Origin of the sequence: Candidatus Fukatsuia endosymbiont of Tuberolachnus salignus (assembly GCF_964030845.1) — a bacterium.
Classification (GTDB): domain Bacteria; phylum Pseudomonadota; class Gammaproteobacteria; order Enterobacterales; family Enterobacteriaceae; genus Fukatsuia; species Fukatsuia symbiotica.
In genome coordinates this window covers 2129896-2187566 of the sequence record NZ_OZ034983.1, presented here as the reverse complement: position 1 = coordinate 2187566, position 57671 = coordinate 2129896, and the positions used below count along the sequence as shown (strand labels likewise).

Sequence of the window (57671 nt, the reverse complement as noted above, 5' to 3'; positions counted from 1 at the left end):
CAAGTTTGACTAACGCGGCTTTCATTTGTTTGCTGGCGCGGTGACGTCTACGTCCCATAAACCAGCTTCGGGTACGGGAGCCGGTATTAAAAATACGCCTTAGTATCCATTCGATAGTCAGTAAGGCTGCCAATAACAGTACTAACATGATGACCATGCCAGTAACACTGGTTTCGATATTGTAGTTGTCTGTCTGAATCAATACATAACCCTGATGCCCAGCGAGCATAGGGCCGAGTATTATCCCGGCAAGCAAGATCAGGAATAATAGCAAAATGCGTAACATGTTTAGTGCTCCTGAGAATGCATTGGCGTTTGCGCCAGCAGATTACGGACACGGGTCTGCATCAAATTTTCTAAAATTGATGGGCTTCTTAAATGATCGGGTAGATTCGTTGAAATCGATTGTTGGCTTAGATTATCAAGCTCGGCAAGAAACGTTTTGCTATTGATATCGTTAGCATCAAAGTAAGCCCGTATCCAGGTGGAACTCGTCTCGAGCGACTGTCTATAAACTTCATCCTGATGACGAGAAACAGCCTGGGCTGCTATCAACAGACGGGCACGGATATTCTCACGCAAATAAACATCCTGATTTGGCGCTAATAGTGGTTCGGCATTGCTATCACGGCGCCGGATGCTAATAAAATCGGTAATAAAATTCTGCCAGCTTTTATTTAAATTCTGCCGCCATTGAGATAAAGAACCAGAGAGTGCGTTGTTATCTTCATCCATCGGTGGATTATCAGTACTATTATCGGCTAAACGGAGGCTATCAACCTGATTTGCCAGTTGATTCAGCTTAAGAATAATGCCATCAAAATCAATCTGATTGATAATGGATACTGTGTTGATATCTTCGGTGATAGCGCGACGTACTTCGATTAAACTGGGGTCATTCATATCTACGAGGCTAGCATCAGCACTTTTCAGTAAGATAGCGGCGCTGGTAATATCTTGATCCCCCCACAGTTTACGCCCAGCCATTTTCACAAGGAAATCCGCCTGAGCAAGTAACCAGATCTTGGCGTCACTGCTCGAAATAGAGGCGATTTTTTCCTGTAACTCGTTTAGTTGACGTGTCAAGGAGTCTTGTTGACGATTCGATGTCTCTAACGCTTTACTGTGCTGCTGTAGTAACAATTCCAACTGTTTTCTGTCTTCTGCTTGGCTCTGTTTTAATTGAGTTAACTCTTGGCGTAATGATTGATTGGTGACGTGCTGTTGCTGGAATTGTTGTTGTTGATAAAAATAAAGACCCGTGCTTAACGTGCTAACGAGTACGATGATGACAGTGCCCAGTAAGAGTAGGTTTAAAGACCCCGAACGTTTTTCTCGTGTTATTGACTGTTGCTCTTTCTTTGGCACCTTTTCCTTTACAGTTGTGGTGCCTTCTATAGGGATAGATTGGGTATTTTGTTCCGTCATAATGGGTGCTCCATAGTCAGGTTGATTAGACTAGGCTTCTTAGAACCTGTTCGAAATCTCTTGTGCTCACCGTGTTTTAGTCAAGTAATTCGTCAAAAACGCACTCAAAATGCTCATTGACCCTCTGTAAACTGCGTTTTTTCGCGCGTTTTTCCTCGTCTGAGCGTCGCTCAAGAAGATTTGGAACAGGTTCTTAGAAATCTATTGTAACTCACGGATCAAGGCATCATTGTCAGCACCCTCGGCCACGCGAACATCGTGCCAACCCAACCGGTTGGCATAAGCGGCTAAGCGTTCGCTGACGACTATCATGCGGCAGTGGAGCAGCCAAAAAGAACGATAATATGCCGGAATTAAAGTATAGAGTTGTTGTAACATTTCGCCGCTAGTCACTACCAGCGTGTTAATCCTCGCGTGTTGCCAGTAAGCACTTTGTTTATGGGCATCATAATAAACCGGATTGCGTTGATAGCACTCACAATAACTCACTTTCGCCCCTCGAATGATAAGAGTTTCACCCAGTAATGCACGTCCACCATTGCCACGTAGAAGTAGTGCCTGTTTACCATTAACTCGTTGTAATTCAGGTAAGGCAAGTAGCCCTTCGCTAGTGGAAACATTGAGCGGGTAATTTACCGGTAAATGGCTGACAGCCTGTAGCGCCAAGGCTGTGCTGCGACCAATAGCATAATAAGTCAGCTTAGCCGGCCATGACAGTTTATTTCTGTTTAATAGCGGGTGGATATAACGAATGGCGTTTTGCGACAGTACAAAAACCAGATCTCCTGGCTGCATAGCCTGTAGCAACACGGGTAGCCGGGTTAAATCGTTGCCTGGTGACAAGTTAACCAACGGTGCATGATAGGCCATTAGGCCAAGAGTACGTAGCCGGTTAACTAACTGTTCACCCGCAGGAGAAGGCCGGGTTACCAAAATGGTGGGTATTGACATAGTTTTAACGGGAACGCCCCAGGTTAGCAAGGTCATATTAGGAGATCATAGTGACAGTGGTTTTGGATAAATTGCGGCGAGGATTTCGCGCGCGCCCCGTGACAGCAATTCATCAGCCAGGTCAATGCCGATTTGTTCTGCGCAACTCGCTGGTCCACGGCGTTCACCATAAATAATTTGACTGCCGTCTGGCGCTCCGATCAGCGCTCTAAGCCATAAATTCTCGCCTTTCAATTCGGCATAACTACCAACGGGTAATTGGCAGCCTCCTTCCAGGCGAATATTGAGTGCTCGTTCAGCACAGACTCGCAGTTCAGTTGGACGATGGTTTAATGGTGCCAATAACTGGCGTGTCTCATCGTCATCCAGGCGGCATTCAATACCAATCACGCCCTGACCTACTGCAGGTAGTGACTCTTCTGGAGTCAGTGAATAGCTGACACGATGCGCCAATCCAAGGCGTTGCAAACCGGCTACAGCTAAAATAATGGCGTCATAGTTCCCTTTATCTAACTTACGGAGACGGGTACCAAGATTACCACGTAAATCGCGGACAATAAGATGTGGGTGATGTTTACGGATTTGACATTGACGACGGAGGCTCGACGTGCCGACGACACTGCCAGCAGGTAATTGCTCAAGCCGCTCGTAATGGTTAGCAACGAACGCATCACGTGGATCATCCCGTTCACAGAAGGTCACGAGTCCTAATCCCTCTGGTAAGCTGATCGGCACGTCTTTCATGGAATGAACGGCGATATCAGCTTTATTTTGCAATAGTGCTAGTTCGAGTTCCTTAACGAATAATCCTTTACCCCCTATTTTTGCCAAGGGTGTATCCAAAACAATATCCCCACGCGTGATCATGGATATCAGTTCTATTTGCAAATGCGGATGAGCAGATTGTAAGCCCTGCTGTACATAACAAGCTTGCCACATTGCAAGCGGGCTTTGCCGTGTGGCGATACGGATCACTGTTTTCGACATATTTATTACCGTTTTTACCGTCTGCCACCATGAGAACCTGTTCGAAATCTCTTGTGCTCGCCGTGTTTGAGTCAAATAATTCGTCAAAAACGCGCTCAGAATGCTCATTGATTCCCTTTTGTTGTATAAAAAGAGGACGAACTACGATTTTGCAAAGAGTCCATTCTATCATTGACTGGCTGACATTGCGTCGCCACCAAAATACTTTATTCGAATCTATTCAACATCTCTTGTGCTTGCTGGTACTTCGTTAAAAACGCGTTCAAAATGCTCATTGAGTCCCTTTTGTTGTATACAAAGAGTAGACTGCGTTCTTTCGCCCGTTTTTCCTCGTCTGGGCATCGCTCAAGAAGATTTGGAATAAGTTCTTAGAAGTTGTTTGCATTGCTTTCTTTACGATTAAAAGAAAAAATGTTAGATTGATCACGTTTCACGTAAATAAATCTCAATTAGACATAAGTTAGTTAAACGTAAATTAGTTAAATGTTTCTTTAAACTCAATGCGGATCCCTCAAACATGAGTTTTTTTCTTAGCGTTGGAAAATCAGGCGAAACGTCTTGTACCCCTATATCGAGACACTAAAACGACGGCTGGATACGATAAACCAATTACGGGTTGATCGTGCCTTGGCGGCGATGATGCCTGCCTCCCAAAGAGTTTACCATTTGTTACCTGTTTTGCTGCATTATCATCATCCTTTGATGCCTGGTTATCTCGATGATGCTCTCCACGGTATCTGCCTTTTTACCCTCAATGAAATACAACAACGTTATTTAGCGGAGATAGTTACCGGATACGCTGAACCGGTGCAACAGGGGGCTCATGGTGAATTACCGATTGCTGGCATGTATTCCATGGGCAGTACCTCTTCTATCGGGCAAAACAGCACCTCTGATTTAGATATTTGGGTCTGTCATCAAACAGGGTTAGACAGGACAGCACGCCACCGACTTCAGCAAAAATGCCATTTACTGGAAAAATGGGCAGCGACACAAGGAGTAGAGGTTAGCTTTTTTTTGATCGATGAAAATCGTTTTCATCATCAAGCCTGTGGGAGTTTGAGCAGTGAAGATTGCGGCTCTACACAACACATTTTGTTACTGGATGAATTTTATCGTAGTGCCGTTTGTTTGGCAGGTAAGCGTATTTTATGGAATTTGGTGCCAGTCGAAGAAGAAAAGCATTATGACGATTATGTTTTATCCTTGTATGCGCAAGGTGAGATCATTGCCAATGAATGGCTGGATTTGGGCGGTTTAAGTACATTGTCTGCGGAAGAATATTTTGGTGCCACTTTGTGGCAATTGTATAAAAGCATCGATTCCCCCTATAAGGCAGTGCTGAAAACGTTATTGTTGGAAGCCTATTCATGGGAATATCCTAATGCTCAGCTTCTGGCGATGGAAAGTAAGCAGTGCCTGCATGACGGCCTGTGCAATGAAGAAATTATTGCTTTCGGTCTTGATGCCTATTACATGATGCTCGATCGTGTGACCCGTTATCTTGTTCAGATTGATGATAAAGTCCGACTGGATCTGGTTCGCCGTTGTTTTTATTTAAAAATCTGCGAGAGATGTGCTGATAATGGGATGAATAACGGCTGGCGGCAGGGTGTTATCAATCAACTAGTGAGTAAATGGGGCTGGAGTGATCAACGTTTAGTGATGTTGGATGATCGTGCCAACTGGAAAATCGAACAGGTGCGTGAAGTACATAACGAGCTGTTGGCTGCAATGATGCAAAGCTATCATTATCTTATTTGTTTTGCACGCCGTAATAACTTGAGTGTTAGCGCTAGCCCGCAGGACATCGGGGTTCTCACCCGTAAGCTGTACGCTGCTTTTGAAGTACTACCGGAAAAAGTCACGTTGGTTAATCCGCAAATTTCGCCGGATTTATCTGAATCACACCTGACTTTTATTCAGGTTTTGCCTGGTCGAGTCAATCGTGCCGGTTGGTATCTGTATAATCAAGCCCCTTCGATAACAAGTATCGTTGGTCATCAACCACTGGAATATGACGGCCATCTGAGTAAGCTGGTAGCCTGGGCGTACTTCAATGGGTTACTGACCGCGAATACACAGTTACATATAAAAAGTACGAATTTATGCGATAAGGTAAAATTGCAAGAGCTGGTGGCGGATGTTTCCCAACAGTTTCCGTTACGTTTACCTGCCCCTATACCAAAAGCCCTGTGCAGCCCGTGCGAAATTCGCCATCTGGCGATTATTGTTAACTTGGAGAATGATCCCAGCGAGATTTTTGGCCATCAGGCTGAGCATTTTGATTTACGCAAACTTGATGTATTCAATTTCTCTCAGCAGAAACAATGTTTGGTCGGTAGTATCGATTTACTGTACCGTAACTCATGGAATGAAGTGCGCACGTTACATTTCAGTGGTGAGCAGGCTCTATTAGAGGCACTAAAAAGCATTCTAGGAAAAATGCATCAGGATGCCGCGCCCCCCGAAACAGTTAACGTTTTCTGTTATAGCCAACATTTACGCGGTTTGATTCGTGCCCGTATTCAGCAATTAATATCAGAATGTATTGAATTACGCTTATTTAGTACGCGTCAGAACCTAGGACGTTTTAAAGCGGTACGGGTGGCGGGTCAAATTTGGGGCCTATTTTTTGAGCGTTTAAATGTTTCAGTGCAGAAATTAGAAAATGCTATTGATTTTTATCGGGCTATTTCTAGCAATAAATTACACGGCCTGGCGACAAAAGTGGCAGCGGATCAAGTGCATTTGCCACCCGTGATTGATGGTTTTGCCAGCGAAGGGATTATTCAATTTTTCTTTGAAAGCACCGGTGATCAAGCAGGTTTTACTATTTATATTCTTGATGAGTTTAACCAGGTTGAGGTTTATCATCGTTGTAAAGGAAGCAAAGAAGAGCTGGTATGTGATGTGAGCCGTTGCTATTCATCTTCCCATGATCGTTTTACCTATGGCTCTGACTTTATTAATTTCAATTTGCCGCTATTCTACCAGATTGTACAATTGGACGGAGGTTATCAGGTCGTTCCTTTCTATTGTGAAGCCTTATCTCATTTGTGCGTCAATGTGGCTCATACAGAACCAGCAGTAGCATCTGAGCCCTGTCTATTGCACTGAGATAATAGACTTCTTGCAAAACCTACTATGTACTGCAAACGACGTACTGCAAATTCTGCGTTACCTGGTGCTCGCAATCCTCCATACATTCGCTTGTACACTGCATGTCTCGGCTTTGCATAACGAACGACAGTTTTGCAAGAAGTCTAATAAGTTTGTAACTCACTCAAATAAATTTCGAGCTGGCTCGAACTATTCAATTTTGCTACTAGCAAAAAAACAACCACTATCAGAAACTCAATCCACTCCTTCATATAGCAGAACGATTCTATTCTAATTACAGCATAAAGATAAGTCGTGTCGTATATTTATACTGAATAGTATTCATTATGTAATCAAAATTACACCGTACCGCTATACAGGTGCTGAGAGCCTGTTCCAAATCTTTTTGAGTGACGCTCAGATGAGGAAAAAATGGGCGAAAAAGCACAGTTTACATAGGGTCAATGAGCATTTTGAGCGCATTTTTGACGAATTATTTGACCAAAACACGGCGAGCACAAGAGATTTCGAACAGGTTCTTACAAACCGTATGGCTTGATCGTATATAAACACCATGTAATACCAAACAGAGGAGGTATTATTTATTGTTCTATCATTAGATCGAATGGCAATCGCCGTTGTTTGCGGAATGTTACCGCTGATTCTTTTACCGCAGTTACCAGAACAAAGATTATTTTGGGTTTTGGCAGTATTGGTCATAGTCCTGTGGCTTAGCCGTAATCTGATATGCTGGTACTTTGCTTTGGCGATCATCAGTTTCCTTTGGGGATGCTGGCATGGAACCGCCTTGCTAACGCAAACTAATACCTTATCTCAGGGCGATAAACAGGTCATTGCAACGGTTAAAAGTATCAATCTATCTCATCATGATGAACAGAAGGTTTTATTAGCAATTAATCAACTTGAGGGAAAATACCTGTTCCCACCAGTAGGCGTATTTGTAATTTGGCAGAACGGCTTGAAACCATTTTGTGCGGGGCAGCAATGGCGATTTAAATTACGCATGCGCCCCACACATAGTTTACTTAATCAGGGAGGATTTGATAGCCAACGTTGGGCAATAGCGAATCGACAACCACTGTCAGGGAAGATCATCAGTGCTGAGCCGATTGATAATAGCTGTAATTTACGTCAAAAAATTGTCACTATGATTCAGCAGCAAATTAGCACCTATGACCATCGAGCCATTTTATTAGCGTTGGCATTTGGTGAACGAGCTTTGCTTAATCAACAAAATTGGCAACAATTGCGGCAAACAGGCACAGCTCATCTGATGGCTATTTCAGGACTGCACATTGCTATTGCAGCACTCTTCGGTGCATTACTTGCCAGGGCATTGCAATTTTCTTTTCCAGTTCATTGGATAGGCTTGGGTTTTCCTCTGCTGTTTTCATGGTTGCTAGCGATATCTTATGTTTGGCTGGCGGGCGCGAGTCCTCCTACATTAAGAGCAGCACTAGCGTTAACACTATGGCTAGCATTACGCCGTTTCGGTATCCTATCCAGTGCATGGCAGGTTTGGATATGGACACTCAGTCTGATACTCATCACCGATCCGTTGGCAGTATTATCAGACAGTTTTTGGTTATCCTGTTTAGCCGTAGCCGCACTCATTTTTTGGTGGTACTGGATGCCACTAACATTGAACCAACAAAAAAGTTGGCGCGGATTGGCACGACGTTGGCTGCATTTGCAATTAGGCATGATGTTATTGCTGATGCCGTTACAAGTTGGCTTATTTCATGGTCTGAACATTTCCTCTTTGGTCGCCAATTTGTGGGCAGTGCCGATCATATCTTTCATCACCGTGCCAATAGTTTTAATGGCGTTAGTAACGAGTTTTATCCCGGTGATAACATCGTGGTTATGGTATCTCGCGGATTTGTCTATTAGTGTGGTATTTTTTCCTTTGAATGTACTACAAAAAAGCTGGCTCACCGTTGGCAAAAATGCGGTATTAATCAGCTGTAGTGGATGGTTGGCAGTGATTATTTGGCGTTTTCAATGGTGGCGTAGTCACACAATTGCAGTGCTAACACTATGCCTTGTTCTGTGGCTATTTTCCTACCGTCCTCAGGAGTATCGCTGGCGAGTTGATATGTTAGATGTTGGGCATGGTTTGGCTGTGATAATTGAACGCCACGGCAAAGCGATAATATTCGATACAGGAATGCGTTGGAAAACCGGTAGCATGGCATCAAGAGCAATATTGCCCTATCTTAGTTGGCACGCCCTTAATGTAGAACAAATTATCATCAGCCATGATCATAAGGATCATAGTGGTGGCTTGTCTGAACTCATGGCTGCCTTCCCGCAGGCGATGATACGTGCTCCCTTTTTTCCGGCTATAAACGGATCACAACGGCAACAATTTATCCCTTGCCGACAAGGAGATAACTGGCAATGGCAGGGTTTGCATTTTGAAGTACTTTGGCCGCATGATCTGATGCAGAGAGGTAAAAATGATGACTCTTGTGTTGTCCGTATTAACGATGGTAAACACAGCATCTTATTGACCGGTGATTTGGAAAAAAGTGGAGAATATCAGCTAGTACAAGAACTCGGTAATAAACTGACTTCAACCATTTTACAGGTTCCTCATCATGGTAGCCAAACTTCATCTACACCACCATTTTTACGCGCAGTGAAACCCGAATTAGCCTTTGCATCTGTAGCACGTTACAGCCCATGGCGATTGCCAGCAAGAAAAATTGTCCTTCGCTACAGGAAAAATAACATTATCTGGCGTGATACCTCCGTTTCTGGGCAACTCAGTCTGTTTTTCTTCGATGATAAGTGGCGTATAAGTGGTTATCGCGAGCAATTAATGCCCCGTTGGTACCACCAGTGGTTTGGTGTTAGAGAACATTATGAGTAGAATGGGCCTCTTAGAACCTGTTCGAAATCTCTTGTGCTTGCTGATACTTCGTCAAATTTTTTTTGGGCTAAGCTTTAATGATAAATGATAAAGATCTCTCCACATGGCAGACTTTCCGGCGCCTCTGGCCGATGATCGCTCCTTTTAAAACCGGTCTCATCACCGCGGCGATAGCATTAATCCTTAACGCGGCCAGTGATACTTTTATGTTGTCATTGCTTAAACCACTGCTAGATGACGGTTTTGGCAAAGCAGATAGTTCAATTTTGATGTGGATGCCGTTGGCTATTATTGGTCTGATGCTAGTACGAGGTATAACGGGATTTATTTCAACTTATTGTATTGCATGGGTTTCTGGTAAAGTGGTGATGCATATGCGCCGTCGTCTATTTAGCCATATGATGGGTATGCCGGTTTCATTTTTCGATCAGCAGTCTACGGGAATGCTACTTTCTCGTATCACCTACGATTCGGAACAGGTCGCGTCCTCTTCTTCCAGTGCATTGATTACAGTCGTTAGGGAAGGTGCCTCTATCATCGGGCTGTTTATTATGATGTTTTATTACAGCTGGCAATTGTCATTAATTCTGATCGTTATTGCCCCTATTGTTTCACTGGCAATCCGCATGATATCTAAACGCTTCCGTGATATCAGTAAAAATATGCAAAACACCATGGGGCAAGTGACCACCAGCGCAGAGCAAATGCTAAAAGGACACAAAGAAGTCTTGGTTTTCGGTGGACAAAAAACGGAAACCGAGCGTTTTGATACGGTTAGTAACCAAATGCGGCAACAAGGAATGCGCTTGGTTTCTGCCTCGTCGATCTCTGATCCTATTATTCAGTTAATTGCTTCTTTTGCGCTCGCTTTTGTATTGTACGCAGCGAGTTTCCCCAGCGTGATGGAAACCCTGACCGCTGGCACTATTACCGTAGTATTTGCTTCCATGATAGCGTTGATGCGTCCGCTAAAATCATTGACCAATATCAATTCTCAATTTCAGCGTGGCATGGCAGCTTGCCAAACCCTGTTCTCCATTCTCGATACTCGGCAAGAAAAAGATCAAGGTAAATTAGAAGTGACTCGGGTGAATGGAGATATTGAGTTTCGTAATGTCAGCTTTTCTTACCCAGGAAAAGAAGCCCCAGTATTAAACGATATTAATATACATATTCAGGCAGGGAAAATAGTGGCACTGGTTGGACGCTCCGGCTCAGGCAAATCGACTATTGCTAATCTTCTTACTCGTTTCTACGATGTCGATCAAGGTAACATTTCGATCGATCAGCATGATTTACGTGATTATAAACTGCGATCACTGCGTAATCAGATTGCATTAGTCTCACAGAATGTACATTTATTTAATGATACGGTCGCTAATAATATTGCCTATGCTAGAAATCAGCAATACAGTCGTGAGGAGATAGAGGAAGCAGCACGAATGGCTTATGCTACTGATTTTATTGATAAAATGGAGAACGGATTCGATACTTTGATTGGCGAAAATGGTGTAATGTTATCTGGAGGACAGCGTCAACGTATCGCGATTGCACGTGCTCTGCTACGTGACTGTCCTATTTTGATCCTCGATGAAGCGACCTCAGCATTAGATGCTGAATCTGAACGTGCCATTCAGGCCGCTCTCGAAACATTACAAAAAAATCGCACTTCATTAGTGATCGCACATCGCTTATCTACGATTGAAAAAGCGGATGAAATCTTAGTAATAGAAGATGGCTATATTATCGAACGAGGTGAACATAGTGAACTGTTAGCGAAACAAGGCGCTTATGCTCAACTTAACCGTATGCAATTTAGCCAATGATGCAGCGTATCTGGTCTGGTCGATCACATCTCTATTTGTTACTGCTACCCTTATCCTGGTTATATGGATTAGTAACCTGGTTGATTCGCGTGAGTTACCTGCGAGGTTGGCGTACCAGCTGGCGCTCACCGGTACCCATCGTGGTGGTAGGCAACCTTACCGTAGGAGGTAACGGCAAAACGCCAGTAGTTATCTGGTTAGTAGAACAACTACGGAAACGTGGGCTACGGATCGGAGTGGTTGCACGTGGTTACGGCGGTAAAGCGGCAAGTTATCCGTTAATACTCACAATGCAGACCACCACTGAACAAGCCGGCGATGAACCTGTACTGATTTTTCAACGTACTGGCGTACCCGTCGCTGTGTCGCCTAACCGTTCTGCAGCGGTTCAGGCCTTGCTCAGGGCATACCCGTTAGATTTGGTGATAACGGACGATGGTCTACAACATTATGCACTCCAGAGAGATTTTGAACTGGTTGTGATTGATGCGCTGCACCGTTTTGGTAACGGTTGGTGGTTACCTGCTGGTCCGATGCGTGAACGTGCAGGGCGGCTCGCTTCAGTGAATGCCATCATTATTAATGGTGGTTATGCGGGACCAGAGGAAATCCCTATGCAATTGCAAGCCTCTCAGGTAGTCAATCTGGTGACGGGAGAGCAAAGACCTGCTCAAAAATTGATACAGGTTATCGCCATGGCAGGTATTGGTCATCCGCCACGGTTTTTCTTGACACTGAAACAACTGGGTGTGACTGTGCAAAAAGAATATCACTTTGCTGATCATCAAAATTATTCGTTGGAACAATTGTTACCACTTGCCAACCAGCAACAATCCTTGCTGATGACTGAAAAAGATGCGGTAAAATGCCGTGCATTTGCAAAGCCATATTGGTGGTATCTGCCAGTTGATGCACAATTAGCCTCACCTCAGGCAGAAAAGCTATTGACGACCATTGGATCATTATGCAACCGAGAAACAAGATCTCAACATTAGACTTCTTGCAAAACCTACTATGTGTTTGCAAATACGTACTACGAATTCTGCGTTACCTGGTGCTTACAATCCTCATGTAGTTACATGTACCACGCAGTTACTGCGCGTAAAGCGCCTTGACTTCGCATAACAAACGACGGTTTTGCAAGAAGTCTATTATCCCGAAGAACCTATTCGAAGCAGGTAAAACATGACAGATCAAGAAAAAGAAACCACTGATTTTGGTTTTCGCACCGTCGCCAAAGAAAAAAAAACAGGTATGGTGGCAGAAATTTTTCATTCTGTTGCTGCCAAATACGATCTGATGAATGATTTAATGTCATTTGGAGTCCATCGGCTCTGGAAGCGTTTTACCGTAGATAGTAGCGGTGTACGGCCGGGTCAAAAGGTATTGGATTTGGCTGGAGGTACCGGTGATTTGACCGCCAGGTTCTCGCGATTGGTGGGCATTCAGGGCCAAGTTGTACTAGCGGATATCAATGAATCCATGCTGCGGGTCGGTCGTGAGAAACTACGTAACAAAGGCATCATTGCTAATGTCAGCTATGTTCAAGCTAATGCCGAAACCTTGCCTTTTCCAGATAATTATTTTGACTGTATCACTCTCTCTTTTGGCCTGCGCAATGTAACCGAAAAAGAGAAAGCATTACGTTCTATGTTTCGCGTACTCAAACCTGGAGGTCGTCTGTTGATTTTAGAATTCTCAAAACCTCTTTTTGAGCCAGTCAGCAAGATTTATGATGCATACTCATTCCATATCTTGCCTAAAATTGGCAAAATTGTGGCTCAGGATGCTGAAAGTTATCGTTATTTAGCCGAGTCTATCCGTATGCATCCCGATCAGGAAACACTTAAGGATATGATCAGTGATGCTGGCTTTGAAAACGTTACCTATTCCAATTTAACCGGTGGTATTGTTGCATTGCATCGGGGTTTCAAGTTTTGAGGACCTGTTCGAAATCTCTTGTGTTCGCCGTATTTTGGTCAAGTCATTCGTCAAAAACACGTTCAAAATGCTCATTGACTCCCTCTTGTTGTATACAAAGGGTAAACTGCGCTTTTTCGCGCATTTTTTCTTCGTCTGAGCGTCGCTCAAGAAGATTTGGAACAGGCTTCATAAGGTGGATGCTTTTATGTTTTTGACACCCTTAGTGGTTGCTGCGTTGGAAACATTGCTCAATAAACTGCTATTCCGTGATCACGGTATAAAAACGATACCTGCTCTTTTGGCAGCTAAAGTGCTACGTATCGAACTGGATGAATTGCAGACGCCGCTATTACTGTTATTTAGTGATCATCACGTTGATATATTGACCCAGTGGGAGGACAGCGTTGATTGTACCATTAAGACCCGTATCACCGTCCTGGCCAAGCTCAGAGACAGACAGCAGCTACCCACGCTTATGCTCAGTGGTGAACTGATCATAGAAGGTGATATTCAGGTTGCACAGCAGCTAATGACGTTGCTAGATCTGGAACAGTGGGATCCTACTGAATGGTTAACCCCTTATTTTGGTGATATTGCTACCGAAACCTTAAGCCAACTGCTGCACAAGGGACACACTTTCCTCACCACCCGTTGGCGACAACAACAGCGTTATTGCGCCGAAACCATAACTGAAGAATGGAAAATAGCGCCGACTCGGCTGGAAGTAGCATGGTTTAACGAAGAAGTGGATGCCAGCTTGCGTACTCTGGATAGCCTCAATACAAGATTGGCCAGGATAGAGATAACAAAATGATGACTCCAGGAGAGTTTCAACGTCTTTATTCGATTATTCGCATAATGATTATTTATGGTCTGGATGAATTAATTCCGATTATTCGCCTGACCTTACCCCTGCGTATCGGCTGCCGATTACTTTTTTGGCTAACAAACCGTCATAAAGATAAATCACTCGGTGAACGGTTACGTCTTGCTTTACAAGAACTAGGGCCAGTCTGGATCAAATTTGGCCAAATGATGTCAACTCGTCGTGATCTTTTATCGAAGGCCACTGCCGATCAACTGGCGTTATTACAGGATCGAGTAGATCCCTTCGATGGTGCACTCGCTCGTAAACACATTGAATTGGCAATGGGCACACCTTTAGAAACCTGGTTTGATGATTTTGATCAGCAAGCTTTAGCTTCAGCGTCGATCGCTCAGGTGCATACTGCTCGTTTGAAAAAAAATGGGCAAGAAGTAGTATTAAAAGTCATACGTCCCAATATCCGCCCGATTATCAAAGCCGATATACGTCTAATGTATCGTTTGGCAAAATGGATGCCTAAATTACTGCTTGATGGACACAGATTACGCCCGCATGAAGTCGTGAAGGAGTATGAAAAAACACTCTATGATGAGCTGAATTTGCTACATGAAGCCGCCAATGCCATCCAGTTACGTCGTAATTTTAACAATAGCCCAATGCTATATATCCCCGAGGTGTATACCGATCTCTGTCGAGAAAATGTATTGGTCATGGAACGTATTTACGGTATACCGGTATCAGATATTACTGCATTGGAGAAGCAAGGCACCAATATGAAGCTACTTGCTGAACGAGGCGTTCAAATTTTCTTCACTCAGGTATTCCGTGACAGTTTCTTCCACGCAGATATGCACCCAGGTAATATTTTTGTCAGTTATCAACAACCACAGGATCCAATGTATATTGGCATTGATTGTGGCATTGTCGGCGTATTGAATAAAGCGGACAAACGCTATCTAGCAGAAAATTTTGTCGCTTTCTTTAATCGTGATTACCGACGTGTTGCCGAGTTACATGTTGATTCGGGTTGGGTACCGAGTGATACCAATATAGAAGACTTTGAGTTCTCTATTCGCATGGTTTGTGAACCCATTTTTGAAAAACCATTAGCTGAAATATCATTTGGTAACGTACTGCTGAACTTATTTAGTACCGCCCGACGTTTTAACATGGAAGTACAACCTCAGCTGGTATTGTTACAAAAAACATTATTGTATGTAGAAGGACTGGGACGCCAACTTTATCCTAAACTGGATCTATGGACGACGGCAAAACCATTTTTGGAAAACTGGTTGCGTGATCAAATTGGGTTGCCTGCAATGATCCGCACATTAAAAGAGAGGGCACCTTTTTGGGTAGAAAAATTTCCCGAGCTACCTGACATGATCTACGACAGCTTACAACAACATAAAATATTACAACAACGTCTGGATCAATTATCCTCGCAGATTAAAGAGCAGAAACGTCAAGAACAATCTCGTTATTTGTTTAGTGTCGGCGCTATACTGTTCATCAGTGGCACAATTTTACAATTGATTAGCATCTCTGTACTATCAATAGGGTTAATTGTTGTCGGTGTTCTAGTATGGCTGATGGGATGGAAGCGAGCTTGTTGATGGCGATGAAAGTCAGCATAAAACTGTGATCACCGCACGCGACAAATCATAAGGTTAGACGACGCATAGAGGTAGATAAAATGGGCGGCATAAGTGTTTGGCAGTTGATAATTATTGCTATAATCGTGGCTCTATTGTTTGGTACTAACAAGCTGCGCTCCCTCGGATCCGATCTAGGCGCCTCAATTAAAGGTTTTAAAAAATCGATGAGTGATGATACTTCTACACCTTCAACGGATAAATCGTCAACTGATGCTGATAATACGACCAATGATGCTGATTTTACGGCAAAAACTATTGCCGATAGCCCGCCTGATGTAAAAACAGAAAAATCTAAAAATGACAAAGAACAGGTATAAACCATGTTTGACATCGGGTTTGGTGAATTGCTGCTAATCATGGTAATCGGCCTCGTTGTGCTTGGGCCACAACGGTTGCCTGTGGCGGTAAGAACGGTTACAAGCTGGATCAAAACATTGCGTTCTTTGGCTACCACAGTGCAACAAGAACTGTCTCAAGAGCTAAAACTCCAGGAACTACAAGACAGTCTGAAAAAAGCCAAACAAGCGGGGTTACAGGGTATCACTCCAGAGCTGCAAGCTTCTATCGATGAACTAAAGCATGCCACAAAAACACTCCAGCAGACCTGCCATACAGAAAAATCCCATGCTGGCAATAATCCACAGCTTATTGATCCAGAGGCGATTCATGATGAGGTCGTGTCGACCACACCCATATCAACAACGGCAACTGATAACATTAAGAGCATTAAACCTCGTCCTCATCACTCTAGCAGGGATCAGTAAGTATGACTGTTGATAACACTCAACCTCTTATCAATCATTTAATAGTACTACGCAAACGGTTATTGAATTGTATCGTCACCGTATTAATCGTTTTTTTGGTATTAGTGTATTTCGCCAATGATATTTATCAATTAGTCTCTGCACCGTTAATCAAACAACTACCACAAGGTGCCAATATGATTGCGACTGACGTTGCGTCACCTTTTCTCACCCCCATCAAGCTAACTATAATGGTATCATTGTTTATTTCTGCTCCATTCATTCTTTATCAGGTTTGGGGATTTGTCGCACCGGCCTTGTATAAACATGAACGCCGCCTAATCTTACCATTACTGGCTTCGAGTAGTGTCTTATTCTACCTGGGCATGGCATTCGCGTATTTTATTGTCTTTCCACTGGCATTCAGTTTTTTCGCAAAAACTGCACCAGCGGGTGTCTTAATAGCAACAGACATCAATAACTATCTTGATTTTGTTATGGCGTTATTTGTAGCCTTTGGTGTTTCTTTTGAAGTGCCTATCGCCATTATTTTACTGTGTTGGAGTGGTGTGACTACGCCGGACGATTTAAAGAAAAAACGCCCATACATATTAGTCGGTGCCTTTGTCATTGGGATGCTACTGACTCCACCTGATGTTTTTTCACAAACATTACTCGCTATCCCAATGTATTTGCTATTCGAAGTCGGTGTTTTCAGCGCCCGTTTTTATCCGCTAAGACAGCACCACACCTCCATGGAAGAATAATGACTTCTTGCAAAACCTACTATGTACTGCAAATTCTGCGTTACCGGGTACTCGTAGTCCTCATATCAAGTACATTTAATAAATTTCGTAAAAAAAAAGATATATACAAATTGCGGTATTCAATCAAAAAAATGATTTTTTATTTTTCCTAAATAGAGATTTATTTTTTATCTTTGCTTATTGATCAAACGGTTATTAAAAACTCATCAACGCTCAGTAATCAAAAGAGCGTGTTCTATGCTTGACATTGAGCACTGTTAATCACTTATAATCTGTATGGTTTTAACACATTGGCCTACGGCGGGGTGTTTATGAAAAACTTTAATCTGAAAGATCACATCAATGTCAGTAGAACTCAAAGTTCGACTGTTGAAGTCCCCTCACAACTTATGTCACTCGTATCAATGTTTAAAAAAAATGATAAACCTTGGGCAATTAAAAATTCAGCATCACAATATATGTATGCGAACGATGCCTACCTTAGCATGTTAAATTTAACCCATAAATTTAATATCGAAGGTCGATCAGATGGTGAAATACCCCATTCTACTGCTGAATTCGCGCTTTACTTTCAGCAACATGATCGTAAAGTTCAAGAACTGAAAAGAAGTTTATCTTCACTTGATATTCATCCTTACGGACCTCAGCAAATAATTCAACCCTATCTTTGTGAAAAATTCCCTTATGATGACGGAGAAGATGTCAAGATCATCGTTCATGCTAACAAATACCACTTCTTTTCCGATATGTTTTTTATAAATAGGAAATTGCCACACTCGCTGGTTTTTAGTCCACCGGAAAATTTATTTACCCGTAGCGAGCTTGACGTACTATTCTTGGCCGTGCGCCGCATGAAAGCGAAAGAAATAGGAAGAGTACTGAGTCGTTCTCACAGGACAGTAGAGAATAAATTGCGAGCCATTTATCGAAAAACCGGTATTCATTTTTTGGGTCAACTCATAGAATTCTGCCAAACAAAAGGTTTTGACAGATACGTCCCGCCTAGATTTCTGCGACCTTGTAGCCTGCTACTTGATTGTGATGATACGACGTAACTGTCATTCAAACACGACTGGAACCCACACAATTCATTAATTAGAATACTATTAGCACTTGAGTTATGAACATCATCGGAGCATCACTATTCGCGTCAATATTCGACCGTTAAGCCTGTTGCTCATCACCAATAGTGTGTACATGCTTACAGCATCTCGTATCATAAAGAAACAAGTAAAAATGGATTATTTAAATAAAGAAAACATTGAGCATATCGCAGTCGGTGCATCAGTTCTTGCCAGTGGTGGAGGCGGAGATCCTCACATTGGCAAACTCATGGCATTGAATGCACTAAAACAATATGGGTCCATTACACTCCTCTCGGTTGATGAACTAGAGCCAGATGCGCTTATCGTTTCTACAGGAACCATTGGCGCGACTATGGTCTCATTCGAAAAGTTAGCTAATGGTGAAGAATCGGTTACCGCTTGCCGGTTGATTGAAAAATACTTAAATAGAAAAATTTCGGCAATTTATCCTATTGAAATAGGGGGTATTAACTCACTGTGGCCTCTGGCAACAGCTGCTCGTCTTGGTGTGCCACTCGTTGATGTTGATGCGATGGGAAGAGCTTTCCCCGAGTATCACATGACTACACTCTCTCTTGGTACGGTTAGCGCTTCCCCTTTGGCTATCGTAGATGCAAAACTTAACATAAGTTTAATTCAAACGCAGGACAATCATATTACAGAAAAGCTTGCGCGCTCCCTATGTGCTGAAATGGGCGGCACTGCCTTCCTTGCCGCCTATCCCATTAGCCCTAATGACGCCAAAAAATCTGGTATTTTGGGTACACTTAGCTTTGCGCAACAGATTGGTGAAACGATAGAACGAGCACGAAATACTAAAGCGAATATTGTGCAAACATTGGCAGCGTTATTGCGGGGTTTTGTATTATTTCACGGAAAAATTACCAAGGTAGATCAACGTACTGTAGGAGGGTTTACCCGTGGTGTCGTCTATTTCGCAGGCACCGATAAGGATAATGGAAAAACGTTTGAAATATTTTTTCAAAATGAATATCTGCTGGCGCGAAGCGCAGAACGTACCTTATGCACTACCCCTGACCTGATTACTTTACTGGATGAAGAGACAGTAACACCGATCCTCACTGAACGATTACGCTACGGTATACGTGTTGTGGTGTTGGGGATACCTGCTAATGAAAAATGGAGAACAGCGCGTGGCATTGAGGTCGCGGGACCTGGTTACTTTAACTACGGCATAGACTATATACCGCTTGAAGAACGGGTCACCTCGAGCACTCGCGCCTAGGCATCGCATACGATCGTGTTGATAAGCATCTGAATGCTTTCCACATACAAAAAACGGCACCACCAGGTGCCGTTTTATATTTCTAAAGCAAAATCTTAAAGGTTTCATGAACCCGTTATCTGGCGCAGTTTATTTCACAGCCTCACGTAACCCTTTACCCGGTTTAAAGTGTGGAACGCATTTACAGTCCATCTCAACCGGTTCGCCGGTTTTAGGATTACGGGCACAACGTCGAGCACGATGGCGGAGCTTTAAACTACCAAATCCTCGCACTTCCATATGCTCACCTCTGGCTAAGGTCCCCACAACATGATTCAACATTTCGGTTACAACTTCTGCAACGACTTTATTTGGTAGTCTAGTTTCCTTGTCAGCTATTCTCTTAATCAAGACAGACTTGGGTACCTCTGGCTTCTTCTTGGGTGTTTCTATCATATTACCTCCAAGTTCTTAGCTAAACCGCCTAACAGGGATGGAAAAACCGTAGCGGTTATTCCTGTTATCACTATTCGCCTTTTGCCACTTTGAACGCTTCGGCCATAGCATTAGAAAAATTGCCTTCTTCTTGCTTACTGTTATTGCTAACAGCTGCTACTACGGTTTCTTTCTCGTTGGTTTCGTCCTTAGCACGAAGAGACAACATGATGACACGGTTCTTACGGTCAACGCTGGCGTATTTGACTTCGATGGCATCACCCATCTTTAGAGTCGACATGATATCTTCAGTGCGATCACGAGCGGTGTCGGAAGCACGTAGACACCCTTCTACACCATCCGCCAGTTTAACTGTAGCACCTTTAGCATCAACTGCTGTAATTTTACCCGGCACTATAGCCCCTTTCTTATGCACTGATAGGTAACTATTGAATGGGTCTTCTGCCAGTTGCTTTATACCTAAGGAGATACGCTCGCGTTCTGCATCAACTTGTAAAACTATGGCGGCGATTTCATCACCTTTTTTGTATTTACGCACTGCTTCTTCACCGGGTTCTTCCCAAGAGAGATCAGACAAATGAACCAGGCCGTCGATACCGCCATCTAAACCGATAAAAACACCAAAGTCAGTGATGGATTTGATTTTTCCTTCAACACGGTCATTTTTACTGTGAGTTTCTGCAAACTGTTCCCACGGATTCATTTTGCACTGTTTCAGACCGAGGGAAATGCGGCGACGGTCTTCATCAATATCAAGTACCATCACTTCAACTTCATCACCAACGTCAACCACTTTAGATGGATGAATGTTTTTATTTGTCCAGTCCATTTCGGAAACGTGTACCAAACCTTCAACGCCTTCTTCGATCTCTACGAAGCAACCGTAATCAGTCAGATTAGTGACTCGACCCGTCAACCTAGTCTTTTCAGGGTAACGCTTAGCAATGGCAACCCAAGGATCTTCACCCAATTGTTTCAGGCCTAGTGATACACGAGTACGTTCACGGTCATATTTCAAAATTTTGACTTTTATTTCGTCGCCTACGTTGACAATCTCACCGGGGTGCTTAACGCGTTTCCAAGCCATGTCAGTAATGTGTAACAAGCCATCGACGCCACCCAAATCAACAAATGCACCGTAATCAGTCAGGTTTTTAACGATACCCTGAACTACCGCGCCTTCTTGCAGGTTTTCCAGCAATTGATCACGTTCGGCGCTGTTTTCCGATTCGATAACGGCACGACGCGAAACCACAACGTTGTTGCGTTTTTGATCCAGCTTGATAACTTTGAATTCAAGATTTTTGCCTTCTAGATGCAACGTATCACGAACAGGACGGACATCAACCAATGAACCAGGTAAAAACGCGCGGATGCTGTCGATCTCAACAGTAAAACCACCTTTCACTTTGCCGTTAATGATACCGCTAACGGTTTCTGCATTTTGATAAGCTTTGCCCAGACTCACCCATGCTTCGTGGCGTTTAGCTTTCTCACGGGATAACAATGTTTCACCAAAGCCGTCTTCGATTGCATCTAGTGCAACGTCAATTTCGTCACCAACCTGGATTTCCAGTTCACCTCGTCCATCCCTGAACTGTTCCATGGGAATCGCTGATTCAGATTTTAGACCGGCATCAACCAGTACGACACCTTTACCGATAGAGACAACAACACCACGGACGATAGAACCAGGACGTGTTTGAATTTCTTTTAGGGATTCTGCAAAGAGTTGAGCAAAAGATTCTGTCATTTTAATGATCTTCAAGGGTTATCGTATAACTTCCATCTAGCCTCCCGCCGAATGGGGTTGTTTCATATGTCTCACCACCGATCCTTGGTAGCAAGGTTAATTAACGCTTTTTGCCTGCTAGTACAGGCTTATCGACGCCTCCCGTCTTAATACCCCCACAGGGATGGCTAAATTTTTTTTCGAATATAGGCCAATGACTCTGTGAACACCTGCTCAATAGACATCTTGGTTGCATCCAGTACCAAGGCGTCCGCTGCGGGGACCAAGGGCGCAACAGACCGATTGCGATCACGATTATCACGCTCTTGTATATCGACTAAAAGACGCTCAAAGTTAACATTAAACCCCTTTTCCTGCAACTGTAGAGTACGCCGCCGTGCACATTCTTCTACGCTAGCAGAGAGAAATATTTTAACAGGAGCATCCGGAAACACTACCGTACCCATATCACGACCGTCAGCAATCAAGCCGGGTTTTTTGCGGAATTCCCGTTGGCGACGCAATAGTGCCTCACGGATCCGTGGAAATGTTGCTATTTGAGACGCTCTGTTACCTATGGCTTCAGTGCGGATTTCATTGCTGACATCCTCACCTTCTAGAATAACTTGCAATTGCTTGTTGTTTGAGACAAAGCAAACATCGAGATTTGCGGCAATGGGAACCAACGCTTCTTCGGTATTGATATCAAGTTGATGATGTGAAGCTGCCAGTGCTAAAACACGATAAATAGTACCAGAATCCAGTAAATGCCACTTTAGCAATTCAGCTAATGCGTTGCATAATGTGCCCTTACCCACTCCACTAGGTCCATCAACGGTTATCACCGGGACTATCACCGTCATTTTTTCTCTCCTATCACTGAACCTCATGTTAGCCCGATAGGGCTAACACCGGCGCGGCATTATACGCTTTATCGTTACTAAACGTTAACTCTATAGCTGTTTAAAAAAAATGTAGGAACCTATTAAAAATCTATTACGTTTCTTAATTAGACCTTTTGCATAACCTGCTAAGTGGTGTGAATTCGGTATTACACGGTACTAAAGCTTCATGTATTCGCATGTACACAGCGGCTACTGTAAGCTCTGACTTCACATAACGAACAACGGTTTTGCAAGAGATCTATTGATGCAAACGGCTGAAATACTGAAAATAATCAGGGAAAGTTTTGTTAACACAATGAGGATTTAGCAGAGTTATCGGGATATCCGATAGTGCCACCAGTGAAAAGCACATTGCTATACGATGGTCGTTATAGGTGTTTATTTCAGTAGAAATGAACTTTTCTGGCGGAGTAATACGGATGTAGTCTGTGTTTTCTTCTACTTTGGCACCTATTTTCCGTAGTTCTGTCGCCATCGCGGATAAACGATCCGTTTCTTTCATTCGCCAGTTATAAATATTACGTAGGGTAGTGGATCCCGTAGCAAACAATGCGGTAGTCGCGATAGTCATAGCGGCATCAGGTATTGGGTTCATATCCATATCGATACCGTGTAATTGGCCGCGGCAGCATTCAATATAATTTTCGCCCCACTTTATCGTTGCCCCCATTTTTTCCAGCACCTCGGCAAATTTGATGTCACCCTGTATGCTTTTTTTGCCAACACCCGTCACCCGGACCATGCCACCCTTAATCGCTGCGGCTGCTAAAAAATATGAAGCTGAAGAAGCATCCCCTTCCACATGATATTCCCCGGGCGAATGATAGTGCTGCCTACCCTTGATATAAAATTGTTGATAATTTTGTTGGTAAACGTCAACGCCGAAAATTTTCATTAAATGCAGCGTGATATCGATATAGGGCTTAGATACCATATCACCCTGAATCTGAATATGGGTATCTTGAGCTGCCATGGGAGCTGCTATCAATAATGCACTGAGGAACTGGCTGGAAATACTGCCATCAAGCGTCAAATTACCGCCACAAAAACCGCCCGTTAAGCGCAGTGGTGGATAATTGTTCTGTTCTAGATAGCCGATTTGTGCCCCCCCCTGACGCAATGCGTCAACCAAATGTCCAATGGGTCTCTGTTTCATGCGTGTTTCACCGGTCAAAATAATCTCATTATTACCTAGGCACAGAACAGCGGTGAGAGGGCGCATCGCAGTACCTGCATTACCCAAAAAGAGTTGCGGAGTGTCGTTGGCAAAAGGTGCATGGTTGGCAAACAGCGCTCTGCCTAATCCATTAATTTCGCAGTGAGTCTTGTTAATAGCAAGCTGATAAGTGACACCCAGCGTTTTTAATGCTTTAAGCATGTGGTGAATATCATCGCTGTTTAACAAATTGTGGATCCGGGTCGTCCCCGTCGCCAATGCCGCCAATAGCAACACCCGGTTAGAGATGCTTTTCGAACCGGGTAAATTAAGAGTACCGTTAACCAAAGGGATAGGTCGTAGCGTTAAGGACTCATTCATGAGGACATTGCTCAAACTCAGACATAAAATTGACCAATGCTTTTACACCATCAAGTGGCATAGCGTTATAAATAGAAGCTCTCATCCCGCCAACTGCAGAATGGCCTTTTAATGCCTGTAAGCCTCGCTTTTTGGCTTTTTTTAGGAAAATTTCATCCAACATAGGATCAGTCAATTGGAAAGGCACATTCATCACTGAACGGTTATTCCCGGCAACCTTGTTACGATAAAGCTTGCTGTTATCAATGAATGAATACAACAAGTTAGCCTTAACCTTATTGCGTTTTTCCATCTCGGCAAGGCCGCCTTGTTCTTTTAGCCATTTAAATACCAAACTGGCGAGGTACCAGGCAAAAGTAGGGGGGGTATTAAACATAGAGTTGTAATCGGTCAACGTTTTATAATTAAGAATAGAAGGGGTTAGCGGGTGTGCTGTGCCCAGTAAATCCTTACGTACAATCACGAGCGTTAATCCTGCGGGTCCAATATTTTTTTGCGCCCCGGCATAGATCACGCCATAGCGACTCACGTCTATCGGGCGAGAAAGCAACGATGAAGAAAAATCGGCAACCACAATTTTACCCGGAAAATTCGGTTGTTCATCGATGGTGATACCGTCGATGGTTTCATTCGGGCAATAGTGCACATAAGCGGCATCATCATGTAATGACCATTGACTCATAGGTTTAACACCACTTCGTCCATCGGTACATGTGGTAGTAATGTTAACTACCTTGGGTTTGCAATAACGAACTGCTTCTTTGATCGCGCTGTTCGCCCAAAAACCGCCATTAACATAATCGGCAGTTGTGTTGGTACCCAACAGATTAAGTGGAACTGCCGCAAATTGTCCCCTGGCTCCACCTTGACAAAACAGCACCTGATAATTACTGGGAATATTTAATAGCTCGCACAGATCTTTTTCAGACTCCTGAGCTAAAGCAAGAAATTCTTTACTACGATGGCTGATTTCCATCACAGAAGTGCCTAGATCCTGCCAGTTAGATAATTCTTTTGCCGCACGGTGCAACACCTCGGCAGGTAGCATCGCGGGTCCCGCGCTGAAATTATAAATTGTGGCCATTTTATCACCTGTTGGTTAACATTAATCACTACGTAGCAGCTTTAATACTGGCGTGACATCGGGCATCACACCATGCCAAAGTTTAAATGCATGTGCCGCTTGGCTAACTAGCATACCTAAACCATCGGTATAGTGTATTGCGCCATGCTTCGCGACCCAAGTGAGAAAGGGGGTCAAACCTGATTGATAGCACAAATCATAGCAACCTGTATCATTGGATATAATAGAGGCAGGCAATCTGGGCATGTCATTATTCATCGCCGAACCAGTGGCATTGATAATTAAATTAAATTTTTCTCCGGCTAATGCCATCATGTCCCATGCATCAACATGCTGTTTAAAATGTTCTCTGAGCTGTTGTGCACGACTAAAAGTGCGATTGGTGATAACGATATGGCAACCATACGAGAGTAAAGGCGGGATGATCCCACGAGCTGCGCCGCCAGCTCCGATCAATAGGATACGATCTTGTGTCTGGATTAAATTCAGCCTCACAAGATCACTCAATAAGCCCATGCCGTCGGTATTATCGCCAAGCCATCGTTCGTCGTCTAAACGCTTTAAAGTATTCACTGCACCCGCCAGTGCTGCTCTTTCAGTAAGCTGGTGGCATAGCTCATAGTGACAGCCCTGTTTATGGTGACGAAATAGCGCGTAGGCGCGTTCCTTAAACGGCATGGTAATATTAGCCCCTTGTGCACCAGCAGCAAAAAAAGCGGTCAACGTTGCTTCAAAATCAGCATGGGTCGCCAGTATCGCACTGTACTGCTGCGAAATACCGGTTTGTGCGGCAAAAAGCGCATGAATTTTAGGTGATTTACTGTGTTCGATAGGATTACCAAAAACTGCAAATTGCGGCATATTTTTTCTCTATGAAACCTTTTTGTGAGTCCATGAGGATCGCGAGCACCCGGTAACACAGAATTTGCAGCAGGTAGTAGGTTTTGCAAGAAGTCTACTGTTAGCTTAGCCCTGACGCACTTGTTTGCCGGTTAAGCTATCTCTGATTTCAGAAGGCTTTTCACGACCGCCAATCTGTCCGGATAACACAGGTAAAACTGTGCCAAATTGCATTTTAACTTCGCTCTCACTGCGGCAAGGTTGGCAACCACTTAAATTCGCACTGGTTGAAACCACCGGCTTACCATAATAAGTACAAAGCTGTTGCACTAGCGGATGATCAATCACCCTGACGGCGAGCGAGTTGAAGCGTCCGGTCAACCAACAAGGCGTCTCTGAACGAGCAGGGATCACCCAGGTGACGGCGCCTGGCCAGCTGGCAAAGACATTTTGCCGCTGTACCCTATTCAGTTGTGTATCATCCACATAAGGCCTTAACTGATCATAATTCGCTGCCACCAAAATCAATCCTTTTTCCCGAGGACGTCGTTTTAAGGCTAATAAGGCATCAACGGCCTTTTCGCTATCAGGATCACAGCCCAGGCCGAATACGGCTTCTGTCGGATAGGCAATCACTTCTTCACGTTGCAATGCTAACACTATGTTAGCCATATTTTTATTTATCACAGAGGCTTTTCTTATTTTCTACCCAGAGATAAAGATCGTTCACGGTATTAATATCAATGATATCTTCTTCATTCATATCAAGCTTCAGTTGCTCACTGATCATGATCACCATATCGATCAGTGCGATGGAATCTGCGTATAATTCATCAACCAGGTGCTTTTCACCACTGATATCCTGCTCGTCACATCCTAGACAAGCAACCAGGATTTGGCGGATGACGGCCTCGTACTCAGTTTTACCACTCTTCTTCATCCTTCGATCCCCAATCTTCTTCATTACTAGGCGCAGTACTCGACGTCATAATCTCCGACATCCAAGGTTTATACAAGGTCTTAAAGCCGAAGCTTTCCATGATTTTATCATCATCTTTAGCGGCATCTTGTGCCTTGAGTCTATCGTCAAGTTTTGCCTCAGAGATAACCTTTTCTTTAAAAGATTGCCTCAATATTCTTATCCTTTGGGGTTCTCGGTAAGACTCTTTAGCAGAATCTATAGCGGATTTTTTATAATCAGACTCAAACCGATAGAAAGCTTCTTTTAATCCCTGGGATCTAGCATCAAAATCATCAGGACGGGTGGCATTTTTATCAAGATCATCCATTAACGTTTTAATTCTATCCCTCAGTCGCAGAGGAGGCTTGCTTTCATTCGATGAAACCGAGCCTGAATCATAAAATACCCCACCAATAGACTCTATCATAGCTTTTCCTTCTCAGTCTTTACATCTGTGTCATTGTTTAATTGAGCAGCGTCAAATTTTGTTTGAAAAACCTCTCTCAGTTGTTGTAAAGCATTTTGTGAGAGTTGGCGGCATTCTGTCATCGCCTCATTGGCCAGTGATAAACCGGTAACGGCTTGTTCAAGAAATTCATCGGGAACAAATTCAGCAATGTGATCAGCGTATTTAATGACAAACCTGGTTTCTTCATGGTATTCAATGTTTATCGGTTTACTCCAAGTTTCATGAAGAAATTGCAACAATTGAGCATGTCTTTTTTTGGCATAGGTTGGCAGGATTAAATGTAATACAGGCGCATTATCAACCTGTTCTTTATCTAATTTATGCAACCATTCATCTACCAGAATAATCAGTAAATCAGGGTGGTCCAGTGCGTTGGACAACATTTCTTTGGCCCGTACTTGTAAAGTCGCGTTTAATTTATCACTTAAATTATGACTCGCATCAATATATTGCGTAATATGCTGTGCCGCAGTAATCACACCTTGTTGATAACCTTCAGCGTAGGCATTCTTTTGTATTTTTTCCGCGTCTACTGTCGCCTGCTTAAGGATTTTTTTTGCACGCCAAAAGGCTTCAGACAAGATATTTTTTGCCCGTTTTTGCCCAGTTACTTGTGCCCGTGTCAGTAATACGCCTTCATGTACCGCTGAAGGAGAAAGTAAGGGAATATTTTTTAACATAGTGAATAGCCACAGTAATAAATTTGGTTAATATTTTTATTCATATTTTGTCTTAGAGACTATTCGAAATCATGCACGTAAACAGGTTTCTACTGCACCGGTCACTTTTTTGGTCAGGGCGGATATCAGTGAAACGTCAAAATTATATTCACCAAGTTCTTTTTGCAATTGAGCAAGCTCATCGGTGCTTATCCTAGGATTGGCTATTTTTGCTAAAATTTCATTTCTTCTATCAGAAAAATCTACCGCATTGGTAGCATAAGACTGAACCATACGATCTTCCAGCGAGACTATTGGGTTGTTATCTGGCGTAATATCATTAGCAACAGCCGCCATACCTTTAATATTTTCTAGTGAATGCATGATTACCTCTATGGATTGAAAGATAAAAAAAGAAAGCAGGGCAGTCCCCTGCCTTTCTGTTAACGGAAGTTACCCACAATACTCATATCAATATCTTTCAGTGCTTTTATCGTATTAGATTGCGCATTTCTGATGATGGTATAGGTACTGAGTTTTTGTTGATAGTCAGCCAGATGTGATGGTGAATCTATGTTTCCCGGTTTTTTTAATTCATTTAAAGCTTCTTTATATTTAGCTTGAGCAGAAATTACACTAGCATTAAAATCTGTAGATACGTCTGCTAAATAACTTTTGCCTCCGTTATTGAAATGTTCTACAATTTCATTGACATCCTTAATATATTCATTTTTAACTGGTGTGGGTGCAGTAGTTGACATTTTATTTTTCCTCAAATTTATAAAGGTTTAGGAAAGTACCAGTAACCAGGAGCAACCTTTATATAACCCTGATCACCGTATTTAAATGATTTGCCTTTGAGCCAATCATCTTTTAATTCAACGGAAAATTGCACATAGTGTTCGCCCCAGGTTTGCATATAATCGGTGACAAAACTACGCAGTTGTTGTAATTGACCATCATCCAGTGACCCTTGAATAATAAAGGTGACACTGCCGCTGTTATCATTGCGGGTATAAGGAATGGCCATTTTTTTAATCCCCGCTTCGGCCTGATAAGCGACTTCTGTATCACTTATCACTAGCAATTGACTTTGCTCGGCATAGGGAATTTGTTGATTCAAATTCTTTATAAGCTGTGCCCGCTGTTGATCATTAAGCTGACTGCGCTCTTCACTGATTAATATTACGGGTGATTGAGGTGTTTCTATTCTGATGCGATGGTATTTTACCGTCGGCCAATTTTCAGTTAACCATAATCCAATGCGTTGTTCTTCACTTTGTAAACTTAGCACTCTGACTGGCTTAGAAAAATGAAGACGTATCAAAGATTGCCGTGCCCATGCCACTTCTTTTTCATTATTTGCCAGAATATAAATCCAACCATCATGACCGTGAAAGATATGATATTTTCCTTCGTTATCACCGAGCAAGGATGAAAGTTCACCGCTTTGTTTTTGCTTACTGTCTCGATAGTCAAAATTAGCCACAATGATTGCCGAAATTAATGTTACTGCGCTTAAAGAGCACCAAAGAGCGGCTCGGGATTTTTTTGCTAATGGCAAGGGCGTTGTTTTTTCTTTTTCTTTTCCCGGATAAAGCAGAATTTCTTCTGCCCATTCACTGTTTATTTCTTTGACCGCAAAAACGACTTCGCCAACGGTGATTATTTGGTTAAAGAGTATCGACGCTGCCTTATTTTTTTCGCTATCGTCTTCATTATTTAGTTCACGTAATAATACGTTGGCTGGCGTTTGGTCATCAATGTTAATTTCAAAATTACTGCCTGCTGAAGTAACCGGAATAAAAATAGTATTTTCAGGAAAAATGGGTAAATGCTGTTGTGTTAACACTTAATTTTCTTTAGCCACAATAAATAATGTTTTACCGCTCGCTAGATCGAATTCACAGCCCTTTAACATACCATTGAGCAAACGAATAACGATCTGTGCTGCTGTGGTTTCTTTTTTTATTTCTCTATGCATAATCGCTTATTACTTTTTTTAGCAATCCAATGTGAAGTCTAGCCGTGTCAATATAATAATGAGAGATTAACAAATGGCGCTTGTCACATCCTGATAAGAATCTCATCAATTATCCTGATGACCATCATGTTTTATTTTATTTGTTATAATGTGTCCATACACGACGAGCATAACGCATTCTCAGATCACGACGAGATTTATGTAATCCCGCGTTATAAGCACCGACCGCTTCCCAAGAATATCCGTAGATTTTCATCATATCAGAGAGTATTGAGGCACCGACAAGCACCGACAAACAGGGGTCTGCTTTCATCTTTTTTGCATCAATGCCAAGTTTACGTAACCGTGGAAAGTGGCTACTGTTAATTTGCATCAATCCAACGTCATAACTGCCATTATTATTGCGACCAACTGCATTGGGTTTCATTCCTGACTCTACTTGTGCAATGGCCTTAAGCAATTTTGCTTCAATACCAAAACTTTTTTCTGCTTGCTGCCAACAACTTGCTTGTGCCAATGGACTGAATATAAGCAGGATGAGTGTATTTAAATAGACAAATATTTTCATATTGATATTTCCTTTAGCTAGCTATATTTAATTGAGTAACAGTGTTGTTGTGTCGTAATGGACTATAAAAACATTTTTCTTTAACTGGAGTTGATAATTTTTTATATTTCAAAGAAAGTGACGCATTTTTTGCTGCTGTTGAAATATCACTCATGAAATAATTCTGCATAAAATAATCGTGCACGGTTTTTTGCGTACCATGATTATGTTCTCTCGGCGAATTCACATAGTGATAATTATCTAATAAAATACCTTGGTTTTCAGCGGATGCTTTCGTTTTTTCGGCTAATTCAATGGCTTCGATATAATGCTCTTCTTTTGCCAGAATAACCGCCAAAAAACTTTGTAATGTGGCATGTTGTGGTGCCTGTTCAATCAATTTTCTTTTGCCTATGCGAATAGCAGCAGTAGCATCACCATTGATAAAGTTTAATAGCATTTTAAGAATGCCAGAAGCTACCCTTGTCGGTAATAATTTCAAACTGATATGTACCGCATCAAGCGCTTCTTTTATACGCCCCACAAGCAGTAAATGCCAGGCATGATAATAATGAATTGCCGCATTCGATGGTGCGAGTGATGTCGCCTGTTGAAATAAAATATCAGCAACACAATGTTCTTTATTTATACTATTTAGTATCGCTAATAGGGATAAGGCTAGAGCATTATCTGGCTCTTTCGACAAGGCTTTTATTACCGTCCTTTTTGCTTCCATTTGCGCATGTTTTTTAGCGAATAAACCTAAATTTGCCATTGCCAAATAACATTCAGCGATACTGGTTAATAAAAGTGGATGGTTTGGATCTTTATCCAAACATTGCAAAAATTGTGATAAAGCTTTTTTCACACTCGAAGGCGTATAACAATCAAGTTGATGGCGTCCATTAAGGTAAGCAATGGCAGTATCTGATTCTTTCATGAGTGGAACCGCATTTTTTCCGTTAATTAAACAAGGGATATAACGCGGTAGAAAATCGTCGATCAGGCATTGCAAACTAAGACAACTAAAATTAATGTTCTCATCAAGCGTGAAACTTTCTCGGTGAACGATATAATGATCTCGAGTACGTACTAATTCAATACGTAGCGAAGGTTTAATACTATGGGTTATCATCATACCCGCGAGATAATAATCAGGCTGGGTTTTATCCAATAAAGTGACAATATCATCATAATCTTTACAACTGCTGGTCAATGTTGAAGGCAAAATATTTAGCCCTCGTGCCGCATATTTTGATAACGCCTGTATTAAAAAGTCGTGCATCACTGATGAATGAGTAGGGTTATCCATTTTGAAAAGCAATACGGCGAGCACACTTTTTGATTCACGTTCATTCACTGGCGAGACGTGGGTGACTGGGCATGTAAAACGGTAGCCTTTACCATAAATAGTATCAATATAGCGATTGTTTTTATTTTCCTTCAGTAAGCGTCGTAATACATAGACACAACGTGTCAATGATTCTTCAGCAACAGCATCACCTCCCCACACTTTTTCTAATATTTCATCTTTAGAAATAAGTACACCGGCGGAGTTAAGCAAGAGTATTAACACCCCAAGTTCTTTAGGTGGCAGACTGGTTTCTTTATCCTGGTAATAAAGAATTCCATCCATTCTTAAAGTAAATTCACCAAAAATATATTGTTCAACGTCAGATAATATTTTATTCATTAGATACTAATCTCTTAGTTTAATTAGCCTAAATTTTCTGTGTTACTTCCATTAATAAGGTGGTTAATGCAAGTAGATACGTTTGTTTAATAGATCACTGTGTTTATAAAAAGAAACGCAGTTTCTACGATTAAATAACGGCTAGGACAAAATAATCGTTTTATATAAACAAAACTATCTCAATATGACTATAATTTATCTTTAATAAGATAGGTACAAACAATGGCGGTCATATTAATCTATTCTTGGTAAAAAAATGTATAGCACTTGTAAAAGTGCCGAAATTAGCAATTTTTTCGTAATAGAGGAGGAAAGGTATTTTTTACTGATGTAGAGATAAGAGCTTGTATTAGCTCGGCCAAAGGTGTTGCACCAATAATTGAACCTTACGTTTGCCACGAAATTCATTAACGTCGAGTTTGTAAGCCAAATGAACGTCAAGCACAGTATTATTGGGCCATATCTTAGGATCAATATTAAAAGCGATGCCATCCAGTAAGGGGCCACCGGTTAGCGGTTGCAAATTTAACTTTAAATGGCATTCACCTACTAGCCGCTGTTGTAGAATGCGAAATTTACCATCAAAAGTGGGTTCCGGAAAAGCTTGTCCCCAAGGCCCCCCTGCTTGCAATAATTCCGCTATTTCCAGTGATAATTCGCCTGCGCTCAGCTCCCCATCGGACCAAATAATCCCTTCAAGCTGTGAGGCATCCAATGTTTCGCCGACGAGATCGGCAAAGCATTGTCGAAATTGCTCAAATTTATCTTGCTGTAACGACAACCCTGCCGCCATCGCGTGGCCGCCAAATTTTAATATGAGCCCTGGATTTTTTGCATCCAGGCGCTCCAATACATCGCGTAGATGTAAACCGGCAATAGATCGCCCCGAGCCTTTCAATATCCCCTCTCCTGCGGGGGCAAAAGCGATGACTGGCCGATGAAAACGTTCTTTAATGCGTGATGCGAGAATACCTACCACCCCCTGATGCCATTCTTGGTGATACATAGCAATGCCATAGGGCAACACGTTGCTGTTGTATTCCAGTTGATCACAGAGTTGCAACGCTTCTGCCTGCATACCTCGTTCAATCTCACGTCTGGTTTGATTAAGCGCATCAAGATCCTGAGCCAGTGTTCGTGCTTCTTCTTGGTCGTCACTCAGTAACAATGCCACACCAATCGACATATCATCCAGGCGTCCCGCTGCATTGAGCCGAGGAGCAATGAAGAATCCCAGGTCACTGGCAACCAATTGTTGTGCATCACGTTTAGCAACGTCCAATAAGGCACAGATACCGGGGCGACATTTCCCTGCCTTGATACGGTTCAAACCCTGATGTACCAAAATACGGTTATTGCTATCCAGCGGCACCACATCAGCGACGGTGCCTAAAGCGACAAGATCCAGCAGCTCGGCCAGATTCGGTTTCAGCAATGCCTGTTGCGCAAACCAACCGCTATCTTGCAAACGAGCGCGCAATGCTAGCATGAGGTAAAACGTTACCCCGACTCCAGCGAGGGATTTAGAAGGGAAAGCACAATCGGCAAGATTAGGATTAATGATGGCGTCGGCAGCGGGCAAAACATCCCCAGGTAGATGGTGATCGGTCACCAGAACCTGTATTCCTTTTTGATGAGCGAGATCGACACCGGCGTGAGAGGAAATACCATTGTCTACCGTGATAATCAATTCTGCACCTCGGACAGCAACTTGCTCGACCACCTCAGGGCTAAGACCATAACCATCGTCGAAACGGTTAGGCACCAAATATTGCACGTTATTCGCACCCATGCTGCGCAGCGCCAGTACCGCCAGCGCAGTGCTGGTAGCGCCATCGGCATCAAAATCTCCAACGACCATTATCTGCCGCTGTTCAGTCATTGCCTGCTGCAGCAGATTAACCGCTGTGTCAATACCTGCTAGTTGTTGCCATACCAGTAGGCTTTTTACACCCCGTTCTAACTCTTGTGCATCTTTAACCCCCCGCGCCGCATACAGGCGGCGCAGTAGCGGGTGCAATTGCAACGGCAGTTTATATTGAGGTGTCATTTCACGACGACGTAGCTGGGTTTTGATTATCACTGACCACCGTACCTACAAATATCTATTGAGAACCTATTCGAAATTTCTTGTGCTCGCCGTGTTTTAGTCACGTAATTCGTCGAAAACACGCTCAAAATGCTCCTTGACGCCCTTTTATTGTACAAAAAGTAAACTTGGCCTTTCGCTCAGTTTTCCCTCTTCTGAGCAACGCGAAAAAAATTTGGAACAGGCTCTAAGATTGCATTTGTTCCATGATAAATGGAATAGCATAAAATAGGTAACAAACAGGGATAAGATTTTTGCGAGCTGTATCGAAAAAAATCATTTATGTCATCTATTTTATGCATATTAGATAACAAATTGACTTTATTCCCGGTATACAGGCAGGAATGTGCTGACTTGTGGCCAGAGCAAGGAGAAAGCCGTTGGAACATAAGAAAGATCTTACTATGAAAAAAGTTGCCGAAATAGCAGGCGTTTCAACTGCAACCGTGTCGCGGACATTGACATACCCAGAAAAAGTTTCCATTTTTACCCGGCGCAAAGTGGAGGAGGCAGTTGTCACCGTGGGTTATTATCCTCATACCTTATGCCGTAATGTTAACCATCATGAATCCCATAATATTTTGGTTATCGTACCAGATATCAGCGATCCATTTTTTGCTGATATTATTCAGGGCATAAAGAAAACGGCCGTCGATCATGCTTATTTAGTGATCATCGTAGATTGCGCACAACAAATTCAGCAGGAACAAACGTTTATCGATCTGATTGTTACCAAGCAGATTGATGGCATGTTACTTTTGGGCTCCAATTTGCCTTTTAACATTGGTAAAGAGCAGCAACGGAATTTTCCGCCAATGATCATGGTGAATGAGTTTGTTCCGGAACTGGAATTGTCCACGGTACATATCGATAATCTCAGTGCTGCCTTTCAAACCGTTGACTACTTACATAGCCAGTTGGACCATCATCGTATTGCCTGTATTGCCGCGCAAGAGTGTATTCCACTTAGTTGTTACCGTCTGCAAGGTTATATTCAAGCACTTCACCGTAACAGTATTACAATAAGAAATGAGTACATCGTTCGTGCTGATCGCAGCTACGAGGCAGGAGCCAAAGCATTCGCCACGCTGATGGCATTACCTCATTCACCTACAGCAATATTTTGTTACAACGATATTATGGCCATTGGCGCAATTTGGCAGGCAAAAAAACTGGGATTACAGATCCCACAAGACGTTTCACTAGTTAGGATTCGATAACCTGGAATTATCACAATATTGCGATCCCCCATTAACCACAGTGGCACAGCCTTGCTATCAAATTGGTCAGAAAGCCATGTTGTTACTGCTTGAACAGCTTAGCGGCCAGCGGATGAAAACGGGTTCTTATCTGCTAGATTACGAATTAATCATTCGTAAAAGCACATCTAGGCCCAGATGCTAACCTTGGTAACAGCAAATAGGTGGTATAGCTGCGCAATTTAATTTTGATTGCCTAACGGATACATTGAGGAGTAAATATACGGAATGGCTCATATTTGTGTGCTAATCAAAATTAAATTGCGTAGCTGTATAGCCTACACAAGGCTTAATCCGAAACTGTGCGAATTTGGCGTATCTAAACGGCGAAGCCGTCTCTCAAAAGTCGGTTATACCGAACTAAGAATCTGTTCCAAATCTTCTTGAGTGACGCTCAGACGAAGAAAAAACGGGCGAAAACGCGCAGTTTATTTTTTGTATAATAAGAGGGAATCAATGAGCATTTTAAGCGCATTTTTGACGAATTACTTGACCAAAATACGGCGAGCACAAAAGATTTCGAACAGGCTCTTAGAGCCTTATTACCTAACAAAGAAACTTTTGCTCGGTAAGCAACAGCAATATTGACGTATAATGACACAAATGATGGGTTAAAATGAAAAGGCAACTTACTCATAATAAATGAAAAATCGTGTTTTATTGCTTATTATATAAATAAAATATTATTTAATAGATTATTTTTTAAAGTGTTGTCTTTATTATTACATCCGATAAAATTATATGATCCCAATGCGTTATATATCGATGGTGATTTTTCAAAAATTAATGATCTTTAATTGACATTGGAATTTTAACAGTTCCACTTTTCATCATTAATAAGTAAGCTTACCAACACACCAGTAGCGTTGTTGTGAGACGGTGCTACCATTTAATCAAAGCAAAAGGAACGCTCGGATGTCGATTCCCCTTACTTGGCACGATGTTATTGGCCAGGAAAAACAACAGTCTTACTTTCAGAAAACGCTCAGCTACGTAGCAGAGCAACGCGATGCGGGTAAAGTCGTCTATCCTGAGCAGCAAGATGTATTCAATGCCTTTCGTTTTACTGCCCTGATGGAAGTCAAAGCGGTTATCCTCGGGCAAGATCCTTACCATGGAGCAAATCAAGCACATGGCCTATCATTTTCCGTGCTACCTGGCGTGCCTATTCCCCCCTCACTGATGAATATGTATAAAGAATTGAAGGCAGATATTCCGGGTTTTATATACCCTAATCACGGCTATTTACAAAGCTGGGCGCAACAAGGTGTGCTACTGTTGAATACGGTATTGACAGTTGAAGCAGGTAAAGCACATTCTCATGCAAATCTTGGCTGGGAAACTTTTACTGACCGGGTCATCGCTGCATTGAATACATATCGAGAAGGCATAATTTTTTTGTTGTGGGGATCTCATGCACAAAAAAAAGGACGGATGATTGATACAAAACGTCATTTTATTCTGCAAGCGGCTCATCCATCCCCCTTATCTGCCCATCGGGGGTTTTTCGGCTGTCAGCATTTTTCGAAAACGAACCAACTGTTGCAAGAGCATAATTTGGTGCCGATAGACTGGCAGCCAGGACTGCTAGCGTAGATTGACACCACAAAAAAGGCACTGTTGAAAAAAGTGCCTTAATGATCACGGAAAAAATGTTAACTTTCTGCTTTGCCCTTGGATACCTCGACCATCGCTGGACGTAATAAGCGGCCATTGAGTTTATAACCCTTTTGCATCATCTTGATGACATAGTTCGGCTGAACTTCATCAGATTCAGACAATTTCATCGCTTGATGACACTCCGGGTTAAACGGCACCTGAATATCTGCAACAATTTCAATACCAAATTTACCTACAGTGTCCAGTAAAGATTTCAGCGTCAATTCGAGCCCTTCGATCATGGGTAAGAGTTCAGTATTCGATCTCTCTACCAGTGACAATGCTTTTTCCAAACTGTCAATCACCGGCAATAATTCGCCTGAAAATTTTTCTAGCCCAAATTTTCTAGCTTTTTCGACATCATTTTCGGCACGACGACGGATATTTTCGATTTCAGCTTCTTTGCGGGGCAAACTTTCACGTTCTCTCTTCTCGGCAGCCGCCAATGCCGTTTCTAGCTTGGCAATTTGGGCTTCTAGTTCAGTAACACGTTGGTCCACAGTATCATCGGTCTGTAATGTTTCGCTTGCTTGCTGCTCAACTGTCTGTTTATTTTCTTCTGCCAACGTTTTATCGATAGACGTTTTCTGTTCTTTATTGTCATTCTTCATAGATATCTCCGCGTTTTAGCATTAATCTCGCAAGTTGGTCTATTATGGGGATCAAAACGGTGGATTCAAGGGAATTGGTCACAATGTTGAAAGAAGGAAACATTCCTGTGAGGAAAGCGGCGGTAATGACGAAAAAATTTAACTGTATTGGTATTGTTGGGCACCCACGCCACCAGACTGCGCTAGACACACACAAGATGCTATGCCATTGGCTCAAGTCCGAGGGCTACGAGGTTATCGTTGAAGAACAAATTGCCAAGGATCTCGCTTTAAGCAATGCCACTGTGGGTAGCTTAACAGATATTGGTAAAAATGCGGATTTGGCGGTTGTGGTTGGTGGTGACGGTAATATGCTCTGTTCTGCTCGAGTACTGGCCAAACATGATATCAAAGTGATCGGCGTTAACCGAGGTAACTTTGGTTTTTTAACCGATTTGGATCCAGATACTGCTCAGCAGCAGCTTGCTGAGGTACTAGCAGGTGAATACTTAAGTGAACAGCGTTTTCTATTAGAGGTCAAAGTTCTCCATGCCAACCATCACAAAAAGCCCAGCACAGCGATCAACGAAGTCGTGTTACATTCTCGCAAAAGGGTACAGATGATTGAATTCGAAGTTTATATTGACAATTATTTCGCCTTCTCGCAACGTTCTGATGGACTGATTATCGCCACGCCAACGGGATCTACGGCTTACTCACTTTCTGCCGGCGGCCCCATTCTAACATCAACCCTCGATGCTATCGTATTGGTGCCAATGTTTCCACATACCTTATCGGCAAGGCCACTGGTCATCAAAAGTAGCAGCACTATCCGTTTAAAAGTTTCCCGTAATGACTTAGAAATCACTTGTGACAGCCAGATTGCTCTGCCCATTCGGAAAGGTGAAGAGATAGAGATCAGCCGCAGTAAATGTCACCTTGATCTCATTCATCCCAAAAATTACAGTTATTTTAATACGTTAAGTACCAAATTAAGTTGGTCAAAAAAATTATTCTAAAAAAGTGCAAGCAATACTTTACTGTCGATAAAAACGGGTTATACTGTTAATAAATACAGCATTGTATTTATTAACAGGAGATTTGCCGTGCTAGCTCAACTAACTATCCATAACTTTGCTATCGTGCGTGAGTTGGAAATTGATTTTCAACCTGGAATGACCGCCATTACTGGAGAAACCGGCGCAGGTAAATCCATAGCCATTGATGCCTTGTGTTTGTGCTTAGGGTCTCGTTCAGAAGGAAATATGGCACGTTTAGGGACATCACGTGCCAATATTTGCGCACGTTTTTCACTGATAGACACTCTTTCCGCCCGCCAGTGGCTGAAAGATCACCATTTGGATGACAGTGATGAATGTCTGCTACGCCGTGTTATCGGTGCCGATGGTCGCTCACGAGGTTTTATCAATGGGACAGCTGTGCCACTTTCTCAGTTACGTGAGTTAGGCCAATTATTAATTCAGATCCACGGTCAAAACGCACATCAGTTGTTACTAAAATCTGCACACCAAAAACGGTTACTTGATGCATACGCTAATCAACACGTATTGTTAGCAAAAATGCAAAACGCTTATCAGACTTGGCATCAGAGTCGTCAGGCACTGGCACTATATCAGCAACAGATACTTGAACTTAATTCACGTCAGCAACTGTTGCAATACTACCTCCAAGAGCTCGATGCCCTTGCCCCTAAAGTAGGGAAATATGAGCAAATAGATGCGGAATACAAACGTTTAGCTAATAGAGGTCAATTGTTGTCGATTAGCCAACAGGTTCTTCAATCACTCTCCGATGGTGAACAACAGGATATTCTTAGCCAACTCCATAGCGTCAAACAACAAATCGTAGAGTTAGCGAACATAGATGATAAACTCAATAACTTTCCTACTATGCTCGAAGACGCTTTAATTCAGATCGATGAAGTCAGCATTGAACTGAGAAATTATGTTGCCCAATTGGACAACGAACCAGGCCGTTTGCATGAACTGGAACAGCAGTTAGCGCTTCATCTTGATTTAGCGCGGAAACATCATATTGCTCCTGAAGCATTGCCCCAATTTTATCAACAACTCTTGGCAGAACAACAACTACTTGCACAACAGGAAAATGATCATCAACAACTTAGCCAAAGCGTGCAAACTCATTATCAACACGCTTTGGAGATAGCTGATCAACTACATCGTAAACGCCAATATTATGCACAAGAACTGGCGACTTTACTTACTGAAAGTATGAATCAGCTTGCTATGCCTCATGGTCAATTTACTATAGCTACATTCTTTGAACCAGAGTCCCTCAGCGCTGATGGAGCGAGTCGCATTGAATTTTGCGTTACCACGAATCCAGGTCAGCCATCACAGCCTCTAGTTAAAATTACCTCGGGTGGCGAACTTTCACGTATCGCGTTAGCCATTCAAGTGATCACTGCTCGCAAAATGGATACTCCCGCATTAATTTTTGATGAAGTTGATGTTGGTATTAGTGGCCGAACTGCTGCCATTGTTGGTCGCTTACTGCGCCAATTAGGGGAATCAACTCAGGTAATGTGTGTGACTCATCTTCCACAAGTTGCAGGTTGTGGTCATCAACATTTTTTTGTTAGCAAGCAAACTGATGGCAATGAAGTAGAAACTCACATGTATCGGCTTGATAAAAAAAGCCGATTGCAAGAATTGGCACGTCTTCTTGGTGGGGGCGAGATCACAAAAAACACACTGGCCAATGCAAAAGAGCTGCTGACTGCATAGCACTAAAAGTGCAGTCGTTACCTTAATTGACGAAGGGAACGCAGGTCTGCCACTTTTACCAGTCACATAGCCAACAGTTGATTAATGTGGGCAAAATTTGTTCTGGTCAATTAATTTTTGACACAAATTCAAGGGCTTTATACCGCTTGATATAGCTGTGCACTTTAACTTTAATTATAATATAAAAAATAATCCAAATGAGCTAAAGATGAGTTATTCCGTTGATTTTCGGCGTAACGTCCTCAGTGTTCGAGAGCAGGAAGGACTGAAAGCCCTTCTTCTGGAATATCAAGTGAGGCTAATTTTACGTTACGATTAACTATCCGGTTCTTTCTCAACGTGGTGACCCCAATCCAGCCAGGAGAACGAATGGCGTTGAGATTATCTAAACTTGACCACGCATCCATCACCACCGCTTCAGGGCTTATGCCCTTCGCTTTTGCCAGTTTGAGCATGTCGCAAAAATGCGAGCTTTTTGTTTTTCCGGCGGTCTCTTTGTCGTCAATTCGGTAGTCAATAGGCACTGACTCTCCCGTTTCAAGACCCTGCCACAGCAGATTAACCAAACCAATACCGGCTATAACACCCTGTTCATTACCAGAATATTGATAATGAAACAGCTCTATCTTCTTACTCCGTTTTTTTGCTAGCACAGTATCAGCCGCAATCACTAAACAAGGCGCTCCACGCTCAATCGAGGGCGCGACAAGTTGACACAACTCTTTGGGACGAAAACAGCGGCTCTTTAACCTGCGAATTACGCTATCATGGGATACCCTTGACGGGCTCACTTCTGACAACACCAGACTAGAATATCTCACACGACTCGCTTGTAAAAATGCTTTATATACCCGTGATCAATGAAGATGCTTGATTTTGAAGTCGATAAGGATCATGCTCATAGCCATGAAAATAGAGCTGACTGCTGACCAGAAAATTACCCTCGAAGCCCAACATCGTCAAAGCCATGACCGCCGTGTCTGTGACAGGATCCGGTGTGTTTTGTTGTCCGCAGACGGCTGGACTCCCCCTATGATTGCTCACTCACAGCTCATTAATGAAACCACGGTGCGGCGCCACCTTACAGACTATCATAAACTCAACAAGCTCAAGCCTGAAAATGGCGGCTCCGATGGCTATCTCAATGCGGAACAGACCACGTCGCTGGTTGAACATCTCACCCAGCCGCTCTACCACCACAATCACCAAATTGTGGCGTATATCGCTGGACGCTGGAACATCACCTTTACCGTATCAGGGCTGGCATATACCCAAGTGAAATCAAGATGCAGGATTTAGCGCCTGGAAATTATCGTTTAAGCGAGATACCAGAGAACTTGCCATTTGTGGTAGCTTCACCTCAAAGAAGTTTAAGATATCGTTCTTAAAACTCTGTTTAGATGGGTAATATCTATTGTTTCGTGTTTGCTCATTCATCACCTTCCACAATCGCTCTATCGGGTTTAGATTCGGGCTATACGGCGGAAGGTAATGAAGCTGGATATTCAACGTAAGCGCGGCGTCTTGCACAAGCTGTGAACGGTGATAGCCTGCACCCTCGAGGATCACATGTGCCGTTGTCGTGATGGGATAATGCGCGCGAATGGCAGACAGGAAGTGAACCACATTTTCGCTGTTAATCGTCTCATCATCACGGATTATGGGGTTAGCCACATTCTGGATGTTCAAGGCTCCCATGATATTCAACCGCGTTCTGCTCCCGGTGGTCTCTATCGTTTTATCCTGGCCTTTTCGTATCCAGCCGTAGCTTATTTTGGTGGCTTGTGTCGGATGAACGGCATCAATAAACAGTATGGGGTCATTACCCGCGGCGTCTTTCAATTCGCTGTAGGTCTTTATAAATTGCTGTTGTTTCTCAACGTCAAATTTATGCGGAACACCTTTCGGCTTTTTATAGCTAAAGCCATGCTGCTTCAACCCTTTATACAGACCTGATACGGTAAAGGTGATGTTCCAGCGTCCAGCGATATACGCCACAATTTGGTGATTGTGGTGGTAGAGCGGCTGGGTGAGATGTTCAACCAGCGACGTGGTCTGTTCCGCATTGAGATAGCCATCGGAGCCGCCATTTTCAGGCTTGAGCTTGTTGAGTTTATGATAGTCTGTAAGGTGGCGCCGCACCGTGGTTTCATTAATGAGCTGTGAGTGAGCAATCATAGGGGGAGTCCAGCCGTCTGCGGACAACAAAACACACCGGATCCTGTCACAGACACGGCGGTCATGGCTTTGACGATGTTGGGCTTCGAGGGTAATTTTCTGGTCAGCAGTCAGCTCTATTTTCATGGCTATGAGCATGATCCTTATCGACTTCAAAATCAAGCATCTTCATTGATCACGGGTATATAAAGGGCTTTATCATATTCACGTTGAATTTTACGATTCTTTTAAGCACGAGTTACGCACGGATCTAACCTGGGGAAGCCAAGAGTGATCTGATGTGTTCAGTAATGGCGTTTTTAATGACAGCCCAATTTTGTTGGTAAAGAGTTATTTTTTCGGACAGACGGCGTTTATGTTGTTCAAACCAGGCAGCCATGGCCAGAAAAATATGATTTCTTTACGCCCGGCCTGTGCGGGCCTGACAGCGTTCTATGCCACAAGTTTGTGTGATTTCCCGATGATAAACTTCAACAGACCGACGGGCTTCGGTGACAGCACTAATTTGTCTCCGGGTGGGGGTCTCTTGGTTCGTAGCAACATAATCAATGCAACCGTGTTTGGCCACAAACTTGAAGACTGTCACCCAACCATCGCCCCGCAGGTGTACTGAAAGCCCTTCTTCTGGAATATCAAGTGAGGCTAATGTTACGTTACGATTAACTATCCGGTGCTTTCTCAACGTGGTGACCCCAATCCAGCCAGGAGAACGAATGGCGTTGAGATTATCTAAACTTGAATACCACGCATCCATCACCACCGCTTCAGGGCTTATGCCCCTCGCTTTTGCCAGTTTGAGCATGTCGCAAAAATGCGAGCTTTTTGTTTTTCCGGCGGTCTCTTTGTCGTCAATTCGGTAGTCAATAGGCACTGACTCTCCCGTTTCAAGACCCTGCCACAGCAGATTAACCAAACCAATACCGGCTATAACACCCTGTTCATTACCAGAATATTGATAATTAAACAGCTCTATCTTCTTACTCCGTTTTTTTGCTAGCACAGTATCAGCCGCAATCACTAAACAAGGCGCTCCCCGCTCAATCGAGGGCGCGACAAGTTGCCACAACTCTTTGGGACGAAAACAGCGGTTCTTTAACCTGCAAATTACGCTATCATGGGATACCCTCGACGGGCTCACTTCTGACAACGCCAGACTAGAATATCTCACACGACTCGCTTGTAAAAATGCTTTATAAAGGTCTTTCGTACAGGGATAACCTGACATCTCATTACCATTCTTATCTTTTTTTCTACTCCCCTTTTACCATCATTTATTACAGTGCGAAACTCGTGTTTAGGTGGGATCACCACCTGCATATTCGCTTCTTCAGCTTGTCTGACAATCTCATCACTATCATAGCCCTTGTCGGCCAGCAGATTTTCTGCTGTTATTCCCTCCATCAAGCGCTTAGCTTCTGTACAATCCGCTGTGGTACCTGATGTAATAATCGCTCTGACCGGCATACCCTGCGCATCCACGGCCAAGTGTATCTTGCTGTTGAGCCCCTTTTTGTACGACCCATATGGCTATAGCCGTATAAATTGATTCAAAATAAAGGGTCAGAAAAGAGAGTGTCGATATCGCATTGTCATTTCCTACGAAGGGCTTTAGCCTGAGCCCATTTGTGCTCAATCGGGTTCAGTTCTCACTTTTACCCACAACGTTGAATGAAAAATGATTCAGGTGAAATTGGATTATTGGTAGAGTCAATAGTTAAATCAGGAAACAGGCACATGAAAACAGTAACGGGTAATGGGAATGAGTGGATCCGGGAAGAATTTCATCAAATTGATTTCGGAGATAAACGCCTTAAAGAGCGTTTTTTTGAAACAGCGGGCTTATTATCATCAAAAGCGTCAGGTTCAATTTACCCAAGCTGTCATGGCTCCTGGTCACAGGCCAAAGGAGCTTATCGATTTTTTAGCAATGAGAGAGTGAGCGAGAGCGCGCTATAGCAGGAGCCGTATAAGTTGATTATGAAAATCAGAAATAACATATTGATATTAATTAATATTTATTAACAAAAGTGATCACGTTACATGGCGCTTGCTATATTCCGTACACATTGTGTGCAAACACAAAAACGTCTGGAGGGGCATTCACTGGTTTTTTCTCTTCAGGGACACATCAGAGTTGAACTTTGACTCACATAAAAAGACAGAGGGGTTGGGAAGTATCTCTATACCCGTGATCAATGAAGATGCTTGATTTTGAAGTCGATAAGGATCATGCTCATAGCCATGAAAATAGAGCTGACTGCTGACCAGAAAATTACCCTCGAAGCCCAACATCGTCAAAGCCATGACCGCCGTGTCTGTGACAGGATCCGGTGTGTTTTGTTGTCCGCAGACGGCTGGACTCCCCCTATGATTGCTCACTCACAGCTCATTAATGAAACCACGGTGCGGCGCCACCTTACAGACTATCATAAACTCAACAAGCTCAAGCCTGAAAATGGCGGCTCCGATGGCTATCTCAATGCGGAACAGACCACGTCGCTGGTTGAACATCTCACCCAGCCGCTCTACCACCACAATCACCAAATTGTGGCGTATATCGCTGGACGCTGGAACATCACCTTTACCGTATCAGGTCTGTATAAAGGGTTGAAGCAGCATGGCTTTAGCTATAAAAAGCCGAAAGGTGTTCCGCATAAATTTGACGTTGAGAAACAGCAGCAATTTATAAAGACCTACAGCGAATTGAAAGACGCCGCGGGTAATGACCCCATACTGTTTATTGATGCCGTTCATCCGACACAAGCCACCAAAATAAGCTACGGCTGGATACGAAAAGGCCAGAATAAAACGATAGAGACCACCGGGAGCAGAACGCGGTTGAATATCATGGGAGCCTTGAACATCCAGAATGTGGCTAACCCCATAATCCGTGATGATGAGACGATTAACAGCGAAAATGTGGTTCACTTCCTGTCTGCCATTCGCGCGCATTATCCCATCACGACAACGGCACATGTGATCCTCGAGGGTGCAGGCTATCACCGTTCACAGCTTGTGCAAGACGCCGCGCTTACGTTGAATATCCAGCTTCATTACCTTCCGCCGTATAGCCCGAATCTAAACCCGATAGAGCGATTGTGGAAGGTGATGAATGAGCAAACACGAAACAATAGATATTACCCATCTAAACAGAGTTTTAAGAACGATATCTTAAACTTCTTTGAGGTGAAGCTACCACAAATGGCAAGTTCTCTGGTATCTCGCTTAAACGATAATTGCCAGGCGCTAAATCCTGCATCTTGATTTCACTTGGGTATATACGATAAGTAGTTATGCCAGGGAAAATGATTTATCCAGTGTATTATCATGCTACCAAAAGCCGCTGTATGACCCTGCGCTGACCAAAGCACTGAAAAATTCGGATGGTGTTAGCCTGTTATCTTGCTGACAGGAAACGGCGCCTAAAGAGGGAGGGGTAAAACCAGACATTGCCTGAGCCATCTTGTCTGCTGTATCGCCCTGTGTTGGTTGAGGTGAAAAAAAACATTTTTCCAGACCTCTCGATGTCATGATAAAGGTCGTGGTTTTTGGAGCCACGGCAAAATCAACCTTGACACCAGAAGAGAAAATTTTTAAGCATTCTTCTACTTGTGCATGATATATCTCCAGTTTATCGCCCTTAGAAAACAAAACCCGGGTACGTAACATGCCGGTATCACTGCCTTTGATCTCTTTTTTAAAAAACACCCAGCCTTTTTTATTGATCACTTTAATGCTTGCGTAAACGGAGTCCTGAGCATGCTCATCAGCCAGGGGTTTACTGATATCAATCTCCAGCTGTCCGGCGACGGCGTCCACAGAAAGAGAAGCAAATGCATAATTATTCTTGTCCAGCAGGGTCATTTGATGAGCCGGTATTAGCCTTTGCAGCCCGGTTTTTGTCATGACAAAACGGTTTGTTTTGGCATTGGGCACTGATGCACCCTGGATATCTGAGGCAGACAGTAAACTGGTTTCTGCCTCAGCATGATAAATTTCCAGTTGATAGCCCTCAGTAAATGGGATCTCTTCACGTGGAGACACCATACCTGTGCTTTTTATTTTTTTTTCAAAAATGACCTTGCCTGCATGATTTCTGATTTTGATCTCAGCATAGGTTTTATCTCTGAAATAATCATCTGCCTCTGTTGCTTCATCGAACACATCAACACATAGCATGCTGTGTATTTTATCAATAGAAACGAAAGCAATATCGGTATCCCCCGCACGTAAAAGTGACTTTTTCCAATAGCTTCCTGGCGTTACCTCTTCCTTTATCCTTGCCCACATCTTTGCCCTGGCCTGTTCCCCTGCCCTTATTCGCTCCTCTGACTGCGGATTGCTGTCACGACCATGCAGGGTCCATAAAGCCAAAAAGTCAGCAACCTGAAATTCCTTCGGAATCCAGCTATACGACATTATCGTGCGAGGATCCTCCAGGTCATCGCTGTGCTCCAGCCCAAGCACATGCCCGATTTCATGAACAAGAAAAGATTTAAAATACTCTGGAGCTAGGCGAGCCTTCCGCTTGGTATTCATCCAGATTACGTTGCGTTCAGGAGGGACAGTGATGGGATCAACAAAACCGACAAGGCTACTCGTTGAAGCATCGAAATTAACAAAACCGCCAAGGGTACTCTCTGGAGCATGAAAATTACCAAAGACCATATCAGCGGGTTCATCACCCTCAACCTGGCGGAACTCCAGACCGGTTTTCTCTGCAATTTGATCAAGAATAAACTGGGTTATCTCTCGTTGTAGCACGGTAAAGGTGGTCAAACCCGTACGGAATATCGGTTTTGTGTGTTGCGGTATGACATCGTGATAACGGGGTGTGAGATAGCGAAAGGTCAGTTCCTTTTCTTTATCTGCTAGTTTATCTGGCTGTAATCCAGCGATGACTTTTGCTGCTATCATTTTATGTATGAGTTGTGTTGCTAGCTCTTCATCAAGCACAGACTGCGGTATCACCTGTTTTTGCTCTGTGGACGTTGTTAAACCTACATCGGATATCTTGTTATCCGGCTCTTCCATAGTATTGATTAAATTAGTTCTATTCATGATGATAACACATCCTTTTATGATGTAGCTTCCGCTATATCGGCCTGATCACTTTCTACATCGACGATCACCGCCGCTCCAACTGCGACAGTAGCAAATTCATAAAAACTGGTTTTTGTACTGAGATGAGTCTAGTCCTTATTTGGCATCAAATAAAAAGACTAGCAGAAGGAGAGCAAATTGCATTCACTATGCGTAAAATCAGCGATCACTGTTGGTGGAAATGAAAACAAAGGATAATATTGACGTGCAATGGATAAATAACAGGTCGAAATAAAGAGGCAACATATTGATAAATAGTGACTGAAAAGTGGTGTTTTGTCGCCTATTATATAAGCGAAAATATTTTGTCTATTTGTTTTTTATTGATTATTTTATCTTAGTGTGACTATATGGTGATAACAGGAGTAAATTTTATGCTACGTGTCCCACGGACCAGGGCGGGATTCCACTTTGCTGATTTTTTAACCAAAAATAAGTTTACTACGAAAATCGGCTGACCAGGCGGCTCGTCTACGTTTACTGGCAATACTATCTTGTTTACCTTTGTGCTGTTTAATCACACCCAACGCGACGCGATTGAAAAGAGCGACATGGGCTGCTCCATCCGGAGCTTTTATCAAGAGTTCATCTTCTCTAAACACCACATCCAATACCCAGTGAAGTTGATTTTCTATCCCCCAATGCAGCCGAATTGCCTGTGCCGCTTGTTCTGCATTCAGCGTTAATGAGCTGACATACCAACGTGACCGACAGTGGGTGACATTATTTTTTGTTCGTTCACTAGCGACCTCAATGAAAGTACGAATGGTAGGCCATTTCGCTTTTAATTCATTGGGTAATTCCGCATTAATTTGCATAACCGTACGTTTTTCTATCCGGCCATGCCCCTGATTAGTCTGCGTATATTCGTGCAATTTATCGCTATCATAGGCAAAAGCAAATTGCTGTTTTACCTGTTCAAACAGCTTCTTTTGAGTCGCTTTAAGCTGCACCACAAAATTGCCTTTACGTTGCGTGATAAGTGATGAAGTTGAGGTTTGGCAATGCAATGAATCGAGCGTCACAATAGCATTATCCAGCGCTAACGCGTCAATGCTCTGACGGGCTAATTCTCCTTCTTTTCCCTTATTGTTCGCCGCTTTTTGATAAAGCGTAATACCAGCATCAACATCATAGGCACTCACCACATGCAGCGCAGTGCAAATCTCTTCAGACCAGGTTCTCCGCAAGGTTTTACCGTCGATGGCGAGCAACGTCTTACCGGCTCGTTGGCGTCGTTCGTTAATCCATAAAAACAAGGATTGAATCAGCAAATTTGTATCTAATGCATTGATGATTTTAGCAATACAATGACGACGTGGGCTCTCACCATGATAAGAGCCATATTTTTTTAGCCAATCGAGCTGAGCTTCGCCAAAATCCTGGATGGATTTCCATCCCGAGGCCCCACTTAACACGGCGGCAAAAAACAGGAAAATAACATCGAGCAGGTGATGTTTGATATTAATATCTTTACGCGGGTCAGGGATCAGGGCTAATTGCTTTAAAATACTCATGATTACATATTCTTTAGGATACATAATATTATGAGCTTACTGCCTATTATTAGTTCACATTAAAGTGGGATCCCGCCCTGCCTTAATTACGCCTAAAAGCATTGCCAGTTACGTGGTCGTTTCGCAAATAGCGGGTAATCGCATTGTGACTCACGTCTTGCGTGTGATTAGCAAAATTCGTCAAGGTGTAATTTATCTGACTTACCATCAGATACTGGCAGTAGTCTAAGTGGCTTGGTTTCATTTATGACACTTTACAGAATCTTTATCCTATTTTAGATGAAAATTGCGTAAGTTATATTGGTATGTCCGTAATAAACATTAGAGGCTTTTTATGGATAATTAGCATCGGTAACTTTGGCAAACCACTCCCATTATGGTTACTATTAATAACTTACAAAAGTCTGTTCGTATTCAATGCTGGGCCATCGCGCTATGTTTTATAATTATATGATTATTAACTAATTTTAAAATTGCGGAGCGAGCGTGCTATTTTTTAATAGCTTGATTTTTAAAATAAAAAAACATAGAGCAATTTCCCTGGTATTCAATGAAATATTATGAAAAAGGACACAATATGAAGAAAATAAAGTCGTTTATAAAAATATTACCCATCTTATTATTACCAATGCCTATTTTGGCTTTTGGAGCAGAGAAAAACAAAGAAACACCATATATTTGTAAGTCTTGGTTTAAATACCTTAATCTACTTAATAGTCCCTCAGCTTCATCTCTTATTTATACACAAATTTCGAAGTGGTGCGTTGTGCAAAAACATGTCGTAGAGCAGGCTAAATTTCAGGCTAAGTCAAGGCGAGAGCATGAAAGCTCATTTTATGAGTAGACCTCTTAGAAACTCTCATTTATCTAATTTGTAGTAGCTCAAACTTAACCTGACAGACACAAGTTAAACCATCGAATTTGTCAAAGTAGTCTGACTGTCAGATGGGCTAGATAAATTATCGAGTTGTTTTTCTTTTACCTACCCCCTAGATGCCATCCAGGTTTCCTAAGGGGGTTTTGCCATAACAATACCTGCCTGAATGAGGTTGTTCTCTGTTGTAAAATGCAAGCCATTTATTGATGTCTTGCTGAATGTCTTCCAGTGATGAATAAATTTTACGCCGAAACATCACATCATATGGCATAGGCGGTATAAATTGATTTAAAATAGAGGGTCATAGAACAAGGTATCGATATCACATTGTCGCTTTCTACGAAGGGCTTTAGCTTGAGCCCATTTGTGCTCAATGGGGTTCATATCAGGAGAATAAGTGGGAAGATATTCCAGAATAAAGCCGGCTTGCTGTCTAGCAGACTGAATGTCTTGGCGCTTATGGAAACTGACATTATCCATTACAAGTACGGCCCCTGGAGGAGATTTTAGCAATAAATCTTGGGTGACCCAGGCATAAAAAATATCGCTGTTGATATGGCAGTCGAAGGTACAAACCGTGGTTAATTTTCCGTTAAGCTGGGCGCCAATGACGTTAGTACACGCTTTGGCATGCCAATCGTGTTGGCCGTAACAGCGCTTACCTTTCACTCAATAACCATAAAGACGCGGCATATCATGGGCAAAACCGCTTTCATCCACGTAAATTATCGGGGTACCACAGGCTTCATATAGCGTAGGCTGTATAAATTGATGTATAATTTCAAGATGACTTATCCATTAAAATTTCGCCAACATGTATTGGCTATTAAAGAGCAAGAAAAGCTTACATATGCCCAAACGGCCACACGTTTTTGTATTGGGACCGCAAGTCTGATGCGCTGGGCTAAACGAATAGAACCTTGTCTGACACGTGATAAACCCGCCAGTAAAATAGCTCGAGCGGCGTTGATTCTTGATGTGGAAACCTACCCTGACGCGTCTCAATACGAGCGAGCCCAACGTATGGGAGTGAGCGCTAGAGGTATCTGCCATGCGTTGAAACGGGCAGGGTTTAGCTATAAAAAAAACATTTTATCATCCAAAAGCCAACGCCCAATCCCGAGAAGATTTTCAGATCAAGATCCAGGCCTATGAAGCCAGCGAGACCCCTATTATTTACGTTGATGAAAGCGGTTTTGCTCATGACATGCCCCGCCTCTACGGCTATTGAGCTAAAGGTAAGCGGTGTTACGGTCAACATGATTGGCACGCTAAAGCACGTACCAATGTCATTGGCGCTCAGCTTAACGGAAAATTAACCACCGTTTGTGCCTTTGAATACAATATCAATAGCGATATTTTTCATGCGTGGGTAACCCAAGACTGACTGCCAAAAATCCCTCAAGGTGCTGTTATCGTGATGGATAATGTGAGCTTTCACAAACGCCAGGATATCCAGTCTACTAGACAAAAATCTGGTTTTATTCTGGAATATCTCCCGACGTATTCTCCTGACCTCAACCCGATTGAGCACAAATGGGCTCAGGCTAAAGCCCTTCGTAGGAAACGACAATGCGATATCGACACTCTCTTTTCTGACCCTTTGTTTTGAATCAATTTATACGGCTACAGCCATAAGCCTGTATCTTAGTCTGAAAATCTTTTCGTGCTTGGACGTCGATTTTGGGATGATAAAATGTTTTTTTTATAGCTAAACCCAGCCCGTTTTAACGCATCGCCTATCCCTCGAGCACTGACCCCCATACGTTGAGCGTGTTCGTATTGAGACGCGTCAGGATAGGTTTCCACATCAAGGAGCAACGCGGCGTGATTTATTTTGGTCGCCGGTTTATCACGAGTTAGGCAAGGGTCGATACGTTTAGCCCAGCCCAGCGCATTAGGCTCGCTGTCCCCACACAAAAACGGGTGGCTGTTTCGGCATAGGTGAGCTTTTCTTGCTCTTTAATAGTCAACACATGTTGGCGGAATTTTAAGGGATAAGTCATCTATAGAAAGTGAAACTTTAATGGAGAGTTCATTTCAACAGTATAAATCAATTTATACTGCCGATGCTATATATACCCAAGTGAAATCAAGATGCAGGATTTAGCGCCTGGCAATTATCGTTTAAGCGAGATACCAGAGAACTTGCCATTTGTGGTAGCTTCACCTCAAAGAAGTTTAAGATATCGTTCTTAAAACTCTGTTTAGATGGGTAATATCTATTGTTTCGTGTTTGCTCATTCATCACCTTCCACAATCGCTCTATCGGGTTTAGATTCGGGCTATACGGCGGAAGGTAATGAAGCTGGATATTCAACGTAAGCGCGGCGTCTTGCACAAGCTGTGAACGGTGATAGCCTGCACCCTCGAGGATCACATGTGCCGTTGTCGTGATGGGATAATGCGCGCGAATGGCAGACAGGAAGTGAACCACATTTTCGCTGTTAATCGTCTCATCATCACGGATTATGGGGTTAGCCACATTCTGGATGTTCAAGGCTCCCATGATATTCAACCGCGTTCTGCTCCCGGTGGTCTCTATCGTTTTATCCTGGCCTTTTCGTATCCAGCCGTAGCTTATTTTGGTGGCTTGTGTCGGATGAACGGCATCAATAAACAGTATGGGGTCATTACCCGCGGCGTCTTTCAATTCGCTGTAGGTCTTTATAAATTGCTGTTGTTTCTCAACGTCAAATTTATGCGGAACACCTTTCGGCTTTTTATAGCTAAAGCCATGCTGCTTCAACCCTTTATACAGACCTGATACGGTAAAGGTGATGTTCCAGCGTCCAGCGATATACGCCACAATTTGGTGATTGTGGTGGTAGAGCGGCTGGGTGAGATGTTCAACCAGCGACGTGGTCTGTTCCGCATTGAGATAGCCATCGGAGCCGCCATTTTCAGGCTTGAGCTTGTTGAGTTTATGATAGTCTGTAAGGTGGCGCCGCACCGTGGTTTCATTAATGAGCTGTGAGTGAGCAATCATAGGGGGAGTCCAGCCGTCTGCGGACAACAAAACACACCGGATCCTGTCACAGACACGGCGGTCATGGCTTTGACGATGTTGGGCTTCGAGGGTAATTTTCTGGTCAGCAGTCAGCTCTATTTTCATGGCTATGAGCATGATCCTTATCGACTTCAAAATCAAGCATCTTCATTGATCACGGGTATATATAAAATTTTGGATGACAGAACACGTCCTCCCACATACGGTAAAATTCATAGGAGGATATTCATCTTAATCAGGCTATTTTGATACTGGCTGCGTTTTTCATGGTGTAGATATCACCGCTTGCCGTCCAGTTGAACATTCTAAGCTTACCCCTTGTAGATTGTAATCTTAAACCAATTAATACCTCCCCTTCACCTGCCGGGAGGGTGATATCAATATCTTCGTTGACAGCGTTAACATACTCTCCTAATAGCCCCGCCCCGGCTTTCCCAAGGTATTGCACATCCATGCCATCACGGGTTATCGTTGCTCTGACCCAATCAGGTGATACGCTCAAGGCTATCCCTTTCTCTTTTCTCCCTAATAGCAACACTCTTCGTGGTGAGGCTGTTTTTTTTATATAAAACAAAGGGAATATTACAGATTGGCTATCGGGAATGCTGCCTTTTTTTGTTTTAAAAAAATTAGGAGACATGTCCAGAATATCCCCTTCTATTTTATCCGCAGACACTGTCCCTTTAAACCAGCCATCGGTGGCATATATCGTCCCTCTGAAGGTGGCATCGTTAAACTCAGCGTGTCCGGCTTTCTCTATTTTCCATCCTGAACGGCCTGCCGCCCAGTTTGCCGACTGGAGAGGCCCACCAATTTTTGTATTAGTGATGGCGGCCTCTTTTATTTGAGCGCTGCCAATGGTCGCATCTTGAATAAAGCCCTCACGTATAAAGACTTGATTATTTTTTACCGCAAAGGGCGAGAATTTTTTGCCATTTTGCCCACTTAACAAAATAGACCTCTTCGGAAACTCTGATTTATCTAATTTCCATGTTATAAATTGCTGCAATCAGATTAAATCGTAATCCAAAACGTTTTCGCCTGTTTCGATAACGATCTGATACGATTTTAAATCGTTTAATCATACCAATGACATTTTCGTTTAATACACGCTGGCTTGATAACTCACGATTGTTGCGTTTATCTTCTTGTGTTAAGGGATTTTTCTTTGTCTTTTTCTTAGGCAACGCCGAGTTTGAATGGATCTTGCCAAGCCCTTGGTAACCTGTATCTGTCACTGTTTTGATTTCAGGATGTATTCGCACGCCAGACTCTTTGAACAACCTAAAATCATGACGCCTCCCATGAGTAAAGCTTGTACAGATGACTGCTTTGCTTTTTTTATCGACGATCACTTGGGTTTTTAAGGTGGGTCGTTTCTTTTTTCCTGAGTAAAACTGCTTTTGTTTTTTTGGGGACGTTCAATCGGCGTTTCTGTGGCATCAATAAGAACGAGCTCATACTCCCTATCACTTTTTAATAAAGCTTTGCGTCCAGGGAGTGCAAAATCAGGATGCTTTATTAGCGTATTTTCTATCCATTTAATCGTTTCATAGCAGGTGCTCTCACTCACCCCATCGCTTCGGCTAACATGAAAATAAGTGCGATATTCCCGTAGATACTCAAGGGCCATTAATAAGCGATCTTCTAAACCCAGCTTGGGTTTCCGACCTCCTTTCCCTTGCTTACATTTATCTGCTTCATTCAATATCTTTATCACCTTTTCAAATGTACTGCGTTTAACTCCGGTTAAGCGCCGAAATTTTTCCTCTTCCAATACCTTTATTTGTTCATATTTCATGGGGGCTCCTTGTTCAGGAGATTTTTAACAACATTCCTACATGAATGCTATAGCAGGCGCCGTATCAGTTGATTATGAAAATTAGAAATAACATATTGATATTAATTAATATTTATTAACAAAAGTGATCACGTTACATGGCGCCTGCTATAGTTTCCGAAGAGGTCTATTAATCAACCGCGCCGAACCTCTGGGTTTTCCATAAAAATGATCGCAGCATGTGTTATATTTTCGGCTTCCATTCCTTTAATGAAATTACTGTATAAAAGATGCCCATCCCGTCCCATGAAATAATTTAACCTTAATGATCCACGGGATATACCTAATTGCTCATTTCTTCTGCTCGTAGTGGGGTGCGGAAGGATGCCCTCTGCTTCTGGTCGACCAGTGCCTCTCAAATAATAGTAATCTGGTACTGGTGCACCATCCACTTTAATACTTGCATGCACACTTTCGTGTAACAGAATTTGTAACCTTTCCGTTCTATCCTTTGTGAAAAACGCATCATTGAACGCTATTTTATTTTTCTTTGGACTATAATACGCAACGACGTTCCCTCTTTTTTGATCGTGGATCGACACCCTCCTTACACTCTTTTCATTGCTTTGCAACCATTTTCCGGTCTCTTCAAGAGATTCTATATTTTTCTTAATATTTTTAATGTCTATATCAGTCAACTCACCGGGCGTGTCATATCCCAAATACGCAGCTGCTATTTTTCTCCCTTTTTCAGTATCAAGCGCAGTCCTAGCTTTCCGAAGGGTTTCCACCATATCATCTACAGTATCATGAATTGCTCGGCCATTAACAACATCGTTTTGCCAAATAGCTTTTAGTCCTCGTTCATGCACCACAGTCCGACTTAACATACGATTGATACGGCTAGACATACGATTGGCAAATGTTCCTGAAACATCCTCTGAAGTATATCAGGTGGAGAAGATCCGGCTGAAAGGCCTGGTTGGATTTCATATGCATCAAAAATTTGAGGGTCTAATACTTTAGATTCATCAATGGGGGCTCTTGTCCCCATCGTGCCAAACAGCATATTGACCCCGCCGTTAATCATATGGCTGTAGCCGTATAAATTGATTCAAAACAAAGGGTCAGAAAAGAGAGTGTCGATATCGCATTGTCGTTTCCTACGAAGGGCTTTAGCCTGAGCCCATTTGTGCTCAATCGGGTTGAGGTCAGGAGAATACGTCGGGAGATATTCCAGAATAAAACCAGATTTTTGTCTAGTAGACTGGATATCCTGGCGTTTGTGAAAGCTCACATTATCCATCACGATAACAGCCCCTTGAGGGATTTTTGGCAGTCAGTCTTGGGTTACCCACGCATGAAAAATATCGCTATTGATATTGTATTCAAAGGCACAAACGGTGGTTAATTTTCCGTTAAGCTGAGCGCCAATGACATTGGTACATGCTTTAGCGTGCCAATCATGTTGACCGTAACACCGCTTACCTTTAGCTCAATAGCCGTAGAGGCGGGGCATGTCATGAGCAAAACCGCTTTCATCAACGTAAATAATAGGGGTCTCGCTGGCTTCATAGGCCTGGATCTTGATCTGAAAATCTTCTCGGGATTGGGCGTTGGCTTTTGGATGATAAAATGTTTTTTTTATAGCTAAACCCTGCCCGTTTCAACGCATGGCAGATACCTCTAGCGCTCACTCCCATACGTTGGGCTCGCTCGTATTGAGACGCGTCAGGGTAGGTTTCCACATCAAGAATCAACGCCGCTCGAGCTATTTTACTGGCGGGTTTATCACGTGTCAGACAAGGTTCTATTCGTTTAGCCCAGCGCATCAGACTTGCGGTCCCAATACAAAAACGTGTGGCCGTTTGGGCATATGTAAGCTTTTCTTGCTCTTTAATAGCCAATACATGTTGGCGAAATTTTAATGGATAAGTCATCTTGAAATTATACATCAATTTATAAAGCCTACGCTATATCACCCACACCCTGGCTGCGTTGTAACTGCGTATCACCGTTAATGGCTTTATCTGTACCCAGTCCAGTCTGAGTTGCGCCAATGCCCAACAACGTCAGGCTCCCCAGTCCTGGAAAAATGAGCATGCTCACGGCTGCTATATCTGCCGCCGCTCTCAGGTTCATTAATAGTTGTTCTTTGAAAACCTCACCATTGGTGGTAGTCAGTGTATTGGCATCAGCTTCCGTGCGCTCTTTAGCCTGTTGTGTCAACCAGGTAAAAGCGTCTTCTCTGATGGGTTTTGGATCATAATTAATGTATTTACTGTCCCAGTGATTCTGGCCAAGTTCCCTGAGAGCAGTGTCAACTCCAGAATAAGAATGACCGTCCTGTCGGTTATATAATAGACCTCTTCGGAAACTATAGCAGGCGCCATGTAACGTGATCACTTTTGTTAATAAATATTAATTAATATCAATATGTTATTTCTAATTTTCATAATCAACTGATACGGCGCCTGCTATAGCATTCATGTAGGAATGTTGTTAAAAATCTCCTGAACAAGGAGCCCCCATGAAATATGAACAAATAAAGGTA

The 57671-nt window shown here is 42.9% G+C and carries 58 protein-coding genes and 5 pseudogenes (2 of these 63 only partly in view); 23 read left to right on the top strand and 40 right to left on the bottom strand.

What is annotated here, in order from left to right; genetic code table 11:
* The 4 genes and pseudogenes from AAHH42_RS10705 to hemC form a co-directional block, all read right to left on the bottom strand.
* Positions 1 to 286: pseudogene (locus AAHH42_RS10705) on the bottom strand (heme biosynthesis HemY N-terminal domain-containing protein); its annotated part reaches 716 nt to the left of the window's first position; the annotation flags it as partial.
* Between the two features lie 2 nt (positions 287 to 288).
* On the bottom strand, positions 289 to 1428 hold the full coding sequence (gene hemX, locus AAHH42_RS10700) for a uroporphyrinogen-III C-methyltransferase (protein ID WP_072550149.1): 1140 nt from the start codon (positions 1426 to 1428) through the stop codon (positions 289 to 291).
* 201 nt (positions 1429 to 1629) lie between these two features.
* Positions 1630 to 2379 (bottom strand): uroporphyrinogen-III synthase, encoded by a 750-nt coding sequence (hemD, locus tag AAHH42_RS10695; protein ID WP_072550185.1) that lies wholly within the window; start codon positions 2377 to 2379, stop codon positions 1630 to 1632.
* Between the two features lie 45 nt (positions 2380 to 2424).
* Positions 2425 to 3366, bottom strand: a complete 942-nt coding sequence (gene hemC / locus AAHH42_RS10690) for a hydroxymethylbilane synthase (RefSeq protein ID WP_072550150.1) — start codon at positions 3364 to 3366, stop codon at positions 2425 to 2427.
* Between the two features lie 558 nt (positions 3367 to 3924).
* Here hemC and AAHH42_RS10685 point away from each other — a divergent pair.
* From AAHH42_RS10685 to ubiE, 5 genes are all read left to right on the top strand, one after another.
* Positions 3925 to 6486: a class I adenylate cyclase gene (locus tag AAHH42_RS10685; RefSeq protein WP_072550151.1), complete on the top strand. Its 2562-nt coding sequence runs from the start codon at positions 3925 to 3927 to the stop codon at positions 6484 to 6486.
* A gap of 607 nt (positions 6487 to 7093) precedes the next feature.
* Entirely contained in the window at positions 7094 to 9367 is a 2274-nt protein-coding gene (locus tag AAHH42_RS10680; protein WP_342221099.1) for a ComEC family protein, read from the top strand.
* Between the two features lie 77 nt (positions 9368 to 9444).
* Positions 9445 to 11193: a lipid A ABC transporter ATP-binding protein/permease MsbA gene (gene msbA / locus AAHH42_RS10675; RefSeq protein ID WP_342221098.1), complete on the top strand. Its 1749-nt coding sequence runs from the start codon at positions 9445 to 9447 to the stop codon at positions 11191 to 11193.
* On the top strand, positions 11190 to 12188 hold the full coding sequence (gene lpxK / locus AAHH42_RS10670; RefSeq protein ID WP_342221097.1) for a tetraacyldisaccharide 4'-kinase: 999 nt from the start codon (positions 11190 to 11192) through the stop codon (positions 12186 to 12188). Before msbA ends, lpxK begins: the two co-directional genes overlap by 4 nt.
* A gap of 190 nt (positions 12189 to 12378) precedes the next feature.
* Complete coding sequence (gene ubiE, locus AAHH42_RS10665; protein WP_342221096.1) at positions 12379 to 13134, top strand: bifunctional demethylmenaquinone methyltransferase/2-methoxy-6-polyprenyl-1,4-benzoquinol methylase UbiE; 756 nt, start codon at positions 12379 to 12381, stop codon at positions 13132 to 13134.
* A gap of 43 nt (positions 13135 to 13177) precedes the next feature.
* Here the strand turns inward: ubiE and AAHH42_RS10660 are convergent, their stop codons facing one another.
* On the bottom strand, positions 13178 to 13306 hold the full coding sequence (locus AAHH42_RS10660; RefSeq protein ID WP_275887655.1) for a hypothetical protein: 129 nt from the start codon (positions 13304 to 13306) through the stop codon (positions 13178 to 13180).
* A gap of 15 nt (positions 13307 to 13321) precedes the next feature.
* Here AAHH42_RS10660 and AAHH42_RS10655 point away from each other — a divergent pair, with 15 nt between their 5' ends.
* The 7 genes and pseudogenes from AAHH42_RS10655 to AAHH42_RS10625 all read left to right on the top strand — a co-directional run bounded on the left by AAHH42_RS10655 (position 13322) and on the right by AAHH42_RS10625 (position 19441).
* A complete protein-coding gene (locus tag AAHH42_RS10655) occupies positions 13322 to 13930 on the top strand; it encodes an SCP2 domain-containing protein (protein ID WP_342221095.1) in 609 nt (202 codons plus the stop codon).
* Positions 13930 to 15558: a ubiquinone biosynthesis regulatory protein kinase UbiB gene (gene ubiB, locus AAHH42_RS10650; protein WP_342222066.1), complete on the top strand. Its 1629-nt coding sequence runs from the start codon at positions 13930 to 13932 to the stop codon at positions 15556 to 15558. The genes AAHH42_RS10655 and ubiB overlap by 1 nt, the downstream gene beginning before the upstream one ends.
* A gap of 80 nt (positions 15559 to 15638) precedes the next feature.
* Positions 15639 to 15917 (top strand): twin-arginine translocase TatA/TatE family subunit, encoded by a 279-nt coding sequence (tatA, locus tag AAHH42_RS10645; RefSeq protein WP_072550157.1) that lies wholly within the window; start codon positions 15639 to 15641, stop codon positions 15915 to 15917.
* Between the two features lie 3 nt (positions 15918 to 15920).
* Positions 15921 to 16292, top strand: a pseudogene (gene tatB / locus AAHH42_RS10640) (Sec-independent protein translocase protein TatB); the annotation flags it as partial.
* Between the two features lie 74 nt (positions 16293 to 16366).
* Complete coding sequence (gene tatC, locus AAHH42_RS10635; RefSeq protein ID WP_342221094.1) at positions 16367 to 17110, top strand: Sec-independent protein translocase subunit TatC; 744 nt, start codon at positions 16367 to 16369, stop codon at positions 17108 to 17110.
* A 311-nt stretch (positions 17111 to 17421) separates the two neighbouring features.
* The gene (locus AAHH42_RS10630) at positions 17422 to 18165 is read left to right on the top strand and encodes a helix-turn-helix transcriptional regulator (protein ID WP_342221093.1); all 744 of its coding nucleotides are present in this window, start codon (positions 17422 to 17424) and stop codon (positions 18163 to 18165) included.
* Positions 18166 to 18346: 181 nt separating this feature from the next.
* Positions 18347 to 19441 (top strand): DUF917 domain-containing protein, encoded by a 1095-nt coding sequence (locus AAHH42_RS10625; protein ID WP_342221092.1) that lies wholly within the window; start codon positions 18347 to 18349, stop codon positions 19439 to 19441.
* Between the two features lie 129 nt (positions 19442 to 19570).
* Here AAHH42_RS10625 and AAHH42_RS10620 read toward each other — a convergent pair whose 3' ends face one another.
* From AAHH42_RS10620 to recJ, 17 genes are all read right to left on the bottom strand, one after another.
* A complete protein-coding gene (locus AAHH42_RS10620) occupies positions 19571 to 19876 on the bottom strand; it encodes an HU family DNA-binding protein (protein WP_072550162.1) in 306 nt (101 codons plus the stop codon).
* A gap of 70 nt (positions 19877 to 19946) precedes the next feature.
* Entirely contained in the window at positions 19947 to 21629 is a 1683-nt protein-coding gene (gene rpsA, locus AAHH42_RS10615; protein WP_342221091.1) for a 30S ribosomal protein S1, read from the bottom strand.
* A gap of 167 nt (positions 21630 to 21796) precedes the next feature.
* Entirely contained in the window at positions 21797 to 22471 is a 675-nt protein-coding gene (gene cmk, locus AAHH42_RS10610; RefSeq protein ID WP_342221090.1) for a (d)CMP kinase, read from the bottom strand.
* Positions 22472 to 22751: 280 nt separating this feature from the next.
* Positions 22752 to 24050, bottom strand: a complete 1299-nt coding sequence (gene aroA, locus AAHH42_RS10605) for a 3-phosphoshikimate 1-carboxyvinyltransferase (RefSeq protein WP_072550165.1) — start codon at positions 24048 to 24050, stop codon at positions 22752 to 22754.
* Positions 24043 to 25134, bottom strand: a complete 1092-nt coding sequence (gene serC, locus AAHH42_RS10600) for a 3-phosphoserine/phosphohydroxythreonine transaminase (RefSeq protein ID WP_342221089.1) — start codon at positions 25132 to 25134, stop codon at positions 24043 to 24045. Before serC ends, aroA begins: the two co-directional genes overlap by 8 nt.
* A 21-nt stretch (positions 25135 to 25155) precedes the next feature.
* A complete protein-coding gene (gene aroE / locus AAHH42_RS10595; protein ID WP_342221088.1) occupies positions 25156 to 25995 on the bottom strand; it encodes a shikimate dehydrogenase in 840 nt (279 codons plus the stop codon).
* A 105-nt stretch (positions 25996 to 26100) separates the two neighbouring features.
* On the bottom strand, positions 26101 to 26646 hold the full coding sequence (gene tsaC / locus AAHH42_RS10590) for an L-threonylcarbamoyladenylate synthase type 1 TsaC (RefSeq protein ID WP_072550188.1): 546 nt from the start codon (positions 26644 to 26646) through the stop codon (positions 26101 to 26103).
* A 4-nt stretch (positions 26647 to 26650) separates the two neighbouring features.
* A complete protein-coding gene (locus AAHH42_RS10585) occupies positions 26651 to 26914 on the bottom strand; it encodes a phosphopantetheine-binding protein (protein WP_072550168.1) in 264 nt (87 codons plus the stop codon).
* Positions 26898 to 27362: a hypothetical protein gene (locus AAHH42_RS10580; protein WP_072550169.1), complete on the bottom strand. Its 465-nt coding sequence runs from the start codon at positions 27360 to 27362 to the stop codon at positions 26898 to 26900. Before AAHH42_RS10580 ends, AAHH42_RS10585 begins: the two co-directional genes overlap by 17 nt.
* Positions 27359 to 28084 carry an HrpE/YscL family type III secretion apparatus protein gene (locus AAHH42_RS10575; protein WP_342221087.1) on the bottom strand — a complete coding sequence of 242 codons (726 nt, stop codon included), beginning with the start codon at positions 28082 to 28084 and terminating at the stop codon, positions 27359 to 27361. The genes AAHH42_RS10580 and AAHH42_RS10575 overlap by 4 nt, the downstream gene beginning before the upstream one ends.
* Positions 28085 to 28153: 69 nt before the next feature.
* On the bottom strand, positions 28154 to 28447 hold the full coding sequence (gene sctI, locus AAHH42_RS10570; RefSeq protein WP_342221086.1) for a type III secretion system inner rod subunit SctI: 294 nt from the start codon (positions 28445 to 28447) through the stop codon (positions 28154 to 28156).
* Between the two features lie 59 nt (positions 28448 to 28506).
* Positions 28507 to 28824, bottom strand: a complete 318-nt coding sequence (sctF, locus tag AAHH42_RS10565; RefSeq protein ID WP_342221085.1) for a type III secretion system needle filament subunit SctF — start codon at positions 28822 to 28824, stop codon at positions 28507 to 28509.
* Positions 28825 to 28841: 17 nt separating this feature from the next.
* The gene (locus AAHH42_RS10560) at positions 28842 to 29915 is read right to left on the bottom strand and encodes a PrgH/EprH family type III secretion apparatus protein (RefSeq protein WP_425286295.1); all 1074 of its coding nucleotides are present in this window, start codon (positions 29913 to 29915) and stop codon (positions 28842 to 28844) included.
* Entirely contained in the window at positions 29916 to 30047 is a 132-nt protein-coding gene (locus tag AAHH42_RS14855) for a PrgH/EprH family type III secretion apparatus protein (protein WP_425286294.1), read from the bottom strand.
* 136 nt (positions 30048 to 30183) lie between these two features.
* A complete protein-coding gene (gene iagB, locus AAHH42_RS10555; protein ID WP_420836467.1) occupies positions 30184 to 30609 on the bottom strand; it encodes a type III secretion system invasion protein IagB in 426 nt (141 codons plus the stop codon).
* 19 nt (positions 30610 to 30628) lie between these two features.
* Positions 30629 to 32287, bottom strand: a complete 1659-nt coding sequence (locus tag AAHH42_RS10550) for a winged helix-turn-helix domain-containing protein (protein ID WP_342221084.1) — start codon at positions 32285 to 32287, stop codon at positions 30629 to 30631.
* A gap of 349 nt (positions 32288 to 32636) precedes the next feature.
* Positions 32637 to 34370, bottom strand: a complete 1734-nt coding sequence (gene recJ / locus AAHH42_RS10545) for a single-stranded-DNA-specific exonuclease RecJ (protein ID WP_072550176.1) — start codon at positions 34368 to 34370, stop codon at positions 32637 to 32639.
* 386 nt (positions 34371 to 34756) lie between these two features.
* Between recJ and cytR the strand changes: the two are divergent.
* Together cytR and ung are read left to right on the top strand one after the other, a co-directional pair.
* A pseudogene (gene cytR, locus AAHH42_RS10540) lies at positions 34757 to 35780 on the top strand (DNA-binding transcriptional regulator CytR).
* A 770-nt stretch (positions 35781 to 36550) separates the two neighbouring features.
* Positions 36551 to 37231 carry a uracil-DNA glycosylase gene (ung, locus tag AAHH42_RS10535; RefSeq protein WP_072550178.1) on the top strand — a complete coding sequence of 227 codons (681 nt, stop codon included), beginning with the start codon at positions 36551 to 36553 and terminating at the stop codon, positions 37229 to 37231.
* A gap of 59 nt (positions 37232 to 37290) precedes the next feature.
* Here ung and grpE read toward each other — a convergent pair whose 3' ends face one another.
* Positions 37291 to 37905: a nucleotide exchange factor GrpE gene (gene grpE, locus AAHH42_RS10530; RefSeq protein WP_342221083.1), complete on the bottom strand. Its 615-nt coding sequence runs from the start codon at positions 37903 to 37905 to the stop codon at positions 37291 to 37293.
* Between the two features lie 125 nt (positions 37906 to 38030).
* Here grpE and nadK point away from each other — a divergent pair, with 125 nt between their 5' ends.
* Together nadK and recN are read left to right on the top strand one after the other, a co-directional pair.
* Positions 38031 to 38903, top strand: a complete 873-nt coding sequence (nadK, locus tag AAHH42_RS10525) for an NAD(+) kinase (protein ID WP_342222065.1) — start codon at positions 38031 to 38033, stop codon at positions 38901 to 38903.
* An 87-nt stretch (positions 38904 to 38990) separates the two neighbouring features.
* A complete protein-coding gene (gene recN / locus AAHH42_RS10520; RefSeq protein ID WP_342221082.1) occupies positions 38991 to 40652 on the top strand; it encodes a DNA repair protein RecN in 1662 nt (553 codons plus the stop codon).
* A gap of 242 nt (positions 40653 to 40894) precedes the next feature.
* On the opposite strand, the gene AAHH42_RS10515 is transcribed toward recN, so the two are convergent.
* Positions 40895 to 41473 (bottom strand): transposase, encoded by a 579-nt coding sequence (locus AAHH42_RS10515; RefSeq protein WP_162860048.1) that lies wholly within the window; start codon positions 41471 to 41473, stop codon positions 40895 to 40897.
* A gap of 73 nt (positions 41474 to 41546) precedes the next feature.
* On the opposite strand from AAHH42_RS10515, the gene AAHH42_RS10510 reads away from it, so the two are divergent.
* Positions 41547 to 41951, top strand: a complete 405-nt coding sequence (locus tag AAHH42_RS10510) for a helix-turn-helix domain-containing protein (RefSeq protein WP_342221081.1) — start codon at positions 41547 to 41549, stop codon at positions 41949 to 41951.
* Here AAHH42_RS10510 and AAHH42_RS10505 read toward each other — a convergent pair.
* The 3 genes and pseudogenes from AAHH42_RS10505 to AAHH42_RS10495 all read right to left on the bottom strand — a co-directional run.
* Positions 41934 to 42956 (bottom strand): IS630 family transposase, encoded by a 1023-nt coding sequence (locus AAHH42_RS10505; protein ID WP_342064682.1) that lies wholly within the window; start codon positions 42954 to 42956, stop codon positions 41934 to 41936. The genes AAHH42_RS10510 and AAHH42_RS10505 overlap by 18 nt on opposite strands.
* A 274-nt stretch (positions 42957 to 43230) precedes the next feature.
* Positions 43231 to 44055 (bottom strand): IS701 family transposase, encoded by an 825-nt coding sequence (locus AAHH42_RS10500; RefSeq protein WP_342221080.1) that lies wholly within the window; start codon positions 44053 to 44055, stop codon positions 43231 to 43233.
* Between the two features lie 56 nt (positions 44056 to 44111).
* Positions 44112 to 44342: pseudogene (locus tag AAHH42_RS10495) on the bottom strand (transposase); the annotation flags it as partial.
* A 156-nt stretch (positions 44343 to 44498) separates the two neighbouring features.
* On the opposite strand from AAHH42_RS10495, the gene AAHH42_RS10490 reads away from it, so the two are divergent.
* Together AAHH42_RS10490 and AAHH42_RS10485 are read left to right on the top strand one after the other, a co-directional pair.
* On the top strand, positions 44499 to 44786 hold the full coding sequence (locus AAHH42_RS10490) for an IS4/Tn5 family transposase DNA-binding protein (protein WP_342221079.1): 288 nt from the start codon (positions 44499 to 44501) through the stop codon (positions 44784 to 44786).
* A 285-nt stretch (positions 44787 to 45071) separates the two neighbouring features.
* Positions 45072 to 46094, top strand: a complete 1023-nt coding sequence (locus AAHH42_RS10485) for an IS630 family transposase (protein WP_342222064.1) — start codon at positions 45072 to 45074, stop codon at positions 46092 to 46094.
* A gap of 66 nt (positions 46095 to 46160) precedes the next feature.
* On the opposite strand, the gene AAHH42_RS10480 is transcribed toward AAHH42_RS10485, so the two are convergent.
* On the bottom strand, positions 46161 to 47891 hold the full coding sequence (locus AAHH42_RS10480; protein WP_342221078.1) for a putative mucin/carbohydrate-binding domain-containing protein: 1731 nt from the start codon (positions 47889 to 47891) through the stop codon (positions 46161 to 46163).
* 464 nt (positions 47892 to 48355) lie between these two features.
* Positions 48356 to 49450, bottom strand: a complete 1095-nt coding sequence (locus AAHH42_RS10475) for an ISAs1 family transposase (RefSeq protein WP_342220836.1) — start codon at positions 49448 to 49450, stop codon at positions 48356 to 48358.
* Between the two features lie 577 nt (positions 49451 to 50027).
* Between AAHH42_RS10475 and AAHH42_RS10470 the strand changes: the two genes are divergently transcribed.
* The gene (locus AAHH42_RS10470; RefSeq protein WP_342221077.1) at positions 50028 to 50294 is read left to right on the top strand and encodes a hypothetical protein; all 267 of its coding nucleotides are present in this window, start codon (positions 50028 to 50030) and stop codon (positions 50292 to 50294) included.
* Positions 50295 to 50460: 166 nt separating this feature from the next.
* Here AAHH42_RS10470 and AAHH42_RS10465 read toward each other — a convergent pair.
* A pseudogene (locus tag AAHH42_RS10465) lies at positions 50461 to 50592 on the bottom strand (IS481 family transposase); the annotation flags it as partial.
* 23 nt (positions 50593 to 50615) lie between these two features.
* Positions 50616 to 50996, bottom strand: coding sequence for a transposase (locus AAHH42_RS10460; protein WP_342221075.1), 381 nt, complete (start codon positions 50994 to 50996; stop codon positions 50616 to 50618).
* A gap of 117 nt (positions 50997 to 51113) precedes the next feature.
* Here AAHH42_RS10460 and AAHH42_RS10455 point away from each other — a divergent pair, with 117 nt between their 5' ends.
* Together AAHH42_RS10455 and AAHH42_RS10450 are read left to right on the top strand one after the other, a co-directional pair.
* Complete coding sequence (locus tag AAHH42_RS10455; protein ID WP_072549715.1) at positions 51114 to 51482, top strand: IS630 transposase-related protein; 369 nt, start codon at positions 51114 to 51116, stop codon at positions 51480 to 51482.
* A 265-nt stretch (positions 51483 to 51747) separates the two neighbouring features.
* A complete protein-coding gene (locus AAHH42_RS10450) occupies positions 51748 to 51939 on the top strand; it encodes a transposase (RefSeq protein ID WP_342221998.1) in 192 nt (63 codons plus the stop codon).
* 35 nt (positions 51940 to 51974) lie between these two features.
* On the opposite strand, the gene AAHH42_RS10445 is transcribed toward AAHH42_RS10450, so the two are convergent.
* The 9 genes from AAHH42_RS10445 to AAHH42_RS10405 form a co-directional block, all read right to left on the bottom strand.
* Positions 51975 to 52247, bottom strand: coding sequence for an IS630 transposase-related protein (locus tag AAHH42_RS10445; RefSeq protein ID WP_342221074.1), 273 nt, complete (start codon positions 52245 to 52247; stop codon positions 51975 to 51977).
* Positions 52187 to 52333: a hypothetical protein gene (locus tag AAHH42_RS10440; protein WP_342222098.1), complete on the bottom strand. Its 147-nt coding sequence runs from the start codon at positions 52331 to 52333 to the stop codon at positions 52187 to 52189. The genes AAHH42_RS10445 and AAHH42_RS10440 overlap by 61 nt, the downstream gene beginning before the upstream one ends.
* 86 nt (positions 52334 to 52419) lie before the next feature.
* Entirely contained in the window at positions 52420 to 53442 is a 1023-nt protein-coding gene (locus AAHH42_RS10435) for an IS630 family transposase (protein ID WP_342222063.1), read from the bottom strand.
* Between the two features lie 130 nt (positions 53443 to 53572).
* A complete protein-coding gene (locus tag AAHH42_RS10430; protein WP_342221073.1) occupies positions 53573 to 54289 on the bottom strand; it encodes a phage tail tip fiber protein in 717 nt (238 codons plus the stop codon).
* Between the two features lie 25 nt (positions 54290 to 54314).
* Positions 54315 to 55138 (bottom strand): IS5 family transposase gene (locus AAHH42_RS10425; protein ID WP_342221072.1). Its coding sequence is split into 2 segments (ribosomal slippage): positions 54315 to 54751 and positions 54751 to 55138, totalling 825 coding nucleotides; the frame shifts between segments, so codons are not numbered across the junction.
* Positions 55139 to 55311: 173 nt separating this feature from the next.
* Positions 55312 to 56028 (bottom strand): hypothetical protein, encoded by a 717-nt coding sequence (locus tag AAHH42_RS10420; RefSeq protein ID WP_119963832.1) that lies wholly within the window; start codon positions 56026 to 56028, stop codon positions 55312 to 55314.
* Positions 56029 to 56231: 203 nt separating this feature from the next.
* Positions 56232 to 56423 (bottom strand): transposase, encoded by a 192-nt coding sequence (locus tag AAHH42_RS10415; protein ID WP_342221998.1) that lies wholly within the window; start codon positions 56421 to 56423, stop codon positions 56232 to 56234.
* A 265-nt stretch (positions 56424 to 56688) separates the two neighbouring features.
* On the bottom strand, positions 56689 to 57057 hold the full coding sequence (locus AAHH42_RS10410) for an IS630 transposase-related protein (protein ID WP_072549715.1): 369 nt from the start codon (positions 57055 to 57057) through the stop codon (positions 56689 to 56691).
* Between the two features lie 28 nt (positions 57058 to 57085).
* Positions 57086 to 57523: a hypothetical protein gene (locus AAHH42_RS10405; RefSeq protein ID WP_342221071.1), complete on the bottom strand. Its 438-nt coding sequence runs from the start codon at positions 57521 to 57523 to the stop codon at positions 57086 to 57088.
* A 124-nt stretch (positions 57524 to 57647) separates the two neighbouring features.
* Between AAHH42_RS10405 and AAHH42_RS10400 the strand changes: the two genes are divergently transcribed.
* Positions 57648 to 57671 (top strand): IS5 family transposase gene (locus tag AAHH42_RS10400; protein ID WP_240313793.1) (it continues 800 nt past the right edge of the window). Within the gene, positions 57648 to 57671 belong to an annotated coding region that runs on past the window's edge; the region does not span the whole gene.

What these genes read in the sequence shown, in the direction of transcription:
- AAHH42_RS10500 (WP_342221080.1), bottom strand. Translation starts at nt 44,055, where the DNA reads ATGTCAGGTTATCCCTGTACGAAAGACCTTTATAAAGCATTTTTACAA.
- ubiE (WP_342221096.1), top strand. Translation starts at nt 12,379, where the DNA reads ATGACAGATCAAGAAAAAGAAACCACTGATTTTGGTTTTCGCACCGTC.
- AAHH42_RS10415 (WP_342221998.1), bottom strand. Translation starts at nt 56,423, where the DNA reads ATGGATAATGTGAGCTTTCACAAACGCCAGGATATCCAGTCTACTAGA.
- aroA (WP_072550165.1), bottom strand. Translation starts at nt 24,050, where the DNA reads ATGAATGAGTCCTTAACGCTACGACCTATCCCTTTGGTTAACGGTACT.
- AAHH42_RS10655 (WP_342221095.1), top strand. Translation starts at nt 13,322, where the DNA reads ATGTTTTTGACACCCTTAGTGGTTGCTGCGTTGGAAACATTGCTCAAT.
- aroE (WP_342221088.1), bottom strand. Translation starts at nt 25,995, where the DNA reads ATGCCGCAATTTGCAGTTTTTGGTAATCCTATCGAACACAGTAAATCA.
- AAHH42_RS10550 (WP_342221084.1), bottom strand. Translation starts at nt 32,287, where the DNA reads ATGAATAAAATATTATCTGACGTTGAACAATATATTTTTGGTGAATTT.
- AAHH42_RS10630 (WP_342221093.1), top strand. Translation starts at nt 17,422, where the DNA reads ATGAAAAACTTTAATCTGAAAGATCACATCAATGTCAGTAGAACTCAA.
- tatC (WP_342221094.1), top strand. Translation starts at nt 16,367, where the DNA reads ATGACTGTTGATAACACTCAACCTCTTATCAATCATTTAATAGTACTA.
- nadK (WP_342222065.1), top strand. Translation starts at nt 38,031, where the DNA reads ATGACGAAAAAATTTAACTGTATTGGTATTGTTGGGCACCCACGCCAC.
- AAHH42_RS10580 (WP_072550169.1), bottom strand. Translation starts at nt 27,362, where the DNA reads ATGATAGAGTCTATTGGTGGGGTATTTTATGATTCAGGCTCGGTTTCA.
- AAHH42_RS10420 (WP_119963832.1), bottom strand. Translation starts at nt 56,028, where the DNA reads ATGTCTAGCCGTATCAATCGTATGTTAAGTCGGACTGTGGTGCATGAA.
- AAHH42_RS10485 (WP_342222064.1), top strand. Translation starts at nt 45,072, where the DNA reads ATGAAAATAGAGCTGACTGCTGACCAGAAAATTACCCTCGAAGCCCAA.
- AAHH42_RS10475 (WP_342220836.1), bottom strand. Translation starts at nt 49,450, where the DNA reads ATGAGTATTTTAAAGCAATTAGCCCTGATCCCTGACCCGCGTAAAGAT.
- AAHH42_RS10625 (WP_342221092.1), top strand. Translation starts at nt 18,347, where the DNA reads ATGGATTATTTAAATAAAGAAAACATTGAGCATATCGCAGTCGGTGCA.
- AAHH42_RS10620 (WP_072550162.1), bottom strand. Translation starts at nt 19,876, where the DNA reads ATGATAGAAACACCCAAGAAGAAGCCAGAGGTACCCAAGTCTGTCTTG.
- ubiB (WP_342222066.1), top strand. Translation starts at nt 13,930, where the DNA reads ATGACTCCAGGAGAGTTTCAACGTCTTTATTCGATTATTCGCATAATG.
- AAHH42_RS10435 (WP_342222063.1), bottom strand. Translation starts at nt 53,442, where the DNA reads ATGAAAATAGAGCTGACTGCTGACCAGAAAATTACCCTCGAAGCCCAA.
- AAHH42_RS10440 (WP_342222098.1), bottom strand. Translation starts at nt 52,333, where the DNA reads ATGACTTATCCCTTAAAATTCCGCCAACATGTGTTGACTATTAAAGAG.
- AAHH42_RS10575 (WP_342221087.1), bottom strand. Translation starts at nt 28,084, where the DNA reads ATGTTAAAAAATATTCCCTTACTTTCTCCTTCAGCGGTACATGAAGGC.
- AAHH42_RS10450 (WP_342221998.1), top strand. Translation starts at nt 51,748, where the DNA reads ATGGATAATGTGAGCTTTCACAAACGCCAGGATATCCAGTCTACTAGA.
- sctF (WP_342221085.1), bottom strand. Translation starts at nt 28,824, where the DNA reads ATGTCAACTACTGCACCCACACCAGTTAAAAATGAATATATTAAGGAT.
- lpxK (WP_342221097.1), top strand. Translation starts at nt 11,190, where the DNA reads ATGATGCAGCGTATCTGGTCTGGTCGATCACATCTCTATTTGTTACTG.
- ung (WP_072550178.1), top strand. Translation starts at nt 36,551, where the DNA reads ATGTCGATTCCCCTTACTTGGCACGATGTTATTGGCCAGGAAAAACAA.
- AAHH42_RS10480 (WP_342221078.1), bottom strand. Translation starts at nt 47,891, where the DNA reads ATGAATAGAACTAATTTAATCAATACTATGGAAGAGCCGGATAACAAG.
- tsaC (WP_072550188.1), bottom strand. Translation starts at nt 26,646, where the DNA reads ATGGCTAACATAGTGTTAGCATTGCAACGTGAAGAAGTGATTGCCTAT.
- AAHH42_RS10410 (WP_072549715.1), bottom strand. Translation starts at nt 57,057, where the DNA reads ATGACTTATCCATTAAAATTTCGCCAACATGTATTGGCTATTAAAGAG.
- hemD (WP_072550185.1), bottom strand. Translation starts at nt 2,379, where the DNA reads ATGTCAATACCCACCATTTTGGTAACCCGGCCTTCTCCTGCGGGTGAA.
- AAHH42_RS10505 (WP_342064682.1), bottom strand. Translation starts at nt 42,956, where the DNA reads ATGAAAATAGAGCTGACTGCTGACCAGAAAATTACCCTCGAAGCCCAA.
- AAHH42_RS10680 (WP_342221099.1), top strand. Translation starts at nt 7,094, where the DNA reads ATGGCAATCGCCGTTGTTTGCGGAATGTTACCGCTGATTCTTTTACCG.
- tatA (WP_072550157.1), top strand. Translation starts at nt 15,639, where the DNA reads ATGGGCGGCATAAGTGTTTGGCAGTTGATAATTATTGCTATAATCGTG.
- grpE (WP_342221083.1), bottom strand. Translation starts at nt 37,905, where the DNA reads ATGAAGAATGACAATAAAGAACAGAAAACGTCTATCGATAAAACGTTG.
- rpsA (WP_342221091.1), bottom strand. Translation starts at nt 21,629, where the DNA reads ATGACAGAATCTTTTGCTCAACTCTTTGCAGAATCCCTAAAAGAAATT.
- AAHH42_RS10660 (WP_275887655.1), bottom strand. Translation starts at nt 13,306, where the DNA reads ATGAAGCCTGTTCCAAATCTTCTTGAGCGACGCTCAGACGAAGAAAAA.
- sctI (WP_342221086.1), bottom strand. Translation starts at nt 28,447, where the DNA reads ATGCATTCACTAGAAAATATTAAAGGTATGGCGGCTGTTGCTAATGAT.
- serC (WP_342221089.1), bottom strand. Translation starts at nt 25,134, where the DNA reads ATGGCCACAATTTATAATTTCAGCGCGGGACCCGCGATGCTACCTGCC.
- AAHH42_RS10585 (WP_072550168.1), bottom strand. Translation starts at nt 26,914, where the DNA reads ATGAAGAAGAGTGGTAAAACTGAGTACGAGGCCGTCATCCGCCAAATC.
- AAHH42_RS10510 (WP_342221081.1), top strand. Translation starts at nt 41,547, where the DNA reads ATGCTCATAGCCATGAAAATAGAGCTGACTGCTGACCAGAAAATTACC.
- msbA (WP_342221098.1), top strand. Translation starts at nt 9,445, where the DNA reads ATGATAAATGATAAAGATCTCTCCACATGGCAGACTTTCCGGCGCCTC.
- hemC (WP_072550150.1), bottom strand. Translation starts at nt 3,366, where the DNA reads ATGTCGAAAACAGTGATCCGTATCGCCACACGGCAAAGCCCGCTTGCA.
- AAHH42_RS10470 (WP_342221077.1), top strand. Translation starts at nt 50,028, where the DNA reads ATGAAGAAAATAAAGTCGTTTATAAAAATATTACCCATCTTATTATTA.
- AAHH42_RS10490 (WP_342221079.1), top strand. Translation starts at nt 44,499, where the DNA reads ATGAAAAATGATTCAGGTGAAATTGGATTATTGGTAGAGTCAATAGTT.
- AAHH42_RS10455 (WP_072549715.1), top strand. Translation starts at nt 51,114, where the DNA reads ATGACTTATCCATTAAAATTTCGCCAACATGTATTGGCTATTAAAGAG.
- hemX (WP_072550149.1), bottom strand. Translation starts at nt 1,428, where the DNA reads ATGACGGAACAAAATACCCAATCTATCCCTATAGAAGGCACCACAACT.
- AAHH42_RS14855 (WP_425286294.1), bottom strand. Translation starts at nt 30,047, where the DNA reads ATGCATAGAGAAATAAAAAAAGAAACCACAGCAGCACAGATCGTTATT.
- cmk (WP_342221090.1), bottom strand. Translation starts at nt 22,471, where the DNA reads ATGACGGTGATAGTCCCGGTGATAACCGTTGATGGACCTAGTGGAGTG.